This window comes from uncultured Phycicoccus sp., assembly GCF_947495705.1.
Taxonomy (GTDB): domain Bacteria; phylum Actinomycetota; class Actinomycetes; order Actinomycetales; family Dermatophilaceae; genus Phycicoccus.
The window spans coordinates 56,189-112,039 of sequence record NZ_CANLZR010000010.1 but is presented as its reverse complement, the minus strand read 5'-3'; the positions used below and the strand labels follow the sequence as shown (position 1 = coordinate 112,039).

The window sequence follows — 55,851 nt, the reverse complement described above, 5'->3', positions numbered from 1 at the left end:
ACGACGACCCGGGTCGGTGCCGGCCCGGGGTGGTGCCCGAGGGTGCGGAGGGAGTAGACCAGAGGGACGCAGACCGACCCGAGGAGGTGCACCATGGTCCACCCGCCCGACTCCGACCGTGAGCCCGTGCTGTCCGACGAGGACGTGGAGGCCATCGAGGACGAGCTCCTGTCCCGGCCGCAAGCCGACGAGGCCGATGTCGTGGAGCAGCACCTGGAGGTGCCCGTCGACGAGGAGGAGGACGAGCCGCGCGACCACCCGTCGTGAGCCGGCCCCGCGCCGGCGAGGGCGCCGACTCGCTGACCGTTACCGTTTCGTGACATAGTCGGGAGGATGCACTCCCCGACCCGGCGGCCCGCGCTGCCTGCGCTCACCGGCCTGCGGGCGGTGGCCGCGGCGTGGGTCGTGCTCTTCCACTACCGCGAGGAGATCCTCACCCTCGAGCCCGCCCTCGCGCCCCTCGACACCTTCATGCGCGGCGGGTACCTCGGGGTCGACCTCTTCTTCGCGCTCAGCGGCTTCATCCTCGCCTACACCTACGCCGACAAGATGAGCACCCTGCGCTGGCGCGACACCGTCGGCTTCGTCCGCAACCGGTTCGCGCGGGTGTGGCCGGTGCACGCCCTGACGCTGCATCTCGACCTCGTCATCGCGGCCCTCATCGGCACCCTCGGGGTCACCGCCGGTGGGCACCGCCGGACCGGCGAGGCGTACGTCGAGAACCTCGCGATGGTGCACTACTGGGTCAACGACCGGCCCAGCTTCAACTCCCCGGCCTGGTCGATCAGCGCCGAGTGGTTCGCCTACCTCGTCGCGCCCCTGCTGTTCGTGCTCGTCGTCCGGCTGCGACGCGCGAGCAGCGCCCTGCTGCTCGCCGGGCTCTCCTACGGCGTGATGCTCGGCATCTTCGCGACGATGGCCCTGCCCAACGGCAACCTCGAGAACATGTTCTGGGTCCGGATCATGGGGGAGTTCATCGGCGGGATGCTGCTCTGCCTCGCCTGGGTCCGCGGTGGGGCGCGGCTCGGCCGCTGGGCGTTCGTGCTGCCCGCCGCCCTCGCCGTCGTGGCCCTCGTGCCGGCGGCCGCCAGCGGCCGCTACTGGGTGGCCCCGGCGCTCGGCCTCGGCGTCGCCGCGCTCGCGGCCTCCTCCGGCCGGCTCGTGCGGGTGCTGTCCCGCCCCGGGCTGGTCGCCGCCGGCGAGGCGTCGTACGCGCTGTACATGGTGCACTGGCTCTTCGAGTGGCCGATGGAGCGGGCGACGGCCCTGGCCGCCGGCAACGCGTTGCTGTCCGCGGTCGTGCTGGCGGCCTTCGTCGGGGTGCTCGCGGCCGCGGCGTGGCTGGTCATGACGCGCGTCGAGCGCCCGGCCCGGCGCTGGCTCACCGCGCCCCGCACGCCCCGGCCGGTCGAGGCCGGCACCTCGGCGGCGTCGCCGGTCCCGGAGCGGACCCGGCTCGTCGTCGCCTCGCTGCGCTGAGCGCTCCAGCCGTCCAGGGCTAGCCGCCGGAGGGCTCCCGGATCTCCGCGCGGTCGACGTCGCCGTCGACGAGGTCCTCGGCGGCGCGGACCAGCAGCGGGTGCAGGTCGGTGTCGCCGCGCCGAACCCGCGCGAGCAGGTCGTGGCGCATCCGGGGGTCCCAGAACTTCCGGATGTGGGTCGCGACCTCCTCGGCGGCCTTCTCGGGCGGCAGCGCCTCGAAGTTGCGGACCAGGTCGTGGCCGAGCCGCACGACGGGGGCGACGTCGCCGCTCACTGCCGCCTCGCCAGCGCCCCCGCGGGCATCGCGTCCGAGCGGGCCTCCGGGGCCGCGCCGGCCTCGGCCCGGGTGGCCTCCGTCGCCACGGTCACCTGGACGGCCGTCACCTTGTACTCCGGGCAGTTCGTGGCCCAGTCCGAGTTCTCGGTCGTCACGACGTTCGCGCCCGTGACGGGGTGGTGGAACGTCGTGTAGACGACGCCGGCCGGCATCCGCTCCGAGAGCACCGCCGTGAGGCGGGTGGCGCCGACCCGGGACGACAGCTCGACGACGTCGCCGTCGCTGATGCCCCGCAGCTCGGCGTCCGAGGGGTGGATCTCGAGGACGTCCTCGGGGTGCCACGTCGAGTTGGGGGTCCGCCGGGTCTGCGCGCCGACGTTGTACTGCGAGAGGATCCGCCCGGTCGTCAGCACGAGCGGGAACCGGCGGTTCGCCCGCTCGGTCGTCGGCACGTACACCGTCGGGGTCAGCTGGCCCAGGCCGCGGACGAACGAGCCGACGTGCATGGTCGGCGTCCCGTGCGGGGCGGCGTCGGTGACCGGCCACTGCATCGAGCCCTCGGCGTCGAGCCGCGCGAACGAGACCCCAGCGAACGTCGGGGTGGTGGCCGCGATCTCGTCCATGATCTCGGCCGGCGAGCCGTACGACATCGGGTAGCCCATCGCCGTCGCGATCTCGCAGACGACCTGCCACTCGTCCTTGCCCACCCGCGACGGCATGACCGGCCGCACCCGGTTGAGCCGGCGCTCGGCGTTGGTGAACGTGCCGTCCTTCTCGAGGAAGGAGGCGCCGGGCAGGAAGACGTGGGCGAAGCGCGCGGTCTCGTTGAGGAACAGGTCCTGGACGACGACCAGCTTCATCGCCCGCAGTGCCGCCTCGACGTGCTGGGTGTTCGGGTCGGACTGCGCGATGTCCTCGCCCTGCACGTACAGCCCGAGGAAGGACCCGCCGATGGCCGAGTCGAACATGTTGGGGATGCGCAGCCCCGGCTCCGGCTGGATCGGCACGCCCCACAGCGACTCGTAGATCTCGCGCACCTCCGGCCGCGACACGTGCCGGTACCCCGGCAGCTCGTGCGGGAAGGAGCCCATGTCGCAGGAGCCCTGGACGTTGTTCTGGCCGCGCAGCGGGTTGACGCCGACGCCCTCGCGGCCGAGGTTGCCGGTGAGCATGGCCAGGTTCGCCATCCCCATGACCATCGTCGAGCCCTGGCTGTGCTCGGTGACCCCGAGCCCGTAGTAGATCGCCGAGTTCGGCCCCGCCGCGTACAGCCGCGCCGCGGCCCGCAGGTCCGCGGCCGGGATGCCGGTCTCGGCCTCGGTGGCCTCGGGGGAGTGCTCCGGCCGGGCGATGAACTCGAGGTAGCCGTCGGCCCCCTCGGTGCGCGAGGCGACGAACTCGGCGTCGTGCAGGCCCTCGGTGACGATGACGTGCGCCATCGCGTTGACGAACGCGACGTTGGTCCCCGGCCGCACCGGCAGGTGGAAGGCGGCCTCGACGTGCGGGCTGCGGACGAGGTCGATGCGGCGGGGGTCGGCCACGATGACCCGGGCACCGTCGCGCATCCGCCGCTTCATCCGGGACGCGAACACCGGGTGGGCGTCGGTGGGGTTGGCGCCGATGACGAGCATGACGTCGCACTCCTCGACCGACTTGAAGTCCTGGGTGCCCGCCGAGGTGCCGAACGCGTGGTTGAGCCCGTAGCCGGTGGGGGAGTGGCAGACCCGCGCGCAGGTGTCGATGTTGTTGTTGCCGAACGCCGCCCGCACCATCTTCTGGACGACGTAGACCTCCTCGTTGGTACACCGCGAGGACGAGATGCCGCCGATCGACCCGACGCCGTGCTCGTCCTGGATGGCCGTGAAGCCCGCGGCGACCCACGCGATCGCCTCCTCCCAGGAGACCACCCGCCACTCGTCGTCGATGGAGTCGCGCACCATCGGGTGCAGCTGGCGGTCCTGGTGGGCGGTGTACCCGTACGCGAAGCGGCCCTTGACGCACGAGTGGCCCTCGTTGGCGCCGCCGGCCTTCGACGGCGTCATGCGCACGACGCGCGTGTCGTCGCCCTCGCCCTGCACCTCGGCCTTGAACGAGCAGCCGACGCCGCAGTACGCACACGTCGTGTCGACCGACCGGGTCGGCATCCCGAGCTGGACGACCGACCGCTCGGTGAGGGCGTCGGTGGGGCAGGCCTGGACGCAGGCGCCGCAGGAGACGCACTCGGAGGACAGGAAGTCGGTGCCGCCGGGGGTGATGCGCGAGTCGAAGCCGCGGCCCTGGACGGTGAGCGCGAACGTGCCCTGGGTCTCGTCGCAGGCCCGCACGCAGCGCGAGCAGACGATGCAGGCCGCCGGGTCGTAGTCGAAGTACGGGTTGCTGTGGTCGGTGGTCTCGTGCAGGTGGTTCGCGCCGTCGAGCCCGTAGCGGACCTCGGCCACTCCGGTCTCCCGGGCCAGGCGCTGCATCTCGCAGTTGCCCCGGGCACAGCCGTCGCAGTCGGTGGGGTGGTCCGACAGGTACAGCTCCATGACGTTGCGGCGCAGGTCGCGCACCTGCTCGGTGCGGGTGCTCACGACCATGCCGTCGCTGCACGGGGTGGTGCACGAGGCCGGCGTGCCCTTGCCGCCCTCGACCTCGACGAGGCAGAGCCGGCACGACCCGAACGCCGCGAGCGAGTCGGTGGCGCACAGCTTCGGGATGCTGATGCCCGCCTCGGCGGCGGCGCGCATCACCGACGTGCCGGCGGGGACGGTGACCTCGCGGCCGTCGACCGTCACGGTGGCGGACTCGGTGGAGGCCACCCGCGGGGTGCCGTAGTCGATCTCCTCGACAGGGTGGGTCTCGTCGATGGTCGTCATGGCCGGGCTCCTCCGTCGGTGCTCGTGGCGCTGTCGTCGTGCTCCTCCACCCGGGAACCCCCCGCTGCACCCGAGAATGCTTCCGGGGTGGAGTGCGGGTTTCTCGGGTCACCCGAGAAAGCCGCGGGGGGTAGGAGCGGGGCGGAGGGGACGGGCGAGGGCACGCCGAAGTCCTCGGGCCAGTGCTCGAGGGCGCTGCGCACCGGCATCGGCGTCAGGCCCCCCATCGCGCACAGCGAGCCCTTGGCCATCGTCGCGCAGAGATCCTCGAGCAGGACGAGGTTGGACTCGCGCTGCGTCCCCGCCCGGATCCGGTCGATGACCTCGACCCCCCGGGTGGACCCGACCCGGCACGGGGTGCACTTGCCGCAGGACTCCTTGGCGCAGAACTCCATCGCGAAGCGGGCCATCGCGCCGGCGTCCATCGACTCGTCGAAGACGACGATGCCGCCGTGCCCCACCATGGCGCCCGCCTCGGCGAAGGCCTCGTAGTCCATCGGGAGGTCGAACCGCTCCGGCGGCAGGTACGCCCCGAGCGGGCCGCCGACCTGCACGGCCTTGACCGGCCGGCCGGACGCGGTGCCGCCGCCGAAGTCCTCGACGAGCTCGCGCAGGCTGATGCCGAAGTCGGCCTCGACGATGCCGCCGTGGGCCACGTTGCCGCCCAGCTGGAAGACCTGCGTGCCGCGGGACCTGCCGGTGCCGAGGGCGGCGTACGCGGCCCCGCCGTCGGCGAGGACCATCGGGGCGGCGGCCAGGGTGAGCACGTTGTTGACGACGGTGGGCTTGCCGAACAGGCCCCGGAGCGCGGGGATCGGCGGCTTGGCCCGCACCTCGCCGCGCTTGCCCTCGAGCGAGTCGAGCATCGAGGTCTCCTCGCCGCAGATGTACGCGCCGGCGCCGACCCGCACGTCGAGGTCGAAGCGGTGGCCGCTGCCGAGCACCGAGCCGCCGAGCAGGCCGTGTGCGTACGCGATGTCGATGGCGCGCCGTAGGGTGCGGATCGCATGCGGGTACTCGCTGCGGAGGTAGACGAAGCCCTCGGTGGCGCCGACGGCGACGGCCGCGATGGCCATCCCCTCGATGAGGGTGAACGGGTCGCCCTCGATGAGCATCCGGTCGGCGAAGGTGCCGGAGTCGCCCTCATCGGCGTTGCAGCAGACGAACTTCACGTCGGCCTGCGCCGTCCGGACCGTCTCCCACTTGATGCCGGCGGGGAAGCCCGCGCCGCCCCGGCCCCGCAGGCCGGAGTCGGTGACCTCCCGGACGACCTCCTCGGCGGTCAGGGTGAGGGCGCGCTCGAGCCCGGCCAGGCCGCCGTGGGCCCGGTACGCGGCGAGGTCGGTGGGCTCGATGACCCCCACCCGCGCGAACGACACCCGGTGCTGGCGCGCCAGCCACGGGTGCTCGTCGACGACGCCGAGGTCCTGCCCGGTGTCGTGCAGCTCGCCGGCGAGGAGGTCGCCGGCCTGCCCGGGCGTGACGGTGGCGAACCCGACGCGCCCGGCGCCGGTCTCGACCTCGACGAGGGGCTCGAGCCACAGCATCCCGCGCGAGCCGTTGCGCCGGACCGTGGCACCGGCCGCGGCGAGGGCGTCGGCCACGGCGTCGGCGCCCACCGACACGGCGGCGGCGTCGCACGGCACCCAGACGGTGGCGGTCACCGGTGCCACCCCTGGGTCAGCTCGTCGAGGCGGTCCGGGGTGAGGCGGGCGTGCAGGGCGCCGTCGAGGGTCCCGGCCGGCCCGAGGGCGCAGTTGCCGAGGCAGAACACCTCGCCGACCTCGACCTCCGTGGACCCGGCCCAGCGGTCGGCCGCGGCGGCGTAGGTGGCCTCGGCGCCGCGGGCCTGGCACGCCTCCGCGCGGCAGAGCGAGACGCGATGCGCAGCCGGGGGAGTGCGCCGGAAGTCGTGGTAGAAGCTGACGACCCCGAGGACGTCGGCGCGGCTGAGGTTGAGCACGTCGGCGAGCACCGGGATGTCGTCGTCGTGCACGTAGCCGTGGGTGGCGACCACCTCGTGGAGGATCGGCATGAGCGGCCCGCGGGCCCGAGCCAGCTGCTCGGCGATGGCGCGCACCGAGGCGGCACGCTCCGGGTCGGCCGGAGCGGGGGCCGGGGCTGGGCTGGGGCCTCGCTGGCGCACGTCGTCCACCTCTCTGTGGGTCTGCGACCGTCCTCCGAGCGTACGTCGGCTCGCGGCATCCGGGCAGGTGCTGCGGCAAGACGGCGACGCGAGCTCACGCCGGCGAACCTCGAGAGGAGGCGACACGCCGCCCGGCCCCGCAGTGCGTCGGCGTGTCACCTCACGTCGACCGAGGCGTGGCCCGATTAGGACGCCCGTACCCCCGCTGGTAATCTCGACTACTGCCGTCAGATCGGCCGCGGATCCAGAGAGCCCCGGTGAACCAGCCCGGGAGCGCCGCGCAGCAGAAACCAGGAACAGGAGTCGTCGCCCCATGCCACTGAGCACCGACGTCAAGAAGAAGATCATGACCGAGTACGGCACCAGCGAGGGTGACACCGGTTCCCCCGAGGTGCAGGTCGCGCTGCTCACCCAGCGCATCCTCGACCTCACCGAGCACAGCCGCGAGCACAAGCACGACCACCACTCCCGTCGTGGTCTGCTGCTCATGGTCGGCCGCCGTCGCCGGCTCCTCCGCTACCTGGAGAGCATCGACGTCGAGCGCTACCGCTCGCTGATCAAGCGCCTCGGTCTGCGTCGTTGAGACTTCCGAGCGGGCGGTCCCCACATCCGTGTGGGGACCGCCTTCTCGTATGAACGGGCCACGCCCGCTCTGAAGAACCCACAACTGAACATCGTCAGCACCCGGTGCCGCCACCCGCGGCGCCGTCTGAACGACACGCCCGCGCACAACGACGATGCGCGAGGTCGAAGAGATTCACGAGAAAAGGAGGCCCCATGGAGGGTCCCGAAATCACCGCAACCGAAGCCGTCATCGACAACGGCAGCTTCGGCACCCGCACCGTCCGGTTCGAGACCGGGCGTCTGGCCAAGCAGGCCGGAGGCGCTGTCAGCGCCTACCTGGACGAGGACACGCTGCTCCTGTCCACCACCACCGCCGGGAAGCACCCGCGCGAGGGCTTCGACTTCTTCCCCCTGACCGTCGACGTCGAGGAGCGGATGTACGCCGCGGGCAAGATCCCCGGCTCGTTCTTCCGCCGCGAGGGCCGCCCGTCCACGGACGCGATCCTCACCTGCCGTCTCATCGACCGCCCGCTGCGCCCGACCTTCAAGAAGGGTCTGCGCAACGAGGTCCAGGTCGTCATCACGGTGCTGTCGCTCAACCCCGACCACCAGTACGACGTCCTCGCGATCAACGCCGCGAGCGCCTCGACCCAGATCTCGGGCCTGCCGTTCTCCGGCCCGATCGGCGCGGTCCGCGTCAGCCTCATCGACGGCCAGTGGGTCGCCTTCCCGAACTTCTCCGACGTGGAGCGCTCGACGTTCGACATGGTCGTCGCCGGCCGTGTCGCCGGTGACGACGTCGCGATCATGATGGTCGAGGCGGAGTCCACCGAGTCGACGTGGAACCTCGTGAAGAACGAGGGCAAGACCGCGCCCACCGAGGAGGTCGTGGCCCAGGGCCTCGAGGCCTCCAAGGCGTTCATCAAGGTCCTGTGCGACGCGCAGGCCGAGCTCGCCGCCACGGCCGCCAAGCCGGTCGAGGAGTTCCCGACCTTCCTCGACTACGAGGACGACGCGTACGCCGCGGTCGAGTCCGCCACCTCCGCCGACCTGACCGCCGCGCTGCAGATCGCCGGCAAGCAGGAGCGCGAGGAGCGCATCGACGCGATCAAGGACTCGATGAAGGCCTCGCTCGCGGGCGCTTTCGAGGGTCGCGAGAAGGAGCTGTCGGCGGCCTACCGCGCCGTGCAGAAGAAGCTCATCCGCGAGCGCATCCTCAAGGACAAGGTCCGCATCGACGGGCGCGGCCTGGCCGACATCCGGGCGCTCTCGGCCGAGGTCGAGGTGCTCCCGCGCGTGCACGGCTCGGCGATCTTCGAGCGCGGCGAGACCCAGATCATGGGCGTCACGACGCTGAACATGCTCCGCATGGAGCAGCAGCTCGACACCCTGTCGCCGGTCACGCGCAAGCGGTACATGCACAACTACAACTTCCCGCCCTACTCCACCGGTGAGACCGGGCGGGTCGGGTCGCCGAAGCGCCGCGAGATCGGCCACGGGGCGCTCGCCGAGCGGGCCCTCATGCCGGTCCTGCCGACGCGCGAGGAGTTCCCCTACGCGATCCGTCAGGTGTCCGAGGCCCTCGGCTCCAACGGCTCGACGTCGATGGGCTCGGTCTGCGCGTCCACCCTGTCGATGCTCAACGCCGGGGTGCCGCTGCGCGCGCCGGTCGCCGGCATCGCGATGGGCCTGGTCTCGGCCGAGGTCGACGGGCAGACGCAGTACGCCGCGCTCACCGACATCCTCGGTGCCGAGGACGCCTTCGGCGACATGGACTTCAAGGTCGCCGGCACCCGGGAGTTCGTCACGGCCATCCAGCTCGACACCAAGCTCGACGGCATCCCCGCCGACGTGCTCGGCAGCGCGCTGACCCAGGCCCGTGACGCCCGGTTCCACATCCTCGACGTCATGAACGAGGCCATCGACGCCCCCGACGAGATGAGCCCCTACGCTCCTCGCGTCATCTCGGTGACGGTGCCGGTCGACAAGATCGGCGAGGTCATCGGGCCGAAGGGCAAGATGATCAACCAGATCCAGGACGACACCGGCGCCCAGATCTCGATCGAGGACGACGGCACGATCTACATCGGTGCGACCGACGGCCCCTCGGCCGAGGCCGCGCGGGCCGCGATCAACGCGATCGCTAACCCGCAGATGCCGGAGATCGGCGAGCGCTTCCTCGGGACCGTCGTGAAGACGACGACCTTCGGCGCGTTCATCTCCCTGCTCCCGGGCAAGGACGGCCTGCTGCACATCTCCGAGGTGCGCAAGCTCGTCGGTGGCAAGCGGATCGACGCCGTCGAGGACGTCCTCGCCGTGGGTCAGAAGATCCAGGTCGAGCTCAAGGAGATCGACCCGCGCGGCAAGCTCAGCCTCGCCGCGGTCCTCGCCGAGGGCCAGGGCGACTCCGACGACGCGCCGTCGGCTCCGGCCGAGGCGCCCGTCGTCGCCGATGTCGACGACGTCGACGACGAGGACACCGGCGACGAGGCCGCCGACTCCGGCGAGGAGCGGGGCGAGGACGGCGACCGGCCGCGTCGCACCCGTCGCCGTCGCGGTGGCCGTGGTCGTGGTGAGCGCTCCGACGAGGGCGCGTCCACCGACGCCTGATCGCAGGCCGACCGACCGGAGCCCCGGTGCACCCCAGGTGCGCCGGGGCTCCGTCGTGTCCGGCGGCCGTCCGGTGACGGTGGCCGCTTCGGGACAGGCTCGCCGCCGACCATGGGTTACCGTGAGGTAATCGCGGCCGGGGGGCCGAGTGGTCGATCAGGGGGGATGACATGGGGCTCAAGAGAACCCGCGGCACGTCGCACGGCGCGAAGGTCGCCACGACGGACCGCGACGTCGTCGAGGACGAGCGCGACGCTTGTTCGCGTCGCGGCGTCCCACCGGTCGATCCCGAGGCGCTCGGCGAGCCCGGCTGGCCCGAGCGCGGCCCGCGACCCGGTGGGGGAGCGGCCTGGGCGTGACGGCCGCACCGTCGGCATGCGAGAGGCCCGCGCCACCAGTGGTGGAGCGGGCCTCTCGCGGTGCGGGTGCGGCGTCGTCAGGCGGCGGTGCGGGGACGGAGCTGGTGCGGCGTGCGCCAGCGCATCTCCATCCGGGTCCGTCCGTCGGTGTCGACGACCGGCACCCAGCGCACGGCCAGGCCGTTGCGGGTCGTCGTGGTCGCGACCTTCTTCATGGGAGCCCCCTTCCGGCTCGTTCACCTGTTGTTCACCTTCAGGGTACCCCACAGGTGGACGGAAGATGAACGAAACGTAAACACCGGGGCGGTCGGGGCGGCCCGGGCACGCGCCCGGGCCGCACCCGGGGCTGGCTACAGTGGCCGCCATGAGTGTGACGACGGTGGCCGTCATCGGTGCTGCGGGCCGGATGGGGTCCACGGTGTGCGCGGCCGTGGAGGCAGCAGACGATCTGCGGCTCGTGGGGCGCTACGACGCCGGTGACGACCTCGGGGACCTCGGCGGCGCGGACGTCGTCGTCGAGTTCTCGGTCCCGGACGCCTCACCGGCCAATGTCGCCCACTGCGTCGAGCAGGGGGTCCACGTCGTCGTCGGCACCACCGGCTGGTCCGGCGAGCGGCTCGACACCCTCCGCGCCCAGCTCGCCGAGCAGCCGGACGTCGGGGTGCTCGTCGCGCCCAACTTCGCCGTCGGGGCCGTCCTCATGATGGAGTTCGCCCGCCGGGCCGCGCCCTTCTTCGAGTCCGTCGAGGTCGTCGAGCTGCACCACCCCGACAAGGTCGACGCGCCGTCGGGCACGGCAGCCCGCACCGCCGAGCTCATCGGCGCAGCCCGCGACGAGGCCGGCGCCGCTGCCGTCCCCGACGCAACGACCCACGACCCCGACGGCGCACGGGGAGCCCGCGTGCACGGCATCCCGGTGCACTCGGTGCGCCTCCGCGGCCTCGTGGCCCACCAGGAGGTCCTCCTCGGCGGTGCCGGCGAGACCCTCACCCTGCGGCACGACTCCTTCGACCGGGCCTCGTTCATGACCGGGGTGCTCGCGGCGGTCCGTCAGGTCTCCGGCCGCCCCGGGCTGACGGTCGGCCTCGAGCACTATCTCGGGCTCGGCGGGTGACGACCCTCGTCGGGCTGGACCTGGCCGGGCGCCGCGTCGTCGTCGTCGGGGCCGGACCGGTCGGGGTCCGCCGGGCGCGGCGCTTCGTCGAGGACGGCGCCCACGTCGTCCTCGTCGACCCGGAGCCGTCGGCCGAGGCGCGACGCGTGGCCTCACACGGTGATGTCTCGCTCCTCGCCCGGGCCGTCGAGGAGCCCGACCTCCACGGGGCCTGGCTCGTCGTGGCGGCCACGTCCGACGCCGGGCTCAACGCCCGGGTCGCCGCATGGTGCGAGGCCCACCGCACCTGGTGCGTCAACGCCTCCGAGGGCGCGTCGGGGTCGGCCCGGGTCGCGGCCTCCAGCACCCACGGCGACCTGCGCGTCGGCGTCGTCAACCAGGGCCCGCCCGACCCCCGCCGCGCCGCCGCGGTGCGCGACGCCGTCGGTCGGTACATCGAGTCCGGGCAGGTGGACCTGCGCCGGCACCGGGCGGGGGAGGGTCGGGTCGTCCTCGTCGGCAGCGGCCCGGGGGCGGCCGGGCTCGTCACGACGGCCGGTCGCGAGGCCCTGGCCACCGCCGACGTCGTCGTCACCGACCGGCTCGGCGCCACCTGGCTCCTCGAGCAGCTGCCCGAGGACGTCGAGGTGGTCGACGTCGGCAAGAGCCCGACGAACCACCCGGTGCCCCAGGAGGAGATCAACCGGATCCTCGTCGAGCACGCGGCGGCCGGCCGGACGGTCGTGCGGTTCAAGGGCGGGGACCCGTACGTCTTCGGGCGCGGGGGCGAGGAGGTCCACGCCTGCCGGGCAGCGGGCATCCCGGTCGAGGTGGTGCCCGGGATCACCTCGGCGTTCTCCGTGCCGGCCCTCGCGGGCATCCCGGTCACCCAGCGCGGCGTCGCGACCTCCGTGCTCGTGACGTCCGGGCACGCCGGTGCCGACCCGGCGACGACGGGCGCGCTCGCCGCCGGCGCCACCGTCGTGCTCCTCATGGCGGTGTCGTCGCTGCCGCAGATCTGCGCCGCGGCCCTCGCGGACGGCGTCGACCCCGACCTGCCGGTCGCGGCCATCGAGAAGGGCTCGACCGCACTCGAGCGGGTCACCCGGGCCACGGTGTCGACGGCGGCTGCGGTCATGGCCGACGCGGGGGTGCGCCCGCCGGCGATCGTGGTCCTGGGACGCGTCGCGGCGGAGGGGTTCCTCGACGACCCGGTGTGCCGGACCCCGGAGCGCGGTGGCGCCGGTGACCCCTGAGGCGCCCGCGCCGGTGCTCGTCGTGTGCGCGCACGGCACCCGCGACCCCCGCGGCCGCGAAACGGTGACAGAGCTCGTGCGGGCCGTGGCCGCGCGGCTCCCCGAGGTCGACGTCCGGGAGGCGTACGTCGACGTCCACGGCCCCGAGGTCGCCGACGTGGTCGCCGGGATCCCACCGGCAGGCGGCGGGGGCCCGGCCGGGGTCGTCGTGCCGCTGCTGCTCGCGGCGGGGTTCCACGTCCGGGTCGACCTGGCGGAGGCGGTGGCCGGGCGGCCGGACGTCGTCGTCACCGGCGCCCTGGGCCCGGACGACCGGCTCGTCGACGTCGTCCGCGACCGGCTCGCAGCGGCCGATGCACCGCGGGACGCGGCCGTGGTCCTCGCCCCGGCGGGGTCCAGTGACGAGCGCGCCCAGGCCGACTCCGCGGACGTGGCCCGACGGCTGGGTGAGCGGCTCGGGGTCCCGGTGCGCCTCGCCTACGCCGCAGGACCCCGTCCGCCCGTGGCGTGCGGGGTCACCGCGGCGCGGATCGAGGGCGCGCCGCGGGTCGTCGTGGCGTCCTACCTCCTGGCGCCCGGCTTCTTCCAGCGTCGGCTCGAGTCCTGCGGCGCGGAGGTCGTCACGGGGCCGCTGCTGCCCGACGACCGCGTCGTCGACGTCGTCCTCGACCGGTACCGCGCGGCGACGCGGACCTGACGGCTCGCTCAGGCCCAGCCGAGCGCGCGCAGGATCCCGGCGACCGCAGCCGCCGCGCCGACGACGACGAGGAAGTTCGCGCGCAGCACGAGCAGCACGACCGCCGCAGCCAGCGCGGCGGCCCTTGCGTCGAGCAGGAGCGCGCCGCCGTCCCCGACCACCGTCTGCACGGCCACCAGCGCCGCCAGCAGCGCCACCGGAAGAAGGGCGATGACGCGGGAGCGACGCTCACCCCGGACCCACCCGGCCGGGACGAGGTAGCCCGCCAGCTTGAGCCCGAAGGCGGCGGCGCAGGCGAGGAGCACGGTGGCCCAGGTCGTCACGGCAGCGGGTCCGCTCCGTGCGGCTCGGCGTCCGGCGACGGCGGGCGCTCGTGGCGCCCACCCCGGCGCAGGCCGACGGCGACGGCGGCCCCCGCCGCCAGGATGACCGGGACGCCGGCCGGGAGCGCGGGCGCCGCCACGAGGGCGACGAACGCGGCGAGCACCGCCGTCGCGACGGCGTCTCCGCTGCGCAGGCGCGGCCACAGCAGCGCGGCGAACGCGGCAGCGGCAGCGGCGTCGAGACCGTAGCTGCGCGGGTCGCCGATGGCGTTGCCGACGAGCGCCCCGACGAGGGTCATGAGGTTCCACCCGACGAACACCGCGACCCCGGTGACCCAGAACCCCAGCCGCTGGGCCGCCCGCTCGGGCTGGGCCACGCCGACGGCGGTCGACTCGTCGATGGTGAGGTGGGCGGCTGCGAGCCGGCGCAGGCCCGCCACGCCGAGGAAGCGGGAGGTCTGGAGGGCGTAGAGGCCGTTGCGCACCCCGAGCAGGGTGGACGCCGCCACCGCCGCCAGGCCGAACCCGCCGGCACCGAGGACCCCGACGACCGCGAACTGCGAGCCACCGCTGAAGAGCAGCAGCGACAGCGCCTGCGTCTGCAGCACGGTGAGCCCCGAGGCGACGGCGAGCGCGCCGAAGGAGATGCCGTACGCGCCGGTCGCGGCGCCGACGGAGAGCGCCTGCCGCATGACCTCGCGTCGCCGCGCCTCGGGGAGCGGCGTGTCGGCGACGGTCGTCATCCCTCGTCCGGGGCGATCCGAGCGACGAGTCGCACCTCGCGCATCGTCTCGCCCCGTGGCGAGACGACGCGGTCGCGGTAGGCGCCGTCGGGGCCGAACCCGGAGCCGGTGAGGAACGCCCGGGTGCCGTCGTCGTCGGCCGGCAGCCAGATGGTGACGGCGTCGGCACCGGCCTCGAGGAGCAGGTCGACGCTGGCGTTGACGAGCCGCGAGCCGTGGCCCTGGCGGCGGGCGTCGGGATGCACCGCGAGCAGGCTGACCTCGCCCCACGCCGGGTCGGCGTCGGGGTCCTGCGACGGCCCGGTGGCCGCCGCCCCGACGACCTGGTCCCCGGCGCAGGCGACGAGCAGCCGGTAGGCGCCCTCCGGGGGGTGGGTGAGGCTCTCGCGCCAGGCCCGGGCGAACGGCTCGGGGTCGAACGCCTCGAGCACGTCGTCGGGGAGCCGCCCGCTGTAGGCATCCCGGAAGACGACGGCCTGGACCATGCCGACGGCGGGGGCGTCGTTCGGGCGTGCCCGGCGGACGCTGGCGTCGGCGAGCGGCCCGGGGGAGTGCTCGTGGCCGTGCCCGTCGCCCGGGCCGTGCTCGTGCGGGTGCTCGCTCATCAGGCCCCCGTGAAGCGCGGCTCGCGGCGCTCGGCGAACGCGGCCCGTCCCTCGGCGAGGTCGTCGCTGGACCACGCCCGGGCGAACGCGGCCTCGTACCGGGACACCGACTCGTCGTCCGTGCGCTCCACCCCGAGGCCCTGCTTGGAGCCGGCCTGGGTGAGCGGGGCGAGGCCGGTGGCGCGGGCGGCGACACCCATCGCGGTGTCGAGGTCGCCACGCTCCTGGGCGAACCCGAGCCGCCACGCGTCGTCCGCGTCGAGGACCGCGGCGGTCAGGACCATGTGCCGGGCGGCACCCTCACCCCAGAACCGGGCGAGCCGGTCCAGGGTCCAGTGGTCGACCATGAGCCCGAGCTTCGCGACGGGGACCCCGAACCGGGCGGTGTCGGCGACCACCCGGACGTCGCACGCGAGGGCGAGCTGCATCCCCAGGCCCAGGCACGAGCCCTCGACGGCCGCGATGGTCGTGACCGGGATGCCGGCGAGGTGCTCGAGGACCTCGGCCAGGCGCTGGGTGAACGAGACGTCCTCGAGCTCGGTGAGGTCGGCCCCGGCGCAGAAGTGACCGTCGGCGCCGGTCAGCACGAGTGCCCGGGCGCCGGCGTCCACGGACTCCACGACCGCCGCGTGCAGCTCGTCGAGCGCGTCGAGGGTGAGCGCGTTGCGCCGTTCCGGCCGGTCGAGGGTCAGGACGGCGACGTGGTCGGCGAGGGAGGCGAGGACGGGCATCCCCCGACCCTACCGACCGGTCGCGCCCGCCATACTGGCCGGATGGCGTACGACCAGGTCCTGGCCGAGCGAATCCGCGGCGTCGTCCAGGGCGAGCGGGACCTCACCGAGCAGCGGATGTTCGGCGGCCTCGCCTTCCTCGTCCACGGCTCCATGGCCGTGGCCGCGAGCGGGGAGGGCGGCCTCATGCTCCGCTGCGACCCCGCCGAGACCGAGGCCCTGCTGGACCCGCCGCGGGTCAGACGCGTCGAGATGCGAGGTCGCGAGATGGACGGGTGGCTGCGCGTCAGCGACGAGGCCGTCGCCGCCGACGAGGACCTCCGCCGCTGGGTGACCGTGGGGCTGGAGTACGCCCGGTCCCTGCCGCCGACGTAGGCCGGTCGGGAGGCCGGCACGGGCGCGGCCGTCAGCGACGGTCGTAGGTGACCCAGGCGAAGCCGTCCCGCTGCTCGCGCGAGGTCTCGCTCCACGCCGCCGGGTCGATCGGCGGGAAGTGCACGTCGCCCTCCGGTTCCTGGTCCACCTCGGTGACGAGCAGCCGGTGCGCGTAGGGCATCGCCTCGGCGTAGACCTCGCCGCCGCCCACGACGAACACCTCGTCCGCGGGCCCGGCGAGCGAGAGGGCCTCGGCGAGCGAGTGGGCGGTCTCGACGGCCGCATGCGACCAGTCGGGGCGCCGGGTGATGACGATGCTGCGCCGCCCCGGGAGCACCCGCCCGATCGCGTCGAAGGTCTTGCGGCCCATGACCATCGGGTGGCCCATCGTCGTCCGCTTGAAGTAGGCGAAGTCCTCCGGCAGGTGCCAGGGCATCGCATTGCCCGAGCCGATGACGCCGTTGCGGCCGACGGCGGCGATGAGCGAGACCCTGGTCATACGGCGATCGGCGCCTTGATCGACGGGTGCGCCTCGTAGCCGACGAGCTCGAAGTCCTCGAGGTCGTAGGCGTCGATGGAGTCCCGGGGAGTGATGCGCATCGTGGGCAGGGGCAGCGGCTCGCGCGTCAGCTGGAGGGCGGCCTGCTCGAGATGGTTGGCGTACAGGTGCGCGTCGCCGAGGGTGTGCACGAAGTGCCCGGCCCGCAGCCCGGTGAGCTGGGCGACCATCATCGTCAGCAGGGCGTAGGACGCGATGTTGAAGGGGACACCGAGGAAGACGTCGGCACTGCGCTGGTACAGCTGGCAGTCGAGGTGGGCCGGGCCACCGTCGGCGGCGGGCCGGACGTAGAACTGGAACATCGTGTGGCAGGGCGGCAGCGCCATGTCGTCGACGTCGGCGACGTTCCACGCCGAGACGATGTGCCGGCGCGAGTCGGGGTTGGTGCGGATCGACTCGACGACCCTGGCGATCTGGTCGACCGTGCCCCCGTCGGGCGTCGGCCACGAGCGCCACTGGTGGCCGTACACCGGCCCGAGGTCGCCGTTCTCGTCGGCCCACTCGTCCCAGATCGAGATCCGCCGCTCCTGGAGCCACCGCACGTTGGTGTCACCGCGCAGGAACCACAGGAGCTCGCCGATGATGGAGCGCAGGTGCAGCTTCTTCGTCGTGAGCACCGGGAACCCGGCGCCGAGGTCGAAGCGCATCTGGTACCCGAAGACGCTGCGGGTGCCGGTGCCGGTGCGGTCGGACTTCTCGACGCCGGTGGTCATCACGTGGTCGAGGAGGTCGAGGTACTGGCGCACGCGGCGAGCCTACTCGGGACCGGGACCCGGCGGCAGGTGCCGACGCGCGGCGCCGACACCTGCCACCCGTGGGCTCGCGAGCAGCAGCGCTCAGCTCGCCGGACGGTCCAGGAACGCGGTGCGCAGGAGGGGCTGGTTGTTGACGAACCCGTAGCCGGCGCACCCCGAGCCGCTGCACGAGACGCGCGAGTCGACGCCGACGCGCATGTCGAGGTGGAGGTGCGGGTCGGTGCCCACCGCGTGGGCGGAGGTGCCGATGGTGCCGATCCGCTGGCCCTTGGTCACCGACTGGCCGGTGGTGACGACGGGCGCCGGGTTGTGGTGCATGTGGGCGAAGTACCACAGGCGACCGAAGGAGTCCTTGACGGTGACCGTGCTGCCGACCCCGCTGGAGCGGACGTTGACCGACTTCACCGTGCCGTTCACGGGGGACACGACGGCGCTGCCGGTCGCGACGAAGATGTCCGCGGCGTTGTAGTCGTGGTGGCAGTTGACCTTGCTGTCCCAGCACCACTTCGGTGACTGGTTCTTCACGTGCGCCTGGGTCACGTTGAGCGGGAACCGCAGCTCGGCGTCCCCGACGATCTGCGACGCGTTGTCGTTCTTGACGTTGGCGTTGAGGTCGACCTTCGCGCCGGCCGGGATCTTGTCGTACACGCCGCCGAAGTCGGTGTTGTAGAAGACGAAGACCGGACCACCGGTGCGGTTCCACACCGAGGCGGTGTTGTTCTTCACGCACTGCCCCTTGCCGCTGCCGGTGCTGACGAACTCGATGCACCCCGCGCCGGTGCCGTAGTCCCGCTGGGAGTTGACGAGGTCGACGAGGGACCCGGCGTTGCCGCTGTTGTAGTACAGGCAGAACTCGTTGGACTCGCACACACCGTTCTTGGCCGCCGCCGTCGCGGACGGTGCCGCGGCGACGAGTGCCGCCGCCAGGCCGATGGTGGCGAGCACCCCGGCCGCCATGCGTTTGATGATCATGATTCCCCCTCGGGTGATGCTGCTGGAAGACCGAAGGACGACGACCGCGCCGCGCTGCGTACAGCCCCCCGGCGTGCCTGCGTCCCCGCGGCCGACGGTGGGGAGGTCCCCCGCCGTGACCGGGACGCAGAGGCGTCCGGTGCCGAACGTAGACCCGCGCCCACGGGTCGGCAACCGGAGCGCTCGCCGGGCCGGGGAGGGGGCTGCGCCGGGGATCCCAGGCCACTCCCGCGCACGGGTGCGCACTACGCTGACGCCCATGACGACATCCCCCTTCGGCCGCGTCCTCACGGCGATGGTGACCCCCATGTCACCCAGAGGGGAGGTCGACGACGCGGGGGTCGACGCCCTCGTCGAGCACCTGCTGGCGACCGGGCACGACGGCCTCGTCGTCAACGGGACGACCGGCGAGTCCTCGACCCTCACCGACGACGAGAGCATCGCGGTCGTCTGTCGGGTCGCCGACCACGTCGCCGGCCGGGCGCGGGTCGTCGCCGGCTGCGGGTCCAACGACACGGCGCACGCGGTGCACATGGCCGGCCGGGCCGTCGAGGCCGGCGCCGACGCCCTCCTGCTGGTGTCCCCGTACTACAACAAGCCCACCCAGCCGGGCCTCGTCGCGCACTGCCGCGCGGTCGCGGACGCCACCGACCTGCCGGTGATGCTGTACGACATCCCCGGGCGCACCGGCATCCCGTTCGCGACCGAGACCCTGCTGGCCCTCGCCGAGCACCCGCGCATCCTGGCCGTCAAGGACGCCAAGGGCGACCTCGCCGCCTCCACGCGGGTCATGGCGGCCACCGACCTGCTGTGGTTCAGCGGCGAGGACGCCCTGACCCTGCCCCTGCTCGCCATCGGCGCGGTCGGCACGGTCTCGGTCGTCGGCCACGTCGCCGGGGCGCAGTACCGGGCGATGGTCGAGGCGGTGGACCGCGGCGACCTCCCGGAGGCGTTGCGCCTGCACCGGGGGCTCGTCCCCGTCGTCGACGCGATCATGAGCCCGTCGCAGGGCGCGATCATGGCCAAGGCCGCCCTCGTCGAGCTCGGCGTCATCGAGCACGCGACGGTCCGGCTGCCCCTGCTCGAATCCCCGCCCGAGCACCTCGAGGCGCTCCGGGCCGCGCTCGCCACCCTCCCGGCCCCGACGGACGCATGAGCCACCCGCACCCCGACCTCGACCTGCCAGCACCGCTCGTCCCGGGAGGCGTGCGGGTCACGCCGCTCGGCGGCCTCGGCGAGGTCGGCCGGAACATGACGGTCATCGAGCACGACGGCCAGCTGCTCGTCATCGACTGTGGTGTCCTCTTCCCCGACGACTACCACCCCGGCATCGACCTCATCCTCCCGGACTTCTCCTCCATCGCCGACCGGCTCGACCGCATCCAGGCGATCGTGCTCACCCACGGCCACGAGGACCACATCGGCGCCGTGCCCTACCTGCTGCGGCTGCGCCCGGACCTCCCCGTCGTCGGCTCCCAGCTGACCCTCGCGCTCCTGGAGGCCAAGCTCAAGGAGCACAGGATCACGCCCTACACCCTGGGCGTCGCGGAGGGCGGCCGCGAGCGGCTCGGCGTCTTCGACTGCGAGTTCATCGCCGTCAACCACTCGATCCCGGACGCGCTCGCCGTCTGTGTGCGGACCCCCGGCGGGACGCTGCTGCACACCGGCGACTTCAAGATGGACCAGCTCCCCCTCGACGGGCGGCTCACCGACCTGCGCGCCTTCGCGCGCCTGGGGGAGGAGGGCGTCGACCTCTTCCTCACCGACTCCACGAACGCCGAGGTGCCCGGCTTCACCACGCCCGAGCGCGAGATCGGCCCCGCCATCGACACCGTCTTCCGCCAGGCCGAGCGCCGGATCATCGTCGCGTGCTTCTCCTCGCACGTGCACCGGGTGCAGCAGGTCCTCGACGCCGCCGCCGCGTCCGGGCGGAAGGTGGCGATGATCGGCCGGTCCATGGTCCGCAACATGGGCATCGCCGCGGACCTCGGCTACCTCCACGTCCCCGACGGGGTTCTCGTCGACGTCAAGCAGCTGGGCGACCTGCCCGACGACCAGGTGGTCCTCGTGTGCACGGGATCCCAGGGCGAGCCGATGGCGGCGCTCTCCCGGATGGCGATGCGCGACCACCGCATCGAGGTCGGCACCGGCGACACGGTGCTGCTCGCCTCCTCGCTCATCCCCGGCAACGAGAACGCGGTCTACCGGGTCATCAACGGGCTCATGCGGCTCGGAGCGACCGTCGTCCACAAGGGCAACGCCAAGGTCCACGTGTCGGGCCACGCGAGCGCCGGCGAGCTCATCTACCTCTACAACATCGTCCAGCCGCGCAACGTCATGCCGGTGCATGGGGAGTGGCGTCATCTCGTCGCCAACGCCGACCTCGCGATGCGCACCGGAGTGGACCCCCGCGGCGTCGTCGTCGTCGAGGACGGGGTGGTCGTCGACCTCGTCCAGGGCCGGGTGTCGGTCGCCGGCTCGGTCGAGTGCGGGTACGTCTACGTCGACGGGTCGTCCGTCGGGGAGGCCGACGAGACCCTCCTGAAGGACCGACGGATCCTGCGCGACGAGGGCTTCATCTCGGTCGTCGTCGTCGTCGACACCTCCTCGGGCACGATCGTCGCCGGCCCCGAGATCACGGCGCGCGGCTTCGTCGAGGACGACGTCGTCTTCGACGAGATCCGCCCCCGGATCGAGCAGGCGCTCCTGGACGCGACCTCGCAGGGCATCACCGACTCCCACCAGCTCCAGCAGGTGGTGCGCCGCACCATCGGACCCTGGGTCGGGCGCAAGATCCGCCGCCGGCCGATGATCATCCCGACGGTCATCGAGGCCTGAGCCCTCGCGCCCCCCGCGGGCGAGATCCGGATTTCGCCGGAGCGCGAAAACTTCGTCGTCGCATCCGCCCCACGCGGTAACAACTGTCGCTTGCGTTAACAACCGCATCAGAAAATGCCCGAAATGACGCGGAAAGTTTCGGCGTTTCGCTGGCGCGGAAGGTAAAGCGTTCGTAAAGTAATAGTCAGTGAGTGGTCAAGACCGCAGGGGGTCGGGACCACGAACGGCACCGCCACTGACAACCACATCGGGCCCGCGTTCTCGCGATTCACCCGCCCCGTCCGGCCGGCACGCCCCACGCGTGCCGGATGGATGTGACGGGAGGGTCGGGCCCGTTCGGTCGTCACGGTAGCGGATCGGAGGCCTCGCCTTCGGCCAGTTGCGGTGGTCCGCTCGACGCCAGGGGTCGAGCGGACCACCGCACTGTCGTCTCCGGAGCTCCGTCCGCGCGCGGCGCGACGGGCTCACCCCCGCTCACCGATCCCGGCCCGACGTGCCGCGTGTGACACGTGTGTCCTGTGTGACTCTCGCGTACCCTGCGGCCATGGCGACTCGCACGACCTCGACGTCCCGTGCGCGCGGCGGATCGACCCGACCGTCGACGCGCAAGGGCACCCCGCGCTCGCGTAAGCCGTCGGGAGGCGCCCGATCGGGAGGGCTGCCCCTGCCGCTTCGAGCGGCGCAGAGCACGTGGATGGGCCTGGCCCACGCCACGGGTGCGGTGGCCCGCAAGGTCGGGGACACCGGGCGCGACCTCGAGCCGGAGCACCGCCGCGACGGCATCGGCTTCCTCCTCCTCGCGCTCGCCGTCGTCGTCGCGGCCCGCGAGTGGTGGGACATGCCCGGCGCCGTCGGCGTCGTCGTCCACGCCGTCGTCGCCGGCACCTTCGGCAAGGCCGGCTACGCCCTGCCGATCGTGCTCCTCCTCTTCGGGATCCGGGTGCTGCGGGCTCCCCAGGACGAGGCGGCCACCTCCCGGATGGCGGTGGGGACCACCGCCGTGGCCTTCGCGGCGTGTGGTCTCGTGCACGTCTCCGCCGGGATCCCGGTCCCGCCCGACGGGGCCGAGGGCATGCGCGCCGCCGGCGGCATCGTCGGCTTCCTCGCCTCCAGCCCGCTCGAGGCTGCGGTCTCGGTGTACGGCACCGTGCCGCTGCTGCTCCTCCTCGGCCTGTTCGGCATCCTCGTGCTCACCGCGACGCCGCTGCACCAGGTGCCGACGCGGGCCCGCGAGGTGCTGCACCGGCTCACCGGCGCCGAGGCCGACGAGCCCGCCCCGGCCCCCGAGAAGACCCCCCGTGGCCGCACCCGCGCCCGCGTGGCCGACCCCGACGACCCCCGGGTGGGCGACGAGGCCTTCGAGCAGGCCGCGGTCGTCGACCCGCGCACCGGTAAGCGGCTCCGGCCGGGCCAGAAGCGGCCCGCCGACGCCGACACTCCCGCCGCGGCACCGAGCGCTGTGGCCGCCCCGGCGCGTGCCGAGAAGGCTCCGCTCGAGGCGCCCCCCACCTCGCAGCTGCCCGCCCGGGTCGAGCAGCTCTCGCTGGCCGGCGACATCACCTACACCCTGCCCGACTCGGCCATCCTCGAGCCGGGCAGCCCGCACAAGACGCGCAGCGCGGCCAACGACAACGTCGTCGACGCCCTGACGACGGTGCTGGACCAGTTCGACATCGACGCCCAGGTCACCGGCTTCACCCGAGGCCCGACCGTGACGCGCTACGAGGTCGAGCTCGGGCCCGGCATCAAGGTCGAGCGGGTCACCGCGCTGAGCAAGAACATCGCGTACGCCGTCGCGAGCGCCGACGTGCGCATCCTCAGCCCGATCCCCGGCAAGTCGGCGATCGGCATCGAGATCCCGAACACCGACCGCGAGAAGGTCAGCCTCGGCGACGTCCTGCGCAGCCAGGTCGCCCGTGGCTCCGAGCACCCGATGGTCATGGGGGTCGGCAAGGACGTCGAGGGCGGCTACGTCATCGCCAACCTCGCGAAGATGCCGCACCTGCTCGTGGCAGGGGCGACCGGCGCCGGCAAGTCGAGCTTCGTCAACTCGATGATCACCTCGGTGCTCATGCGCTCGACGCCCGACGAGGTCCGCATGGTCCTCGTCGACCCCAAGCGGGTCGAGCTGACGGCGTACGAGGGGATCCCGCACCTCATCACCCCGATCATCACGAACCCGAAGAAGGCCGCCGAGGCACTCCAGTGGGTCGTGCGCGAGATGGACACCCGCTACGACGACCTCGCGCAGTTCGGGTACAAGCACATCGACGACTTCAACAAGGCGGTCAAGGCGGGCAAGGTCAAGCCGCTGCCCGGCTCGGAGCGCGTCATCACGCCCTACCCGTACCTCCTTGTCATCGTCGACGAGCTCGCCGACCTGATGATGGTCGCGCCCCGCGACGTCGAGGAGTCGATCGTCCGGATCACCCAGCTGGCGCGCGCGGCGGGCATCCACCTCGTCCTCGCCACCCAGCGCCCGTCCGTCGACGTCGTGACCGGCCTCATCAAGGCGAACGTGCCGTCGCGGATGGCCTTCGCCACGTCCTCGCTCGCCGACAGCCGGGTCGTCCTGGACCAGCCGGGCGCCGAGAAGCTCATCGGCCAGGGTGACGCGCTGTTCCTCCCGATGGGGGTGAACAAGCCGATGCGCGTCCAGGGGGCGTGGGTCACCGAGTCCGAGATCCAGGCGGTCGTGCGGCACGTCACCGACCAGCTGAAGCCCAGCTACCGCGAGGACGTCGTCCAGGCCCAGCCGAAGAAGCAGGTCGACGACGACATCGGCGACGACCTCGACATCCTGCTCCAGGCCACCGAGCTCGTCGTGACGACGCAGTTCGGCTCGACCTCGATGCTCCAGCGCAAGCTGCGGGTCGGCTTCGCCAAGGCCGGCCGGCTCATGGACCTGCTCGAGTCCCGCGGGGTCGTCGGCCCCTCCGAGGGGTCGAAGGCGCGCGACGTGCTCGTCAAGCCCGACGACCTGCCGACGACGCTCGCGCTCATGCGCGGCGAGGACGTGCCCGACGCCGACGAGCCGTTCGACGGGCAGCCGCTGGACGGGGACGCGCGCGCCGTGGCCGAGGCCGCGGAGGTCCTGCGCGACGACACCGCCGAGGTCCCGGTCGTGCCGTACGGCGGGGACGCCGTGGGAGCCGACCTCGACCGCTACCCGGTGGCCGTCGAGTACGGGGACGACGACGACGGGTCCGGCGAGGACGCCTGGCAGCTCACCGGCCGCTGACGTCCGAGGCCGCCGTGGCCGCCGGCGCGGGGCGGGTGCCCAGGTGCAGGTGGGCGCGGACCTCCTCGACGAACTCGAGGATCGCCGCCTCACCGGTGACCGGGCCGCCCGCGAGCAGCCCGTCGGTCCCCAGGAGGACCGCCGACGGCGCTCCGGGCGCGAGGCTCCGGCGGGCGACGCGGTGCGGGTCGAACCAGGCGTGCCCCGCGAGCTCGGGGTGCGCGGCGAGGACCGCGGGCGGACCGAGCAGGACGGCGTGCACCGCCACCGGTCCGAGGTCGGCGGCCCAGGCCGGGACCAGCGGGGCGATCCGCTGGCACGGCCCGCACCCGGGGCTGAGGAACACGAGCAGCCGCGCGGCGCGCTTGGCCTCCTCGCCGACGTGGACGAGCCGCCCGTCCTCGGTGAGCACCTGGGCGTCCGGGATGGACCGGCGCCGGTACTCCCCGTCGGCGTCGACTTCGGGCGGCGGCGGCGCGTCCCCGGGCGCCGGGCGCCAGGTGACGAGCACGGCGACCGCGACGACGAGTGCGGTGGCGGCGAGCCAGAGCCACATCCCGGGTCCTGCGACCGCGGCCGGGAGGAAGGCGGCACCCTGGAACGCGCCGACGACGGTGAGCACCGCCGCGAGGACGAGCAGCGCGGTGCGCGCGACGGTCACGCGGGTCACCCGGGCGTCCCCGAGCTCGCCGAAGCAGCCGCACTCGGCCGGTGCGGGGCCGCGCTCGGCCCGGACGACGAGCCCGAGGTAGGCGGCGAAGAGGAGGAGGACCGCCGACGCCACGACGAGGTGCGCCACCCCGGTGGCGACGAGGAGCCAGAGGCCGAGCGCGACCTCGAGCCACGGCAGGGCACGGCGGACGGCGACGGCGTCGAACGGCGCCGGCACCCGCAGCGACTCGACGGCGCGGTCGAGCGACTGCGGGTCCCGCAGCTTCGCGACCCCGCTGACGACGAGAACCGCGGCGCAGGTGAGGAGGGGCAGCAGCAGGGCGCTCGGCATTCCGGCATTCTCCATCAGCCCCGGCTACCGTGAGGCCATGTCGATGATGTGGGAGGACCTGCGCGAACCGGTCAGCACCTGGGGCCGCTGGAAGGCCACGCTGCGCAAGCAGCCGTCGGCGTTCCTGCTCATGGCGCAGGTGCTCGTCATCCTCCTGCTGCCGTTCCTGCAGGGCAGCGGGTACGGGCGGGCGATCATCTCGCTGCTCAGCCTCACCGCGGTCATCATCGCGATCTTCACCGTGCGCAGCACGCCGGCGCTCACCTGGCTGTCGATCACCCTCGCGCTGCCGGCGGCCGCGTTCGAGGTGTGGAGCCTCGTCGAGCCGAGCTCGACGATCCTCATCCTCGCGCACTGCGCGCTGGCCGTCTTCTACTTCTACACCGCCTACGGCCTCATCGCGTACATGTTCGAGGACTACTGGGTGACCAAGGACGAGCTCTTCGCCGTCGGCGCCGCCTTCACCGTGCTCGTCTTCGCCTTCGCCTACCTGTACCTCGCGATCCAGGAGGTCTGGCCGGCCTCGTTCACCTCGTTCGACGGCCCGGGGGAGCGGACGTTCCTCGAGCTCCTGTACTTCTCGGGCGCCAACCTCACGAGCGTCGGCCTCAGCGACGTCGGGCCGATCCGGCCGCAGGCCCGGGCGCTGGTCAGCGTCGAGCAGCTGGGCGGTGTGCTGTACGTCGCGATGGTCATCTCCCGGCTCGTCGCGCTCACCGTCATCCGCGCCCGCCAGTGACCCGGCCGGCTCAGGCCGGGACGCCGTCGAGGTCCTCGATGCGCGCCAGGCCCGGCCCGCGGGTGGCGGCGATCGCGGCCGCGCGGGCCTCGACCTCGCCGAGCAGGCGCAGCGCGTTCCCCGAGGTGAGGGCTCCCAGGTCGGCGTCGCTCCAGCCGCGGTCGGCCAGCGCCGCGAGCAGGCGGGGGTAGCCGGTGACGTCCTCGAGCCCGGCCGGCTGCACGTCGACCCCGTCGTAGTCGCCGCCGAGCCCGATGTGGGCGATGCCTGCGACCTCGCGCACGTGCTCGCAGTGCGCGACGACGTCGCCGATCGTCGCGACCGGCGCCGGGTGGGTGCGACGACGCTGTGCGGTGAACGCGGTGTAGGCGGAGAAGTCCGAGGACGAGATGCCCTCGAGGGCGGCGGCGTCGGAGGCCTCGAGGTCCCACTCGCGGACTGCGGGGGAGACGAACTTGGGCACGAACGTCACCATGCAGACCCCCCCGTTGTCGGGCAGGCGCTCGAGGACGTCGTCGGGCACGTTGCGGGGGTGGTCGCAGACGGCGCGGGCCGAGGAGTGCGAGAACACGACGGGCGCGGCGCTGGTGTCGAGCGCGTCGCGCATCGTGTCGGCGGAGACGTGGGAGAGGTCGACGAGCATCCCGAGCCGGTTCATCTCGCGGACCACCTCGTGCCCGAAGGCCGACAGCCCACCGAGGACCGGCTCGTCGGTGGCCGAGTCCGCCCAGGGGACGTTGTCGTTGTGGGTGAGCGTGAGGTAGCGGACCCCGAGCGCGAAGAGCATCCGGAGCGTGCCGAGCGAGGAGTCGATGCTGTGCCCGCCCTCGGCGCCCATGAGCGAGGCGATCCGCCCGGTGGCCAGGGCCCGCTCGACGTCGGCGCGGGACCTGGCCAGCGCCAGGGCGTCGGGGTAGCGGCGCACCATCTGGTGGACGGCGTCGATCTGCTCCAGCGTCGCACTGACCGCACGCTCGCCCTGGAGGTCGGCCGGGACGAACACCGACCAGAACTGGGCCCCCACCCCACCCTCGCGCAGCCGCGGCAGGTCGGTGTGCGTCGGCAGGCCGCCGGCGGCCAGGTCGAGCCGGTCCCAGTCGTACCCGGCGCGCTCGCGCGCCTCCCAGGGCAGGTCGTTGTGGCCGTCGAGCACGGGGTGCTGCTCGAGCACCCCGCGGATTCGTCCCCCGATGTCATCCCCGTGCATGGGCGCGACCCTACGGGGCCTGGCCGGGAGGCCGCCACCGCGCAACTAGAGTGGCCGCATGACGATCAGTGCGAGCCGTGGCAGCGTCGCACTGGTGACCCTCGGGTGCACCCGCAACGAGGTCGACTCCGAGGAGCTCGCAGGGCGCCTCGCGGCCGACGGGTGGGCCCTGGTCGACGACGCCGCCGACGCCGACGTGGCGCTCGTCAACACGTGCGGGTTCGTCGAGCAGGCCAAGAAGGACTCCATCGACACCCTGCTCGAGGCCGCCGACCTCAAGGAGACCGGCCGCACCCGGGCCGTCGTGGCCGTCGGCTGCCTCGCGGAGCGGTACGGGCAGACCCTGGCCGACGAGCTCCCCGACGCGGACGCCGTGCTGGGCTTCGACTCCTACGCCGACATGTCCTCGCACCTGCGCTCGATCCTCGACGGCGGTCGTCCCGCCTCGCACGTCCCCAGCGACCGGCGTCGCCTGCTGCCCCTCTCGCCGGTCGAGCGCCCCGACGCCTCCGGTGGGGTGGCCCTGCCGGGGCACGCCGCCGAGGTCGTGCGCAGCCGGCTCGGGAACGCCCCGTGGGCGCCGCTGAAGATCGCGAGCGGCTGCGACCGCCGATGCTCCTTCTGCGCCATCCCGATGTTCCGTGGCTCCTTCGTCTCCCGACGCCCCACCGACGTCCTGGCGGAGGCCCGCTGGCTCGCCGACCAGGGCGTGCGCGAGCTCTTCCTCGTCAGCGAGAACTCCACGTCGTACGGGAAGGACCTCGGCGACATCGGCCTCCTCGAGAAGCTGCTGCCCGAGCTCACCGGCATCGACGGTGTCGAGCGGGTCCGGGTGTCCTACCTCCAGCCCGCGGAGGTCCGCCCGGGCCTGCTCGAGGCGATGGCTGCCACCCCGGGGGTGTCGCCCTGGTACGACCTGTCCTTCCAGCACGCCTCCACCCCGCTGCTGCGGCGGATGCGCCGCTTCGGCGGCACCGAGGCCTTCCTCGGGCTGCTCGACGGCATCCGGTCGCGCCAGCCCCTGGCCGGGGCCCGCAGCAACGTCATCGTCGGCTTCCCCGGCGAGACCGAGGCCGACGTCGCCGAGCTCGAGCACTTCCTCACCGAGGCCCGCCTCGACGTCGTCGGCGTGTTCGGGTACTCCGACGAGGACGGCACCGAGGGCGAACGGCTCGACGGGCACCTACCCGACGAGGTCGTCGCACAGCGGGTCGAGCGGCTGACGGCGCTCGTCGAGGAGCTGACGGCCCAGCGCGCCCTCGACCGGGTCGGCGAGCACGTCACGGTCCTCGTCGAGGAGCACGACGAGGACGACCCCACCGTCGTCGTCGGTCGCGCCGACCACCAGGGGCCCGACGTCGACGGGGTCTGCCACGTCCGGATGGGCCACGGGACGGCGCTGCCCGAGCCCGGGTCCTTCGTCGACGGCGTCGTCGTGGATGCCGAGGGGGTCGACCTCCTCGTGGAGCCGCGATGAGCGAGCCCACACCCCGCCCGAAGCGCCCGGTCCGGCCCGGGCCGCTCGCCGAGGGCCGAGCCAGCGACCCGTACCGCGTCGGCATCGACCCGGCGAGCCCCGTCGTGCCCGAGACCGGCCCGAGCGCCTGGAACATCGCCAACTACCTCACCGTGCTGCGCCTGCTGCTCGTGCCGGTGTTCGGGTGGCTCCTGCTCCTCGACGGTGGCGCCGACCCGACCTTCCGCTGGGCGGCGTTCGCGGTGTTCGCCGTCGCGATGGTCACCGACCGGGTCGACGGCGACCTCGCCCGCAGCCGGGGCCTCGTGACGAACTTCGGCAAGGTCGCCGACCCGATCGCGGACAAGGCGCTCGTCACGATGGCGCTCATCGGGCTCTCCAGCATCGGCGAGGTGCCGTGGTGGGTCACCGCCGTCGTCCTCGTCCGGGAATGGGGGATCACCGCCGTCCGCTTCTGGGTGATCCGGCACGGGGTCATGGCCGCGGGGCGGGGCGGCAAGGTCAAGACGGCGCTCCAGACCTTCGGCATCGGCTTCTTCCTGTGGCCCCGCACGACCCTGCCCGTCCCGGAGCTGTGGGACGCGCTCGCCTGGGGGCTGCTCGGCGCGGCGGTCCTCGTCACCGTCGTCACCGGGATCGACTACCTGGTCCAGGCGGTCCGGCTGCGCCAGACGAGCGAGCGGACCCACCGCAAGCGGGCGGCCCGGGCGGCCCGCGCCGCCCGGCGGGCCGGCCGGTCGGCGCCGTGACCCCGGCCGACCTCGTCCGGGCGCTCACCGCGCGCGGGCTCACCGTGGCGACCGCCGAGTCCCTCACCGGTGGCCTCGTCTGCGCGACGCTCACCGAGGTCCCCGGGGCGTCCGCGGTCGTCCGGGGCGGGGTCGTGTCGTACGCCGCCGACGTCAAGGCCTCGGTGCTCGGGGTGGACCCGGCCCTGCTCGCCCGGGTCGGCGCGGTCGACGGTGACGTCGCCGCCGCGATGGCCGCGGGTGTCCGTGACCTCCTCGGCGCCGACCTCGGTGTCGCGACGACGGGGGTCGCCGGGCCGGACCCCGCGGACGGGCAGCCCGTCGGGACCGTCTACGTCGCCGTGGCCGGGCCGGCGGGAACACGGGTCGAGCGGAAGGCGTTCGAGGGGGACCGGGCCCAGATCCGCCGCGCCAGCGTCGAGTCGGCCCTACGCCTGCTCGCGGCCGACCTCCCGAACCTCCGCGACGCCGGCGACGAGGCGGGGTACCGTGGTGCCACGTCCACGACACCGAGGGCCCGAGAGGAGGCGCCGTGATCCTGCTTCGTCATGAGCTGGGCGAGGTGCTGCGTGAGGCCCGCCGTGCGCAGGGCCGCACCCTGCGCGACGTCGCCGGCTCCGCCGCGGTGTCGCTGGGCTACCTCAGTGAGATCGAGCGCGGCACCAAGGAGGCGTCCTCCGAGCTGCTCGCGTCCGTCTGCGACGGCCTCGGCCTCTCGCTCTCGGAGCTGCTCGGGCTCGTCCAGGACCGCGTCGAGCACGTCGAGACCCTGACGGCGCCCGTCACGCTGCCGGTCGGCGCGTCCGCCGACGCCGAGCACGTGTCCGCCTCGGCGGCCTGACCCCCACCCCTCCGCGGCGAGCCGGCCTACGGCATGCGCCTCCGGTAGGCGCCCCGGCTGCCGGGCGTGCTGCCCAGCGGGCGCTGCGGACGCCCGTCGTCGGTGGGCGCCAGACCGCCCTGGCAGGTGGGGCACGAGAAGATCGTGCGCTCACGCGGCGGGGCGCCGGCCATCGCCACCCGCACCGTGTCGCCGCAGCGGCGGCACGGCCGCCCGGACCGCGCGTGGACGTAGGCCTCCTCGCCGGCGCGCTGCACCCCCGTGCTCGCCTGCCAGCCGGTGCGCTCGGCCGCCGTCATGAGCCGGTGCAACCGGTCGAGCAGGCGGTCGAGGCGGTCGGGGTCGAGGGCGGCGGCCGGGGTCCAGGGGTGGAGGCGCTCCACGAACAGTCCCTCGCTGGCCCAGAACGTCCCCACGCCCGCCAGCACCCGCTGGTCGAGCAGTGCCTCGGCGGCCGTGCCGGGGTGGGCGAGCAGTGCGTCGCGAGCCCGGTCGGGGTCCCAGTCGGGGCCGAGGACGTCGGGGCCGAGGTGGCCGACGAGGTCGTGCTCGCGCGCCGTGGGCACGAGGTCGAGCATGCCGAGGCGCAGGCCGAGCGCCGACCAGGTGTCGGTGAGCACGGCCGCGCGCAGGTCCTGGCGGCGCAGCCCGCGCTCGGTGGCGGGCCCGGGGTGCTCGATGCGCCACTGGCCCTCCATCCGCAGGTGGGAGTGCAGCGTCGTGCCCGAGTCGAGCCGGTGCAGCAGGTGCTTGCCGCGGGCGAGCACCTCGGTGGTCGTCGAGCCCGCCAGGTCGACGTCGGGCACCGACGGCCAGCGCAGCTCGGCCCGCTCGACGACGCGACCGGCGAGCGCCCGGTGCAGCCGGTCGGCGGTGCGGTGGACGGTGTCACCTTCGGGCACGGGCACCTCCGCGGTGGCGGACGGCGGCGTGGCCCTCGTGGGTCTGGGCGGGCCGGGCGCCATCTGCTAGACACGGTGCTGTGGATGTCCCCCGAGTCGACGGGCAGCGGTCGCTGCGGCCGGTGGTGCTCGCGTGCCTCGGCGGCATCAGTGCGTTCCAGGTGTCACTGGCCGCCGGCGCCCCGTTCGGCGCCATCGCGTACAGCGGGGCCACCGCGGGCGTCCTCCCGCCGTCGCTGCGGGCGGCCTCGGCCGGGGCGGCCCTGGTGTGGGGGAGCGCAGCAGCCGCCGTGGCAGCCGGGCGGCCACGCTCGCCCCGCGCCCAGCGCGCCGTGTACCTGACGGTCGCCGGTGTCGCCGGGGTGGGGTCGCTGGTGAACCTCGCGTCGCCCAGCCTGCCCGAGCGGATGCTGTGGGTGCCCGTGACCGCGGTCCTCGCCGTGAGCGCGTGGCACGAGGCGCGGGCGCTGCGACCTCGGGGGGTCACCGCCTGAACCGCAGCCCGCGCGGAGTCAGGTGGAAGCCCGCGGCCTCGAGGGCGCCGACGACCGGGTGCTCGCTGCCGAGCAACTGGCCACCGTCGGCCTTCTCGACGGTGATGCGGCCGAGGTGGCCGCGGCGGACGGCATCGGCCAGGGCCGTGGCGGCCAGGGCGAGCCCGTCGGGGTCCTCGGTGTAGGTGAGCAGCGTCTTGCCGCCGCGCTCGACGTAGAGCACGAGCACCCCGTCGACGAGGACCACCACCGCCCCCGCCTTGCGGCCGGGCTGGTGCCGGCGCCGGGTGCCCTCGGCCCCCTCGGCGGCGGGGTCGACGGCACGCTCGGGCCAGGGCAGGGCGGCACCGTACGGGTTGGCCGGGTCGCTGGCCGCCACCACCGTGGCGGTCGGGGTCTCCCGCCGGTCACCGCCACTGCCCGCGCGCAGCCGGTCGACGGCACCGGACGTGCCGAACTGGGAGGCGCCGAGACCCTCGACGAAGTAGCCGCGGCGCACCCGCCCGCTCTCTTCGGCCTTCCCCAGGACGCGGTAGACCGCGGCGAAGCCACCGGGCACCTCCTCGGCGGCGACCGCACCCCGGGTGAGCACGCCGTACCGGTCCAGGAGCAGCTCGGCCGTGGCGAGGGCGCGCAGGGTGGGGTCGCCCTCGGCGGGCGGCAGGAGCGACCAGCGCCCGCTGACCCGCGCGGGACCGGACCGCGACGGCAGGGCGGGGCGGGACGGCGCCGAGCCGAGCGCGCCCAGCGGCCCCCGCCGGGTGCCGTAGCGGGTGCGGCGGGGCCCCGGCGCAGAGCGCTTGTGGGCGGTCCGGCCGCCGGCGAGGAGGGCCCGGACCGGAGCAAAGGTGTCGCCGGTGACCCGGCCCGACCACACGAGGTCCCACAGGGTCGCGGCCAGGGTCTCGTCGTCGGTGCTGCCGACCTGGTCCGACAGCGACCGGAAGAAGTGGGCGCCGCCCCCGGCGAGGGCGTCGAGCACCGCGACCCCCGACTCGGTGGGCACCCGCTCGGGGTCCGGGCCGCGCAGGGTGAGATGGGCGGAGTCGGCGACGTGCAGCGAGACCCAGCCGTCGTCGCCGGGCAGCGACCCGTGCCCGCACCACAGGACCTCCCCGGTGGCCATCAGCTCGTCGAGCATGGCGGGGGAGTAGTCGGCGACCCGGGCCGGCAGCACGAGCGTCTCGACGGCGCTCGCCGGCAGCAGCGCCCCGCTCAGCTGCTCGACGACCCGGACGACGCCGTCGCGGCCGCGGAGCCGCCCCCCGACGCCCTGCCACTCCTGGAGGAAACGCGCGAGCTCGACGGGCGTGACCGGCTCGACCTCGGCGCGCAGGGCCGCGAGCGAGCGGCGCCGCAGCATCCGCAGGACCTCGGCGTCGCAGTACTCGGTGGAGCCGCCGCCGGTGGGCAGCAGCTCGCCCTCGACGACGCGCCCCGACGCGGTGAGCCGGGCGAGGGTGGTGGTGGCGACCGCGACCCCCAGCCCGTAGGCCCGCGCCACCTCCCCGGCGTGGAAGGGCGCGTGGGTGCGGGCGTAGCGGGCGACGAGGTCGCCGAGCGGGTCGTCGACGGGCTCGAGGAAGGTCTGCGGCACCCCCGGCGGCAGCGAGGTCCCCAGCGCGTCGCGCAGCCTCGAGGCGTCCTCGATGGCGGCCCAGCGCTCCTCGCCGGCGACCCGCACCGGGATGACCTGACGCGCCGCGCCGAGGGTGGCCAGCCAGCCCTCGACGTCGGCACCGGTGACGCCCTCGCGGCAGCGCGCCAGCACCGCCTCGACCGTCAACGGGCCGAGGACCCGCAGCAGGTCGAGGACGTCGTCGGCGTCGCGGGCGGCGCGGTCGGGGGTGAGCCGCTGCAGCTCGGCCTCGGTGCGGGCGATCTGCTCGGCGTCCAGCAGGTCGCGCAGCGCGAGCCCCTCGGACCCGCCGAGCAGCTCGGCGAGCAGCGACGGGTCGAGGGCGAGCGCCGCGGCCCGCCGCTCGGCGAGCGGGGTGTCGCCCTCGTAGAGGAACTGTGCGACGTAACCGAAGAGCAGGGACTTGGCGAACGGCGACGGCGTGGTGGACTCGACGTCGACGACGGTGACCTTGCGGCCGGCGATGTCGCGCATGAGGTCGACGAGACCCGGCACGTCGAAGACGTCCTGGACGCACTCGCGGACGGCCTCGAGGACGATCGGGAAGGTCGGGAAGCGGCTGGCGACCTCGAGCAGCTGGGACGCCCGCTGCCGCTGCTGCCACAGCGGCTGGCGGCGGTTCGGCTGGCGGCGGGGGAGGAGCAGGGCCCGGGCGGCGCACTCGCGGAACCGGCTCGCGAAGAGCGCGGACCCGCCGATCTCGTCGGTGACGAGCGTGCGGATGTCGTCGGGGTCGAGCGTCACGAGGTCGAGCAGCTCGCGGCCCACGCCGCGCCGGTCGATGCCGTCGACGTCGTCCCACTCGAGGTCGGGCAGGCGCAGCACGATGCCGTCGTCGCCGTGCATCGCCTGGACGTCGACCCCGAAGCGGTCGCGCATCCGGGCGCTGACGGCCAGGGCCCACGGGGCGTGCACCTGGGCGCCGAACGGGGAGTGCACGGCGATGCGCCAGTCGCCGAGCTCGTCGCGGAAGCGCTCGACGACGATGGTGCGGTCGTCGGGGACATGGCCGGTGGCCTCGCGCTGCTCGCGCAGGTAGGTGAGGAGGTTGTCGGCGGCCCACTCGTCGAGCCCGGCGGCCATGACCCGCTCGCGGGCGGCGCCGGCGGGCAGCGCCTCGACCTCGCGGACGAACTCGCCGACGGCCCGACCCAGCTCGGCCGGGCGGCCCAGGGAGTCGCCCTTCCAGAACGGCAGCCGCCCGGGCAGGCCCGGTGCGGGGGTGACGAGCACCCGGTCGTGGGTGATGTCCTCGATCCGCCAGGTGCTCGTGCCGAGGGTGAACAGGTCGCCGACGCGGGACTCGTACACCATCTCCTCGTCGAGCTCGCCGACCCGGCGCCCGGGCCCCTCGCCGGTGGCGAGGAACACGGCGTACAGGCCGCGGTCGGGGATGGTGCCGCCCGAGGTGACCGCGAGCCGCTGGGCGCCCCGCCGCCCGGTGAGGGTGTCGGAGAGACGGTCCCAGGTGATGCGCGCCCGCAGCTCGGCGAAGTCCTCGCTGGGGTACTTGCCCGCGAGCATGTCGAGGACGGACTCGAGCACCGGGCGGGTCAGGGTGGCGTAGGGCGCGGACCGGCGGGCCAGGGCGAGGACGTCGTCGACGGTCCACTCGTCGAGCGCGCACATGGCGACCACCTGCTGGGCGAGGACGTCGAGCGGGGTGGTGGGGACGCGCAGGGCCTCGATGCGGCCGGCGAGCATCCGCTCGACGACGACGGCGGTCTGGACGAGGTCGCCGCGGAACTTGGGGAACAGGACCCCGCGCGAGACGGCCCCCACCTGGTGGCCCGCGCGCCCGACGCGCTGGAGCCCGGAGGCCACCGACGGCGGCGACTCGACCTGGACGACGAGGTCGACGGCCCCCATGTCGATGCCGAGCTCGAGGCTGCTGGTGGCGACGACCGCGGGCAGCCGGCCGGACTTCAGGTCCTCCTCGATGGTGGCCCGCTGCTCCTTGCTCACCGACCCGTGGTGGGCCCGGGCCAGCACGGGCGCGGCACCGGTGGACTGCCCGGACTGGGCCAGAACCTGGGCGGGGGTGGACTGCAGCACCGCGGGGCGGGCCGTGGCCCCGGCGGCCCCCACGGCCTCGGCGCCGTCAGCAACCTCGACCCGCTCCTCCCAGATCTCGTTGAGCCGGGTCGTCAGCCGTTCGGCGAGGCGGCGGCTGTTGGAGAAGACGAGCGTGGAGGTGTGGTCGGCGACGAGGTCGACGATGCGCTCCTCGACGTGCGGCCAGATGGACGCCCGCTGCTCGTGGCCGGAAGCGGCCCCGGCGAGGTCGCCGGTGGGCTGCCCGAGCTCGGCCATGTCGGGCACGGGCACGACGACCTTGAGGTCCCACTCCTTCGTCGAGGGCGGCTGGACGACCTCGACGGGGCGGCCGCCGGCGAGGTAGCGCGCGACCTCCTCGACGGGGCGCACGGTGGCCGACAGGCCGATCCGCTGCGCCGGGGCGTCGAGGAGCGCGTCGAGACGCTCGAGCGACAGGGCCAGGTGGGCGCCGCGCTTGGTGCCCGCGAGCGCGTGGACCTCGTCGAGGATGACCGTCTCGACCCCCGCGAGCGCCTCACGGGCGGCGGAGGTGAGGATGAGGAAGAGCGACTCGGGCGTCGTGATGAGCACGTCGGACGGGGCGCGGGCGAAGGCGCGGCGCTCGTCGGCCGGGGTGTCGCCGGAGCGCACCGAGACGGTGATGTCGGGCTCGGCGAGCCCCATCCGTGCCGCCGCGTGCCGGATGCCGACGAGCGGGCTGCGCAGGTTGCGCTCGACGTCGACGGCGAGGGCCTTCATCGGGCTGACGTACAGCACCCGGCAGCGTCTGAGGCGCTCGTCCGGGACCGGCTCGGCGGCCAGCCGGTCGAGGGCCCAGAGGAAGGCCGACAGGGTCTTGCCGGAGCCGGTGGGGGCCACGACGAGGGCGTGGTGGCCGCTGGAGACGGCCTCCCACGCGCCGGCCTGGGCGGTGGTGGGTGCGCTGAAGCTCCCCCGGAACCACGCGGCCGTGGCGGGGGAGAAGCGGTCGAGGACGTCGCCGTTCATGCTGGTCACACCCTCTCACCCGGGACCGACAGCCGGGCCGGTCCGATCGCGCCGACCCGCCCGGCGCTCCGGCTCGGGACCTCCGCCCCTGGTCACCGGAGGCCACGGCGTGTGTCATGGAGTGTGGGCGCCGGCGCGAGGCCGGGGCCGTGAGGAGGACCGTCGTGAACGAGCGGATGCTGGAGAAGGTCTCGACCGGGAGCGGCTTCATCGCCGCCCTCGACCAGAGCGGCGGCAGCACGCCGGGAGCGCTCCGGCGGTACGGGATCGACGAGACCGCCTACCCCGACGAGGCGACGATGTTCGACCTCGTCCACCGGATGCGCACGCGCATCATCACGAGCCGGGCCTTCGACGGCGACCGCATCCTCGCGGCCATCCTCTTCGAGCAGACGATGGACCGCGAGATCGACGGGACGGGGGCGGCCGAGTACCTGTGGAAGCACAAGGGCGTCGTGCCGTTCCTCAAGGTCGACAAGGGCCTCGAGGAGGAGTCCGAGGGCGTCAAGCTCATGCGGCCGATCCCGGACCTCGACGCCCTGCTCGACAGGGCCCGCACCCACGGTGTGTTCGGCACGAAGATGCGCTCGGTGGTCCGCAACGCCGACGCGTCCGGCATCGAGGCCGTGGTCGCCCAGCAGTTCGCCGTCGCGGGGACGATCCTCGCCGCCGGCCTCGTCCCCATCGTCGAGCCGGAGGTCGACATCCACAGCCCCACGAAGGCCGAGGCCGAGGAGATCCTCCAGGTCACGCTGCTGCGGCACCTCGACGGGCTCGACGAGGGCCGCTCCGTTCTCCTCAAGCTCACCCTGCCCGAGGTCGACGACGGGCACGCTGCGCTCCTCGCCCACCCGCGGGTGATGCGCGTCGCGGGTCTCTCCGGTGGCTACACGCGCACCGAGGCCGTCGACCGGCTCGCCCGCAACCACGGGGTCATCGCGAGCTTCTCGCGGGCCCTCACCGAGGGGCTGACCGCCCAGATGGACGACGCCGAGTTCGACGCCGCGCTCGATGAGTCGATCGGCCTCATCTACACCGCCTCGGTGACCTGAGGGCCGGCCCGCCGTGGGCGACGAGGAGGGTGGTGTGGACCATCGGGAGGCGGTCCTGGTCCCTCGGCGGGGCCGGAGCCGGCGGCGGCGGCTCGTCCGGCTCCTCGTCGCGACGGCCCTCGCGGTGGCGATCGTCCTCGGCGGGCTGCCGCTGGTCTCCGGAGCCACGTGGGCGGCGACCTGGTCGGTCCTGCGGGACGTCTCGGCACCGACCCTGCTCCTGCTGACCCTCGTCTGGCTCGCCGGGCTGTGGGTCCACACGGTGGCGCTCGTCGCGGCCATGCCAGGCCTCAGCCCGGGCCGCGCGCTGCACCTCAACCTCACGGGCAGCGCCGCCTCCAACGTGCTGCCACTCGGCGGAGCGGCCGGCACGGCCGTGAACTTCTGGTCGTGCCGCCGGTGGGGCTTCACCCCGGACGCGTTCATCCGCTGGGCCCTGGTCACCAACCTCTGGGACAACGCCCTCCGGCTGGTGCTCCCCGCGGTGGCGGTGGCCTGGCTCGCCGTCGTCGGGACGGCGCCCACGCCCGGCCTGCGCGGCCTCGCCGGCACGGGGCTGGTCCTCCTCGCCGCCTACCTCGCCCTCATCTGGGCCCTGCTCCACAGGTCGTGGGCCGACCGGGGCCTCGGCTGGGTCGTGGGCCGCCTGCTGCCCCGGACCGACGGAGCCACCGGCCGGCAGCCCCGGTGGGTCGGGGGTCTGCCCGAGCTGCGCCGGACCACCCTGCAGCTCGTGCGGCACAGCGCCCTGCGCGTCGCCGGCGGCAAGGCGGCGTACGCGGTCGCCCAGGCCTGGCTGCTCTGGCTGTGTCTCGGCGCCGTGGGGGTCAGCGCCCCGGTCGTGGTCGTCGTCGCCGCCTTCGCCGTCGAGCGGCTCGCCTCCCTCGCGGTGCTCACCCCGGGAGGGTCGGGCCTCGCCGAGGTCGGCGCCGTGGGGGTGCTCGTCGCCTTCGGGCTGCCGGGCGCGGCCGCCGTGGCCGCGGTGCTGCTCTACCGGACCTTCATCTTCCTGCTCGAGATCCCGGTCGGCTTCCTCCTTCTCGCCGGGTCCGCCCTCGTCGCCCCCCGACCCGCCGTGGCATCCGGCTGACGCTCACCGGGTGGACCCGGACCCGCCGACCTGGGGCTCACGGAGCCTGCCGCTCCGCGCGACGGCCGGGTCGGTGCACGAGGACAGGTCGAAGCAGCAGGGGCGTCGCTTGCCGTCGTCCAGCTTCGAGATGCTCACCTCGACGCGTCGCTGCCGGGTGTCGGGGTTCGCGGTGGCCCGGACCCAGCGCACCCACTCCCACCGCGCCATCGGGGTGATGTCGGCCCACAGGTCGCGGATGCTCGCCGGGGCGGCGTCGAGGGCGGCGCGCAGGTCGTCGGGCACCTCGGGCTCCGGCCACTCGGTCGTGACCGTCAGGGTCACCTCGGCGGTGTCGCCCGGCTCGAGCCCGGCGGCCCGCTGGAGCGCCTCGCCGACGCGGACCCAGTGACCGCGGAGCCCGTCGGGCTCCACGACCGTCTCGAACGGGTGGCCCTGGAGGGTCGCGTGCACGGCAACCTGCCCCCGCGACGGCAGCCGCCGGCTCGCTTCCGCGGGCAGCCGCACGAGGCAGGTGTCGTCGATGGCGGCCAGCACGGCCTCGAAGCGCACCGGCGCAGGCCCCGCAGCACGGGTGTCGGTGGACATGGGGCTCGACCTCCTACACCTTCGGCTGCTGCTGGGTGATGCAGTGGATGCCGCCACCGCGGTCGAAGAGCGGCCGGGCGTCGACCGGGACGACGCGCCGCTGCGGGTAGGCCCGGGACAGGAGGGACAGCGACTCGCGGTCCTGCGGGTCCTCGAAGGAGCAGGCGACGACCCCGCCGTTGCACACGTAGTGGTTGATGTACGACCAGTCGACCCACCCCTCCTCGTCCTCCAGCGTCCGCGGCGCCGGGACGCGCACGACCTCCAGCGGCTGGCCGCCGGCCCCGGTGACGGACGACAGGAGGCCCTCGAGCTCGCGGGACACCTCGTGGTCGGGGTGTGCCGGGTCGGCCTGCCAGTGCAGCAGGACCAGGCCGGGGTCGGCGAAGGTCGCGACGATGTCGACGTGCCCACGCGTCCCGAACTCGTCGTAGTCGCGGGTGAGCCCGCGAGGGAGCCAGATGCACGTCGTGGCCCCGATGGTGCGGGCCAGCTCGGCCTCGACGTCGGCGCGGCTGCGCCCGGGGTTGCGGCCCGGGTCCAGCTGGACCGTCTCGGTGAGCAGGACGGTGCCGCGGCCGTCGACGTGGATCCCGCCGCCCTCGTTGACGAGGTCGGAGCCGATGCGCTCGACGCCCTGGTGGTCAGCGACGAAGGCCCCGATCCGGGCGTCGTGCTCCCACACCGCCCAGTCCTGGCCGCCCCAGCCGTTGAAGACCCAGTCCACCGCCGCGATCCCGCCCTGCCCGTCGACGACGAACGTGGGCCCGATGTCGCGCATCCACGCGTCGTCCAGCGGGGCCTCGACGACGTCCAGGCCGTACGCCGGCACGCCTCCGCGGCCGAGCCAGTCGCGGGCGACGGCGACGTCCGCCGGGTCGGCGACGACGGTGACGGGCTCGAACCCGGCGACCGCCCGCGCGACGGCCGACCAGGTGCGGTGGGCGTCGTCGGCGTCCTCCGGGGTGTCGCCCAGCGCGTAGCCGGCTGTCGGCCAGGCCATCCACGTCTGTTCGTGCCGGGCCCACTCGGCCGGCATCCGCCATGTCCCCCCGGTGGCCACGGCTACACCGTCCGCCGGTGCTCGGGGCGGATCGGAGCCGCCAGCGCCGCGTACGCGTCCGGTCGCCGGGTGGCGAGGAACGGGAAGAGCCCGAGCCAGTCCGCGCGCTGGGCGAGGTCGAGGTCGGCGACGAGGACGGCTGCCTCGTCGCGCGGCGCCCGCACCAGGACCCGGCCGTACGGGTCCGCGATGAACGACGACCCGTAGAACGTGATGAGGCCCTCGGTGCCGTACCGGTTCGGGACGACGACGAAGAGGCCGCTGGCGATGGCGTGCCCGACGATGGTGTGCTCCCACAGCGGCCGGGTGTCGAAGTCGGGGTGGTCGGGCTCGGAGCCGATCGCGGTGGGGTAGGCCAGCACCTGGGCGCCGCCGATGCTGTAGGCCCGGGCGACCTCGGGGAACCACTCGTCCCAGCACGTCGGCAGCCCGACCCGCACCGGGGGGTCGGTCAGCTCGTACACGGGGAACGCCTCGTCGGCCGGGCCCGGGCGGAAGTACCGGTCCTCGTAGTACCCGGCGGTGACCGGGATGTGGGTCTTGCGGGTGCGGCCCACCAGCGTGCCGTCGGGAGCGACGAGCACCGCGGTGTTGTAGCCCAACCCGTCGTCGGCGCCGCCGGGGCCGGCCGACCGCTCGTAGAGGCTCGCGTGCACGTACGCGCCCGTGGTGGCGGCGGCCTCGCGCGCGAACCGGACCGTCGGCCCGTCCTCGAGCGACTCCGCGCTCGCGTCGGCGCGGCCGTCGGGGAGGGTGTCGGCGGGGTAGCGCGACAGGGTGAGCTCGGGGAGGAACACGAGGCGCGCCCCGGCGCCCGCGGCGGTGGCGACCCCGTCGAGCAGCGTGGAGCGCAGCCGGTCGGCGTCCTCGTCCCAGGCGTGCTGGACCAGGCCCACCCGGACCGGGGCGGCAGCGGGCTCGTGGACGCGGGCGGGTGACCCGGGGACCCCGTCGGCGGTGATGAGGCGCATGGCGGTCAGTATGCCGTCCGCCCAGGTCGCGGGGTCGGGAAGCCGTCTAGGATCCCTCCAATGCGGCATTCCAAGTTGTGGGAGCTCCTGGGCGACGAGTTCGGCGACACCTACGCCACCTCGCTCGCCCGCTCCCACGTGCTGACCCGCCTCGGCGACCGCACCGCCGTGCAGGCTCTCGACGAGGGCGTGACGCCGCGCGAGGTGTGGCGGGCGATCTGCGAGGACCTCGACGTCCCCGAGGAGCGCCGACTCGGGGTCGACCGCCGCCCCAGGAACCCCTAGGCCCGGCGGCATGGTCTAGCGTCGCTCCTCGTGACCGACGAGGTACTGCTCCGGGCACGGGGGCTGACCAAGACCTTCGGCGACTTCATCGCCGTCGACGGCATCGACGTCGAGGTGCGCCGGGGTGAGGCCTTCGGCTTCCTCGGCCCGAACGGGGCGGGCAAGAGCTCGACGATGCGGATGGTCGGCTGCGTCTCGCCGGTCAGCGGGGGCGAGCTGAGCATCCTCGGCCTCGACCCCGCCACCGACGGGCCCGCGATCCGCGCCCGGCTCGGGGTCTGCCCGCAGCAGGACATGCTCGACGAGGACCTGTCGGTCGAGGAGAACCTCTGGGTCTACGGCCGCTTCTTCGGGCTGTCCCGCCGCGAGGTGCGGGCGCGCGCCGACGAGCTGCTCGAGTTCGCCCAGCTCACCGAGCGGCGCCGCGACCGCGTCGAGCCGCTCTCGGGCGGCATGAAGCGCCGGCTCACCATCGCCCGGGCGCTCATCAACAACCCGGAGGTCCTGCTCCTCGACGAGCCGACCACCGGCCTGGACCCGCAGGCCCGGCACGTGCTGTGGGACCGGCTCTACCGGCTCAAGCGCCAGGGCGTCACCCTCATCATCACGACGCACTACATGGACGAGGCCGAGCAGCTGTGCGACCGGCTCGTCGTCATGGACCACGGCCGGATCGTCGCCGAGGGCAGCCCCCGCGAGCTCATCGACGCCTACTCGACCCGCGAGGTCGTCGAGCTGCGCTTCGAGGTCGACGACCGGGACCACCCGGTCGACGCCGTCCGGTCCGTCGCCGACCGCGTCGAGCAGCTGCCCGACCGGTTGCTCGTCTACACCGCGGACGGCGACGAGACCCTCGCGCGGCTGCACGAGAGCGGCGTGCGCCCGCTGTCGGCCCTCGTGCGCCGGTCGACGCTGGAGGACGTCTTCCTCCACCTCACCGGCCGCAGCCTCATCGACTGATGGGCGCCGCTCCCGGCGTCACCGTGCCGGCCGCCGACCGGGCCACCGGGCGCCTGCTCGCGGGCCCCCGACCCCCGATGGCGCGCGGCGAGCGGGTCCTGGCGGCGATGGAGCACCACCTGCGCGTCTACCGCCGCACGTGGCGGGGCTCGATCATCAGCCGCTTCCTCTCCCCGCTGTTCTTCCTCGCGGCGATGGGCCTCGGGCTCGGGTCCCTCGTCGACTCCAGCGCCGGCGGGGTCGGCGGGCAGCCCTACCTGCAGTTCGTCGTGCCCGGCATCGTCGCCTACCAGGCGGCCCTGCTCGGCTTCGGCGACGCCACGTACCCCGTCCTCGGCTACATCAAGTGGAACCGGATGTACTCCGCCACCCTGTCGACCCCGCTCGGGGTCACCGAGGTCCTGCTCGGGCACCTCACCGTCCTCGGGGCCAACCTCGTCGTCGCGACCACGATCTTCCTCGCGATCGCCGCGGTCTTCGGTTCCTTCGCGTCCTGGTGGGTGCTCCTCGCCGTCCCGGTCGGGCTGCTCACCGGCCTCGCCTTCGCCGTGCCGACGTTCGCGATCAGCGCGTCGATCCGGACCGACAACGTCTTCGGCATCCTCTACCGCTTCGTCCTCACCCCGGTCCTGCTGTTCTCGGGCACGTTCTTCCCGCTCGAGCAGCTGCCCCTGTGGATCCGGCCCCTCGCCTGGGTGACGCCGCTGTGGCACGGCGTGGTGCTCACCCGGCACGCAGCGGTGGGGCAGTGGCCGGGCTGGATGGGCCTGGTCCACCTCGGCGTGCTCGTCGCCGTCATCGCGCTCGGCTGGGTCCTGGCACACCGCGCCTTCACCCGCAGGCTGCTGTCATGACGGCCGCGGGCACCGGCACGCCCCTCCGTCGCGGGCTCCTCCTGCCGTTCCCCGCCGGGGCCGGCCGGGCGCGCTTCGTCGTCGCCCGCAACGCCACGGCGTTCCGTCGGGCCTGGGTGCTGCTGCTCAGCGGCTTCGTCGAGCCGGTCTTCTATCTCTTCTCGCTCGGGGTCGGGCTGGGGGCGCTCGTCGGCCGGGTCACCACCGACGGCGGCTCGGTCGTCTCGTACGCCGCCTTCGTCGCGCCGGCCCTCCTGGCCGCGTCCGCGATGAACGGCGCGATCTTCGACGCCACCTTCAACGTGTTCTTCAAGCTCCGCTACCAGCACCTGTACGACGCCATGCTCGCGACGCCCATCGGGCCGCGCGACATCGCCGTCGGCGAGATCACCTGGTCGCTGCTGCGCGGCGGCCTGTACTCGGCGATGTTCCTCGTCGTCGCGCTCCTCGCGGGGCTCGTCGAGTCGTGGTGGGCGCTGCTGGCCGTCCCGGCCGCGGTGCTCGTGGGGCTCGCGTTCGGTGCGGTCGGGATGTTCACGACGACGTTCATGCGCTCGTGGCAGGACTTCGACTACGTCACCCTCGCGATCCAGCCGATGTTCCTCTTCTCGGCCACCTTCTTCCCGCTCTCGACCTACCCCGACGCGCTCCAGTGGCTGGTCCGCGCCACGCCGCTCTACCACGGGGTCGCGCTCGAACGCGGCCTCATGCTCGGCGAGGTGGGGTGGGGCCTGCTCTGGCACGTGGCGTACCTGGCGGGCCTCGGCGCCATCGGGGTCCTCGGGGCCTCGCGACGCATCGCCCGCCTCCTGCTGACCTGAGCCCCGGCCGGTGGCCCGACCGGGCCATCGACGGCGCGGCGGCCGGCGAGAACACTGGCGCCCATGACCATCGCGTCCCCGATCCTGCGGGCGCTGGGGGACACCTCGCTCCCGGGTCTCGTCACCGATGGCGGGCTCGAGACCGACCTCGTCTTCCACCACGGCGCCGACCTGCCCGAGTTCGCCGCGTTCCCCCTGGTGGAGGAGCACCGCGGGCGGGAGCTCCTGACGACCTACTACGACGGGTACGTCCGGGTCGCGAGGGCGGCCGGCGCCGGCCTCATGCTCGAGACCCCCACCTGGCGGGCCAACCCGGACTGGTCGGCCCGGCTCGGCTACGACCTCGACGCGACCCGGCGGGTCAACGCGGACGCGGTCGGCATGCTCCGCGACCTGCGGCACCGCTACGCCGACGACGTGCCGACCGTCTTCGTCTCCGGCATGGTCGGCCCGCGCGAGGACGGCTACGTCGCGCCCACGGATCCGGACCCCGAGGAGGCCCGGGACTACCACGCCACGCAGATCCGGGCTCTGGCCGACGCGGGCGCCGACGTCGTGACCGCGCTGACCCTGACGACCGCGGCCGAGGCGACCGGCGTCGTGCTCGCCGCGCGGGAGGCGGGCGTCCCGGTGGCGGTCTCGTTCACCGTCGAGACCGACGGGCGGCTCCCCGACGGCACGAGCCTGGCCGGCGCCGTCGCAGACGTCGACGCCGCCGCCCCGCCGGACTACTACCTCGTCAACTGCGCCCACCCGACCCACGTCATCCGGGGTCTCGACGGGGGGCCGTGGTCGCACCGCATCCGGGGGACCCGGGTCAACGCCTCGACGATGAGCCACGCCGAGCTCGAGGCCGCCGAGGTCCTCGACGAGGGCGACCCCGCCCGGCTCGCGACCGAGCAGGCGCTCCTCAGCCAGCGGCTCCCGGAGCTGCGGATCGTCGGCGGCTGCTGCGGCACCGACGTCCGGCACGTCGCGGCGATGTGGGGGGTGAGCAGCCCTCCCTCGTGACGGCCTCGGAGGGGGCCGTCACGAGGTCACGGCTCGTCGCCGCCGCCCGGTCGGGCGCGGAACGCGGCCACCGCGGTCGGGAGGGTCGGGAAGACCATCGCGCGCCCCACCCGGTCGAGGACCCCGCTCGCGGCCAGCTCGTGCAGCAGGTCCTGCTTGACCCGGGCGAGGCCGAGCACGATGCCGCGGGCCTCGAGGTCGGCGCGCAGCCGGTCGAGGGCCTCCATGCTCGTGAGGTCGACCTCGACGTTGGCCTCGGCGTTGACGACGAACCACTCGACGGGGCTCGGCGCCTCGTCGACCGCGAGCATGGCGCGGTGCCGGAAGTCCTCGGCGTTGGCGAAGAAGAGGGGGGAGTCGTAGCGGAACACGACGAGTCCGGGCACCTGCTGGGCCCCGGGGTAGTCGTCGACGTCGTGCATCCCCGCGAGCCCCGGGACGAACCCGAGGGTCGCGTCGTGGGGGCGGGCGACCCGGCGCAGCAGGTCCCCGAGCGAGAGGGCGACGGCCACGAGGATGCCGTCGAGCACCCCGAGGACGAAGACCCCGAGCGTCGTCGCGACGAGGAGCACGAGCTCGCTGCGCCGGTAGCGGGCGACAGCCCGGATGCCGACGACGTCGATGAGGCGGCTCGCCGCGAAGACGACGAGCGCGCCGAGGGCGGCCTTGGGGAAGGCGGCGATGACCGGGGCCAGCGCGAGCACGGCGACGGCGACGGTGGCGAGGGTGGCGAGGGAGTGCAGCTGGGTCCGGGCGCCGGCGGCGGCCCCGATGGCGGTCCGGCTGCCGCTGCTGCTGCTGGGGAAGCCGCTGAGGAGGCCACCGAGGAGGTTGGCGCCGCCGAGGGCGAGGAACTCCTGGTTGGTGTCGATCCGCTCGTGCCGGCGGGCCGCGAAGGCTCGCGCCGTGAGCACGTTGTCGGAGTAGGCGACGACGGCGATGCCGAGGGCCGGCCCGAGCATCGGCACGATCTCGCGCAGGTCGAGCCGGGGGAGGGTGAGGTCGGGGACGACGGCCGGCAACGGGCCCACCGTCACGATGCCGAGGTCGGTGAGCCGGAGGGCGGCGACGAGGCCGGCACCGGCGAGGACGGCGACCAGGGGGCCCGGCACCCGCGGGGCGACCCGGGCCAGCCCGAAGAGCAGGACGAGCAGGCCGGCGGTCAGCGCCACGGTGGGCCAGTGGGCCTCGTCGGCGCTGCGCACGGCGCTCCACACCTGGGCCGGGAGGGAGTCGCCGTCGACGGGGATCCCGGTGAGGGCGTCGATCTGGCTCACGACCATGAGCACCGCCACCCCGGCCATGTACCCGATGAGGACCGGGCGCGAGAGGAGGTCGGCGAGGAAGCCCAGGCCGACGAGCCAGCCGACGAGGCACAGGACGCCGCAGACGACGGCGAGGGCCGCTGCGAACGCCGCCCGGTCGGAGGCGGCGGACACCCCGATCGCCGCGAGGGCCGTGGCCGTCATGAGCGCCGTCGTCGACTCCGGCCCCACGGAGAGCTGCCGGGAGGTACCGAGCACGGCGTAGGCGAGGGTCGGCCCGACGATGGCGACGAGCCCCGCCGCCGGGGGGAGCCCCGCGATCTGGGCGTAGGCCATGACCTGGGGGACGAGGTAGGCGGCCACCGTGACCCCGGCGATGAGGTCACCCCGCAGCCAGCTGCGCCGGTAGTGGCGCAGGACCACCAGACCGGGCAGCAAGGTGGCGAGCGTCACCGGGCCCCGCTTCGAGAGCGGACGATGCCGCCCCGGTGTCGTGGTCACCGTCGGATTCGACCACACCCGTCGGCGTGTCGTCACGGCTTCCCGGATCTCGAACACGTGTTCGTCTACGCTCGTCCACAGGTGGTGGCTCCGGCGGCATCCGTCCACAGGCTCCACGGCGGCCCGGGACGGCTGTCGGTGCCTCCACCTAGCGTCTGACCAGACCTCGCGACAGGACCGACTGCGGGGGTGGTCGCCGGTGGACGCGACCGATGACACGACGAAGGAACAGGTGTGACATGGCTGGATCCAATGGTGCGCGCGGTGCTGTCCTGACCCCGCCCGCGGTCAACACGAAGAACGGTGGCGGCGGCGAGCGCGACAAGGCCATCGCCTCCGTCATGGCCCAGATCGAGAAGCAGCACGGCAAGGGTGCCGTGATGCGCCTCGGCGACGACGTCCGCCCGCCCATCGCCGTCATCCCCACCGGGTCGATCGCGCTCGACGTCGCGCTCGGCATCGGCGGCCTGCCCCGCGGCCGCGTCGTCGAGATCTACGGCCCGGAGTCCTCGGGTAAGACCACCGTCGCGCTCCACGCCGTCGCCAACGCACAGCGGGCCGGGGGCATCGCGGCGTTCATCGACGCCGAGCACGCCCTCGACCCCGAGTACGCCAAGAAGCTCGGTGTCGACACCGACGCGCTCCTGGTGTCCCAGCCCGACACCGGCGAGCAGGCGCTCGAGATCGCCGACATGCTCATCCGGTCCGGGGCCCTCGACATCATCGTCATCGACTCCGTCGCGGCGCTCGTGCCGCGGGCCGAGATCGAGGGCGAGATGGGCGACAGCCACGTCGGCCTCCAGGCCCGGCTCATGTCGCAGGCGTTGCGCAAGATCACCGGTGCCCTCAACACCACCGGCACGACGGCGATCTTCATCAACCAGCTCCGCGAGAAGATCGGGGTCATGTTCGGCTCGCCCGAGACGACCACCGGTGGCAAGGCGCTGAAGTTCTACGCCTCGGTCCGCCTCGACGTCCGCCGGATCGAGACGCTCAAGGACGGCACCGACCCGGTCGGCAACCGCACCCGCTGCAAGGTCGTCAAGAACAAGGTCTCCCCGCCGTTCAAGCAGGCCGAGTTCGACATCCTCTACGGGCAGGGCATCTCCCGCGAGGGTGGCCTCATCGACATGGGCGTCGACCACGGCTTCGTCCGCAAGGCCGGTGCCTGGTACACGATGGACGGCGACCAGCTCGGGCAGGGCAAGGAGAACGCGCGGCAGTTCCTCAAGGACAACCCCGAGCTCTCCGACGAGCTCGAGAAGAAGATCAAGGAGAAGCTCGGCATCGGGGTGCCGCGGCCCGAGGAGTCGGCGACCGCCGACGTCCCGGTCGACTTCTGACCCGGCGCCGATGGCGTTCAGTGACGGCACGGCTCCGCCGCCCGAGTGGGCGGCGGGGCCGGCCGTCCCGCCGGACCCCGACGCCGACCCGCGCTCCCGGGGTGCCGAGCCCGACCCGCACGACTGGGCCCGCCAGATCGTGCTCCGGCAGCTGACGGCCGCGCCCCGCAGCCGGTCCCAGCTCGAGCAGGCGCTCCGCCGCAAGAACTGCCCCGACGACGTCGCCGCGGACGTCCTGGACCGGATGGAGGAGGTCGGGCTCGTCGACGACGAGGCCTATGCCGGGATGCTCGTGCGGTCCCAGCAGTCCGGGCGCGGGCTGGCCCGGCGGGCGCTGCGCCAGGAGCTGCGCAGGAAGGGCGTCGACGACGACACCGCGGACGCGGCGCTGGCCGAGGTCGACCCGCACGCCGAGGAGGACCGCGCCCGCGAGCTCGTCGCCAAGAAGATGCGCTCCATGCACGGCCTCGAGCCGCACGTGCAGACCCGGCGGCTCGCCGGCCTGCTCGCGCGCAAGGGCTACGACGCCGAGGTGGCGATGCGGGTCGTGCGCGAGGCCGTCCGGGAGGCGCCCGAGCACCTCCGCGACTGACCCGCTCGCGGTGTCACAAGGAGTGCAGTGGGCGCCGGCCCGGCGGCAGCGAGTCGCTCGGCACGATCTCCTTGCCGTAGGGCACGAGCGAGATCGGCAGCATCTTGAGGTTCGCGATGGCCAGCGGGATCCCGATGATCGTCACGGCCTGCGCGGCCGCCGTCGTGAGGTGCCCGAGGGCCAGCCACCACCCCGCCAGCACGATCCAGACGACGTTGAGCACCGCGGACCCGGCGCCGGCCCCCGGCTTCTCGACGACGGCCCGGCCGAAGGGCCACAGCGCGTAGCTGGCCATCCGGAACGACGCGACCCCGAGGGGGATGGTGACGATGAGGATGCAGAACAGCACTCCGGCCAGGGCGTAGCCCAGGGCGAGCCACAGCCCGCCGAAGACGAACCAGATGATGTTGAGCAGCGTGCGCATCGAACCTCCGCGATCTCGGTACGCCTCAGCCTGTCACGGCCTCTGTCGCAGCCGGATCGGGGGTTCCCCTGAAACACGCCCGAGATCGGGCGGTGATGACACGGTCATCCTTTCGACATAGGTTCTTCAGGGTGAGCGAGCCGACGAGCACCGACGGTCAGGGCAGCCTGTTCGAGGGGTACCGGCTCGGCGTCGCCTGGGACGAGATGCTGGGCGCACCGGGTGAGCCGCGGACCCCGTACAAGCCGGTGTTCCACACCCTGCGCTCGATGACGGGGACGACGCTCAAGGAACGCGCCGACATCCTGGCCCGGTCCTACCTCGACCAGGGCGTGACCTTCGACTACGCGGGGGAGGAGCGCCCGTTCCCGCTCGACGCCGTCCCCCGGGTCATCTCGGCCCACGAGTGGCAGGTCATCGAGTCGGGGGTCGCCCAGCGGGTGACCGCCCTCGAGGCGTTCCTCGACGACATCTACTCGCGGGAGGGGGAGATCCCGCGGGCGGTCCACGAGGGCATCGTGCCGTGGCGCCTCATCGCCAGCTCCAACCACTACCACCGCGCGGTCATGGGGATCCGCCCGCCGAACGGGGTGCGGGTCCACGTCGCCGGTGTCGACCTGGTCCGCGACGAGCAGGGCACCTTCCGCGTCCTCGAGGACAACGTGCGCGTCCCGTCCGGGGTCAGCTACGTCATCGCCAACCGGCGGGCCATGGCCAACGTCTTCCCCGAGGCGTTCGCGACGATGCGGATCCGCCCGGTCAACGACTACCCGCGGATGCTCCTGGCGGCGCTGCGGGCCGCCGCCCCCGACGGCGCGAGCGACCCGACCGTCGTCGTCCTCACCCCCGGGGTCTTCAACTCGGCGTACTTCGAGCACGCCCTCCTCGCCCGGATGATGGGCGTCGAGCTCGTCGAGGGCCGCGACCTCGTGTGCGTCGGCGGCCAGGTGCGGATGCGCACGACCACCGGTGACCGGCCCGTCGACGTCATCTACCGCCGGGTCGACGACGAGTTCATCGACCCGGTGCACTTCCGCGGCGACTCGGTGCTCGGCATCGCCGGGCTGACCTCCGCCATGCGGGCGGGCCGGGTCTCGGTCGCGAACGCCATCGGCAACGGGGTGGCCGACGACAAGCTCATCTACAGCTACCTCCCCGAGCTCATCCGGTTCTACCTCGACGAGGACCCGATCCTCCCCAACGTCGACACCTACCGCTGCGCCGACGGCGGCGAGGCCCTGCAGCACGTGCTCGACCACCTCGACGAGATGGTCGTCAAGCCGGTCGACGGCTCCGGCGGCAAGGGCCTCGTCGTCGGGCCCCGCGCCGACGGCCCCACCCTCGACCGGCTCCGCCGCACCCTCGAGGACGACCCGCGCGGCTGGATCGCCCAGCCGGTCGTCCAGCTCTCGACCGTCCCGACCTTCATCGACGGCGCCCTCGCGCCACGGCACGTCGACCTGCGCCCGTTCGCGGTCAACAACGGCGAGCAGGTGCGGGTGCTCCCCGGCGGTCTCACCAGGGTCGCGCTGCCCGAGGGGGAGCTCGTCGTCAACTCCAGCCAGGGCGGCGGGTCCAAGGACACCTGGGTGCTCTCGGACCGGCGAGCCAGCGTGCCGGCCACCGCGAGCTCCTCGGACAACCGGGAGGTGGTCGTCATGACGGCCCCCACCGCGTCCCTGGAGGACAGCATGCGGGCCCAGCAGCAGCAACAGCAGCAGGACCGGGAGCGGGCCGCGGCGGGTGAGCCGACGTGCTGAGCCGGATCGCCGAGTCCCTGTTCTGGATCGGCCGCTACACCGAGCGCGCCGACGGCACCGCCCGCATCGTCGACGTGCTGCGCCTGCAGCTGCTCGAGGACCCCGCCGCCGACGAGGCCGCCATCTCGCACACGGTGCTGTCGGTGATCATGGGCCTGCCCGGGCGGCCCGACACCTCGTTCGACGACGTCGGCGCCTCCCTCGTCTTCGACCGGTCCAACGCGAGCTCCATCACGGGGGCGTGGTTCGCCGCCCGCGAGAACGCCCGCCGGGCCCGCGAGACCCTCTCGACCGAGCTGTGGGAGGGGATCAACACGACGTGGCACCGGTGGAACGGCTTCGGGCGGGGGGTCGTCACCGACCGGCACCTGTCCTGGGTCCGGGAACGGGCGGCCCTCGTCTCGGGCATCGCGGACTCCACGATGTCGCACGACGAGGCGTGGGACTTCCTCGTCCTCGGCCGCAGCATCGAGCGGGCCGACATGACCGCCCGGCTCGTCGCCACCGGCGGCCTCCCCGGCGGCGGAGCACCCTGGTCGGTCGTGCTGTCCAGCTGTGGTGCTCAGCAGGCGTTCATGCGCAGCCAGCGCGGCCTGCTCACCGACGACCGGGCCGCCGCCTTCCTCGTCCTCGACCGGGAGTTCCCCCGGTCGGTGTTCTTCTCGCTCACCGAGGCCGAGAACCGCCTCGTGGCGCTGGCCCCGCCACAGGACGAGGGCATCGGCATCGCCGACGAGGCCCGGCGCCAGCTCGGCCGCATCCGGACCTCCCTGGAGTACCGCAACCCCGCCGACGTCATCGCCGACCTCCCCGCCCAGATGCGGCGGGTGCAGGTGGCGGTCGACTCCGCCTCCACCGCCATCGCCGGCCGCTACTTCCAGTCGGGGCCGCTGACGACCTGGACCAAGGACGGGATCTGACGTGCGCCGCTACCGCATCGTCCACACGACGACCCTCGCCTACGACGGCCCGATCCGGGCCGCCCACAACGAGCTGCGGATGACCCCCCTCAACGAGCCGGGGCAGACGACGCTCGAGAACCGCATCCGGATCCGGCCCATGACGTGGAGCCACGTGTACCGCGACCACTGGGGGACCCACGTCATGGCGATGGAGAGCCTCGCGGAGCACCAGCGGCTCGACATCGAGGCGATCTCCACCGTCGAACGCGTCGAGACCGACGAGCCCGAGCCGACCTGCGACTGGGCGGCCGTGCACGACCCCGCGGTCCAGGACCGGCTGTACGAATGGCTCATGCTCTCGCCGCGCACCCGACCGGGCGAGGAGGTCCGCGAGCTCGTCGAGGCGGTGCGCGGGGAGCCGTCGCCGCGCCAGGCGGCCGACGCGGTCTGCCGGCGGGTGCGGGAGGCGATGGAGTACAAGCCCGGGTCCACCGGGGTGCACAGCCGCGGTGAGGAGGCCTGGCGGGAACGGGCCGGGGTCTGCCAGGACTTCGCCCACATCACGATCGGCGCCCTGCGCGCGCTCGGGATCCCGGCGCGGTACGTCTCGGGCTACCTCGTGCCGCGGCGGGACCTCGAGGTCGGCGAGACCGCCACCGGCGAGAGCCACGCGTGGGTCGAGTTCTGGGACGACGCGTGGGTCCCGGCCGACCCGACCAACGGCACCGGCGTCGGCGTCGACCACGTCGTCGTCGCCCGTGGGCGCGACTACGACGACGTGCCGCCGTTCAAGGGCATCTACTCCGGCCGGGCGACCGCGGCTCTCGACGTCGTCGTCGCCATCACCCGCCTCGCCTGAGGCCCAGCGAGCAGGAGACGACGTGACGGATGCAGAGGAGACGACGTGACGGATGCAGTGGTGGCGCAGGGGCTGACGAAGTACTACGGCTCCGGCGACCGGGCGGTGCGCGCTCTCGACGGCCTCGACCTGCGGGTCGAGGAGGGGACCGTCGTGGGCCTGCTCGGCCCGAACGGCGCCGGGAAGACGACGACGATCAAGGTGCTCACCACCCTGCTCGTCCCGGACGCGGGCTCCGCCCACGTGCTCGGCCAGGACGTGCTCGCCCACCCGGCCGCCGTGCGGCGCACCATCGGCGTCAGCGGCCAGTACGCGGCGGTCGACGAGTACCTCACCGGTTTCGAGAACCTCGACATGGTCGGGCGGCTGTACCACCTGGGGGCGCGAGCCGCGCGGGAGCGGGCCCGCGAGCTGCTGGAGCAGTTCGACCTGGCCGACGCGGCGGACCGCCAGGTCAAGGGCTACTCCGGCGGCATGCGCCGCCGCCTCGACCTCGCCGGTGCGCTCGTGGCCCGCCCGCCCGTCCTCTTCCTCGACGAGCCGACGACCGGCCTGGACCCGCGGTCCCGCCTCGGTATGTGGGGCGTCATCACCGACCTCGTGCGGGGCGGCACGACGCTGCTCCTCACGACCCAGTACCTCGAGGAGGCGGACCAGCTCGCCGACCGGATCGCCGTCATCGACCACGGCAAGGTGATCGCGGAGGGCACCGCCGACGACCTCAAGGACCGGCTGGGGGGTGAGCGCGTCGAGGTGGTCGTCACCCACGACGACGATCTCGGCCGGGCCCGCGAGGTCCTCTCCGGTGTCGGGGTGGGCGAGGCGGTCGTCGACGCCCGCAGCCGGCGGCTGACGGTGCCGGTCACCGGTGGGGCGGGGGTCCTCGTCGAGGTCGTCCGCAGGCTCGACGACGCCGCCATCGCGGTCTCCGACCTCGCGCTGCGCCGGCCGACCCTCGACGACGTGTTCCTCACCCTCACCGGGCACGCCCCGGCGGAGGACGACGAGGCCGACGCGGACGCCCACGACCCCGCCACCAGCAGGACGGAGGCCCGATGAGCACGTTCACGCGCGCCGCCAGTGACGCCGCCACGGTCACCCGCCGCAACCTCATCAAGATCCGGCGGGTCCCCGACCTGCTCGTCTTCACGACCCTGCAGCCGATCATGTTCGTCCTGCTCTTCGCCTACGTCTTCGGCGGGGCGATCGGCACCCAGGGCACCGGCGTCGACTACAAGGAGTTCCTCATCGCGGGGATCTTCGCCCAGACGGTGGTCTTCGGCAGCACCTTCACCGGCTACAGCATCGCCGAGGACCTCCAGAAGGGGTTCATCGACCGGTTCCGCACGCTGCCGATGTCGCCGTCGGCCATGCTCTTCGGCCGCACCCTCTCGGACGTCTTCAACAACGTCATCAGTCTCGTCGTCATGGGCCTGAGCGGGCTCGTCGTCGGCTGGCGCATCCGCGGCTCGGCCCTGGACGCGCTGGGCGGCGCCCTGGTGCTCCTCGTGTTCGCCTACGCCATCTCGTGGGTCATGGCGCTCGTCGGGCTCCTCGTGCGCACGCCGGAGGTCGTCAACAACGCCAGCTTCATCGTCATCTTCCCGATGACCTTCATCGCCAACACGTTCGTCAACCCCGAGACCCTGCCCGGGCCGCTGCGCACCTTCGCGTACTGGAACCCGGTCTCCAGCGTCACCCAGGCGGCCCGCGAGCTCTTCGGCAACACCAACCCGGACTTCCCGCCGCCGGACGTGTGGTCGCTGCAGCACCCGGTGCTGTACTCCCTCATCTGGTCGGCGCTCGTCCTCGCCGTCTTCGTCCCGCTCGCGGTCCGGCAGTACCAGCGCACGACCTCGCGCTGAGCGGCCGTACCCTGGTCGGGCCATGACTGTGACGAAGACCTACGACGTGCGCACCCACGGGTGCCAGATGAACGTGCACGACTCCGAGCGGCTCGCGGGCCTCCTCGAGACCGCCGGGTACGTCGACCTCGCGGGGGTCCCCGCCGAGGAGCGCCCCGAGGTCGCCGACGTCGTCGTCTTCAACACCTGCGCGGTCCGCGAGAACGCCGACAACAAGCTGTACGGCAACCTCGGCCAGCTCCGCCCGGCGAAGCAGCGCAACCCCGACCTCCAGATCGCCGTCGGCGGGTGCATGGCCCAGAAGGACCGCGAGACGATCGTCGCGCGCGCTCCGTGGGTCGACGTCGTGTTCGGCACCCACAACATCGGCAGCCTCCCGGCGCTGCTCGACCGGGCCCGGCACAACAAGCGGGCCGAGGTCGAGATCCTCGAGTCCTTGGAGACCTTCCCGTCGACGCTGCCGACCCGCCGCGACTCCGCGTTCGCCGGGTGGGTGTCGATCTCGGTGGGCTGCAACAACACGTGCACGTTCTGCATCGTTCCGAGCCTGCGGGGCAAGGAGCAGGACCGGCGCCCCGGCGACGTGCTCGCCGAGATCGAGGCCCTCGTCGCGCAGGGTGTCGTCGAGGTGACGCTGCTCGGGCAGAACGTCAACACCTACGGGGTCGAGTTCGGCGACCGGCTGGCCTTCGGCAAGCTGCTGCGCGCCTGTGGCGGCATCGACGGCCTCGAGCGGGTCCGCTTCACGAGCCCGCACCCCGCCGCGTTCACGGACGACGTCATCGCCGCGATGGCCGAGACGCCCAACGTCATGCCGAGCCTGCACATGCCGCTGCAGTCGGGGTCCGACCGGGTCCTCAAGGCGATGCGGCGCAGCTACCGGAGCGAGAGGTTCCTCGGGATCATCGACCGCGTCCGCGCCGCGATGCCGGACGCCGCCATCACCACCGACATCATCGTCGGCTTCCCCGGGGAGACCGAGGAGGACTTCGCGCAGACCCTGCGCGTCGTCGAGGCGTCCCGCTTCTCGAGCGCCTTCACGTTCCAGTACTCGATCCGGCCCGG

At 73.7% G+C, this 55,851-nt stretch carries 54 protein-coding genes (1 of these 54 running past the window's edge); 33 read left to right on the top strand and 21 right to left on the bottom strand.

Annotation, left to right across the window (positions count from 1 at the left end; all coding sequences use genetic code 11):
* The first annotated feature begins 93 nt into the window (after positions 1–93).
* Together Q0963_RS13940 and Q0963_RS13935 are read left to right on the top strand one after the other, a co-directional pair.
* Positions 94–267, top strand: coding sequence for a hypothetical protein (locus Q0963_RS13940; RefSeq protein WP_299447071.1), 174 nt, complete (start codon positions 94–96; stop codon positions 265–267).
* Between the two features lie 66 nt (positions 268–333).
* Positions 334–1,479, top strand: a complete 1,146-nt coding sequence (locus tag Q0963_RS13935; protein WP_299447068.1) for an acyltransferase — start codon at positions 334–336, stop codon at positions 1,477–1,479.
* 19 nt (positions 1,480–1,498) lie between these two features.
* Here Q0963_RS13935 and Q0963_RS13930 read toward each other — a convergent pair whose 3' ends face one another.
* The 4 genes from Q0963_RS13930 to Q0963_RS13915 are packed head-to-tail and all read right to left on the bottom strand — an operon-like array spanning position 1,499 to position 6,763.
* Entirely contained in the window at positions 1,499–1,756 is a 258-nt protein-coding gene (locus tag Q0963_RS13930) for a formate dehydrogenase subunit delta (protein WP_299447065.1), read from the bottom strand.
* Positions 1,753–4,617: a formate dehydrogenase subunit alpha gene (gene fdhF / locus Q0963_RS13925; RefSeq protein WP_299447062.1), complete on the bottom strand. Its 2,865-nt coding sequence runs from the start codon at positions 4,615–4,617 to the stop codon at positions 1,753–1,755. The genes Q0963_RS13930 and fdhF overlap by 4 nt, the downstream gene beginning before the upstream one ends.
* Complete coding sequence (locus Q0963_RS13920; RefSeq protein ID WP_299447059.1) at positions 4,614–6,281, bottom strand: NADH-ubiquinone oxidoreductase-F iron-sulfur binding region domain-containing protein; 1,668 nt, start codon at positions 6,279–6,281, stop codon at positions 4,614–4,616. The genes fdhF and Q0963_RS13920 overlap by 4 nt, the downstream gene beginning before the upstream one ends.
* Positions 6,278–6,763, bottom strand: a complete 486-nt coding sequence (locus Q0963_RS13915) for an NAD(P)H-dependent oxidoreductase subunit E (RefSeq protein WP_299447056.1) — start codon at positions 6,761–6,763, stop codon at positions 6,278–6,280. Before Q0963_RS13915 ends, Q0963_RS13920 begins: the two co-directional genes overlap by 4 nt.
* Positions 6,764–7,076: 313 nt before the next feature.
* On the opposite strand from Q0963_RS13915, the gene rpsO reads away from it, so the two are divergent.
* From rpsO to Q0963_RS13900, 3 genes are all read left to right on the top strand, one after another.
* Positions 7,077–7,346, top strand: a complete 270-nt coding sequence (gene rpsO / locus Q0963_RS13910) for a 30S ribosomal protein S15 (RefSeq protein WP_299447053.1) — start codon at positions 7,077–7,079, stop codon at positions 7,344–7,346.
* Between the two features lie 194 nt (positions 7,347–7,540).
* On the top strand, positions 7,541–9,937 hold the full coding sequence (locus tag Q0963_RS13905; RefSeq protein WP_299447050.1) for a polyribonucleotide nucleotidyltransferase: 2,397 nt from the start codon (positions 7,541–7,543) through the stop codon (positions 9,935–9,937).
* Positions 9,938–10,107: 170 nt separating this feature from the next.
* The gene (locus Q0963_RS13900) at positions 10,108–10,296 is read left to right on the top strand and encodes a hypothetical protein (RefSeq protein WP_299447047.1); all 189 of its coding nucleotides are present in this window, start codon (positions 10,108–10,110) and stop codon (positions 10,294–10,296) included.
* A 77-nt stretch (positions 10,297–10,373) separates the two neighbouring features.
* On the opposite strand, the gene Q0963_RS13895 is transcribed toward Q0963_RS13900, so the two are convergent.
* On the bottom strand, positions 10,374–10,511 hold the full coding sequence (locus Q0963_RS13895; RefSeq protein ID WP_299447044.1) for a hypothetical protein: 138 nt from the start codon (positions 10,509–10,511) through the stop codon (positions 10,374–10,376).
* A 149-nt stretch (positions 10,512–10,660) separates the two neighbouring features.
* On the opposite strand from Q0963_RS13895, the gene dapB reads away from it, so the two are divergent.
* The 3 genes from dapB to Q0963_RS13880 are packed head-to-tail and all read left to right on the top strand — an operon-like array spanning position 10,661 to position 13,342.
* Positions 10,661–11,410 carry a 4-hydroxy-tetrahydrodipicolinate reductase gene (dapB, locus tag Q0963_RS13890; RefSeq protein ID WP_299447041.1) on the top strand — a complete coding sequence of 250 codons (750 nt, stop codon included), beginning with the start codon at positions 10,661–10,663 and terminating at the stop codon, positions 11,408–11,410.
* Positions 11,407–12,645, top strand: coding sequence for a uroporphyrinogen-III C-methyltransferase (cobA, locus tag Q0963_RS13885; protein WP_299447038.1), 1,239 nt, complete (start codon positions 11,407–11,409; stop codon positions 12,643–12,645). Before dapB ends, cobA begins: the two co-directional genes overlap by 4 nt.
* Complete coding sequence (locus tag Q0963_RS13880) at positions 12,635–13,342, top strand: sirohydrochlorin chelatase (RefSeq protein ID WP_299447035.1); 708 nt, start codon at positions 12,635–12,637, stop codon at positions 13,340–13,342. Before cobA ends, Q0963_RS13880 begins: the two co-directional genes overlap by 11 nt.
* Before the next feature lie 8 nt (positions 13,343–13,350).
* Here Q0963_RS13880 and Q0963_RS13875 read toward each other — a convergent pair whose 3' ends face one another.
* From Q0963_RS13875 to Q0963_RS13860, 4 genes are read right to left on the bottom strand one after another with little or no spacing between them, the layout of a single operon-like run.
* The gene (locus tag Q0963_RS13875; RefSeq protein ID WP_299447032.1) at positions 13,351–13,665 is read right to left on the bottom strand and encodes an AzlD domain-containing protein; all 315 of its coding nucleotides are present in this window, start codon (positions 13,663–13,665) and stop codon (positions 13,351–13,353) included.
* Entirely contained in the window at positions 13,662–14,408 is a 747-nt protein-coding gene (locus Q0963_RS13870; RefSeq protein ID WP_299447029.1) for an AzlC family ABC transporter permease, read from the bottom strand. Before Q0963_RS13870 ends, Q0963_RS13875 begins: the two co-directional genes overlap by 4 nt.
* Positions 14,405–15,013: a GNAT family N-acetyltransferase gene (locus tag Q0963_RS13865; protein ID WP_299447026.1), complete on the bottom strand. Its 609-nt coding sequence runs from the start codon at positions 15,011–15,013 to the stop codon at positions 14,405–14,407. Before Q0963_RS13865 ends, Q0963_RS13870 begins: the two co-directional genes overlap by 4 nt.
* Positions 15,013–15,744: an enoyl-CoA hydratase-related protein gene (locus Q0963_RS13860; RefSeq protein WP_299447023.1), complete on the bottom strand. Its 732-nt coding sequence runs from the start codon at positions 15,742–15,744 to the stop codon at positions 15,013–15,015. The genes Q0963_RS13865 and Q0963_RS13860 overlap by 1 nt, the downstream gene beginning before the upstream one ends.
* 42 nt (positions 15,745–15,786) lie before the next feature.
* Between Q0963_RS13860 and Q0963_RS13855 the strand changes: the two genes are divergently transcribed.
* Positions 15,787–16,119, top strand: coding sequence for a TfoX/Sxy family protein (locus Q0963_RS13855; RefSeq protein ID WP_299447018.1), 333 nt, complete (start codon positions 15,787–15,789; stop codon positions 16,117–16,119).
* A gap of 31 nt (positions 16,120–16,150) precedes the next feature.
* On the opposite strand, the gene Q0963_RS13850 is transcribed toward Q0963_RS13855, so the two are convergent.
* The 3 genes from Q0963_RS13850 to Q0963_RS13840 form a co-directional block, all read right to left on the bottom strand.
* Positions 16,151–16,618, bottom strand: coding sequence for a dihydrofolate reductase (locus Q0963_RS13850; RefSeq protein ID WP_299447015.1), 468 nt, complete (start codon positions 16,616–16,618; stop codon positions 16,151–16,153).
* Positions 16,615–17,424, bottom strand: coding sequence for a thymidylate synthase (locus Q0963_RS13845; protein ID WP_299447012.1), 810 nt, complete (start codon positions 17,422–17,424; stop codon positions 16,615–16,617). Before Q0963_RS13845 ends, Q0963_RS13850 begins: the two co-directional genes overlap by 4 nt.
* A 90-nt stretch (positions 17,425–17,514) precedes the next feature.
* Entirely contained in the window at positions 17,515–18,405 is an 891-nt protein-coding gene (locus Q0963_RS13840; RefSeq protein WP_299447009.1) for a peptidoglycan DD-metalloendopeptidase family protein, read from the bottom strand.
* A gap of 259 nt (positions 18,406–18,664) precedes the next feature.
* Between Q0963_RS13840 and dapA the strand changes: the two genes are divergently transcribed.
* The 3 genes from dapA to Q0963_RS13825 all read left to right on the top strand — a co-directional run bounded on the left by dapA (position 18,665) and on the right by Q0963_RS13825 (position 24,484).
* Positions 18,665–19,561 carry a 4-hydroxy-tetrahydrodipicolinate synthase gene (dapA, locus tag Q0963_RS13835; protein WP_299447007.1) on the top strand — a complete coding sequence of 299 codons (897 nt, stop codon included), beginning with the start codon at positions 18,665–18,667 and terminating at the stop codon, positions 19,559–19,561.
* Positions 19,558–21,243 (top strand): ribonuclease J, encoded by a 1,686-nt coding sequence (locus tag Q0963_RS13830; RefSeq protein WP_299447004.1) that lies wholly within the window; start codon positions 19,558–19,560, stop codon positions 21,241–21,243. Before dapA ends, Q0963_RS13830 begins: the two co-directional genes overlap by 4 nt.
* A gap of 694 nt (positions 21,244–21,937) precedes the next feature.
* Positions 21,938–24,484: a DNA translocase FtsK gene (locus tag Q0963_RS13825; RefSeq protein WP_299447001.1), complete on the top strand. Its 2,547-nt coding sequence runs from the start codon at positions 21,938–21,940 to the stop codon at positions 24,482–24,484.
* Here the strand turns inward: Q0963_RS13825 and Q0963_RS13820 are convergent.
* Positions 24,471–25,487 (bottom strand): MauE/DoxX family redox-associated membrane protein, encoded by a 1,017-nt coding sequence (locus Q0963_RS13820; protein ID WP_299446998.1) that lies wholly within the window; start codon positions 25,485–25,487, stop codon positions 24,471–24,473. The genes Q0963_RS13825 and Q0963_RS13820 overlap by 14 nt on opposite strands.
* A 37-nt stretch (positions 25,488–25,524) precedes the next feature.
* Between Q0963_RS13820 and Q0963_RS13815 the strand changes: the two genes are divergently transcribed.
* Complete coding sequence (locus Q0963_RS13815; RefSeq protein WP_299446995.1) at positions 25,525–26,226, top strand: ion channel; 702 nt, start codon at positions 25,525–25,527, stop codon at positions 26,224–26,226.
* A 10-nt stretch (positions 26,227–26,236) separates the two neighbouring features.
* Here Q0963_RS13815 and Q0963_RS13810 read toward each other — a convergent pair whose 3' ends face one another.
* Positions 26,237–27,433 carry a dipeptidase gene (locus tag Q0963_RS13810; protein WP_299446992.1) on the bottom strand — a complete coding sequence of 399 codons (1,197 nt, stop codon included), beginning with the start codon at positions 27,431–27,433 and terminating at the stop codon, positions 26,237–26,239.
* 58 nt (positions 27,434–27,491) lie between these two features.
* Between Q0963_RS13810 and rimO the strand changes: the two genes are divergently transcribed.
* Genes rimO through Q0963_RS13790 form a run of 4 tightly spaced genes read left to right on the top strand, consistent with a single transcriptional unit; the run spans position 27,492 to position 30,500 of the window.
* Positions 27,492–28,910 (top strand): 30S ribosomal protein S12 methylthiotransferase RimO, encoded by a 1,419-nt coding sequence (gene rimO, locus Q0963_RS13805; RefSeq protein WP_299446989.1) that lies wholly within the window; start codon positions 27,492–27,494, stop codon positions 28,908–28,910.
* Positions 28,907–29,659 (top strand): CDP-diacylglycerol--glycerol-3-phosphate 3-phosphatidyltransferase, encoded by a 753-nt coding sequence (gene pgsA, locus Q0963_RS13800; protein ID WP_299446986.1) that lies wholly within the window; start codon positions 28,907–28,909, stop codon positions 29,657–29,659. The genes rimO and pgsA overlap by 4 nt, the downstream gene beginning before the upstream one ends.
* The gene (locus Q0963_RS13795) at positions 29,656–30,195 is read left to right on the top strand and encodes a CinA family protein (protein WP_299446983.1); all 540 of its coding nucleotides are present in this window, start codon (positions 29,656–29,658) and stop codon (positions 30,193–30,195) included. Before pgsA ends, Q0963_RS13795 begins: the two co-directional genes overlap by 4 nt.
* Positions 30,192–30,500 carry a helix-turn-helix domain-containing protein gene (locus tag Q0963_RS13790; RefSeq protein ID WP_299446980.1) on the top strand — a complete coding sequence of 103 codons (309 nt, stop codon included), beginning with the start codon at positions 30,192–30,194 and terminating at the stop codon, positions 30,498–30,500. Before Q0963_RS13795 ends, Q0963_RS13790 begins: the two co-directional genes overlap by 4 nt.
* A gap of 26 nt (positions 30,501–30,526) precedes the next feature.
* On the opposite strand, the gene Q0963_RS13785 is transcribed toward Q0963_RS13790, so the two are convergent.
* On the bottom strand, positions 30,527–31,402 hold the full coding sequence (locus Q0963_RS13785; RefSeq protein WP_299446977.1) for a DNA-formamidopyrimidine glycosylase family protein: 876 nt from the start codon (positions 31,400–31,402) through the stop codon (positions 30,527–30,529).
* A gap of 80 nt (positions 31,403–31,482) precedes the next feature.
* Between Q0963_RS13785 and Q0963_RS13780 the strand changes: the two genes are divergently transcribed.
* Complete coding sequence (locus tag Q0963_RS13780) at positions 31,483–31,896, top strand: hypothetical protein (protein ID WP_299446974.1); 414 nt, start codon at positions 31,483–31,485, stop codon at positions 31,894–31,896.
* On the opposite strand, the gene Q0963_RS13775 is transcribed toward Q0963_RS13780, so the two are convergent.
* Entirely contained in the window at positions 31,886–36,580 is a 4,695-nt protein-coding gene (locus tag Q0963_RS13775; RefSeq protein ID WP_299446971.1) for an ATP-dependent helicase, read from the bottom strand. The two genes, Q0963_RS13780 and Q0963_RS13775, sit on opposite strands and share 11 nt — an antisense overlap.
* 176 nt (positions 36,581–36,756) lie before the next feature.
* Between Q0963_RS13775 and Q0963_RS13770 the strand changes: the two genes are divergently transcribed.
* Complete coding sequence (locus Q0963_RS13770; protein ID WP_367180069.1) at positions 36,757–37,632, top strand: fructose bisphosphate aldolase; 876 nt, start codon at positions 36,757–36,759, stop codon at positions 37,630–37,632.
* Between the two features lie 34 nt (positions 37,633–37,666).
* Positions 37,667–38,722 carry a lysylphosphatidylglycerol synthase domain-containing protein gene (locus Q0963_RS13765; protein WP_299446965.1) on the top strand — a complete coding sequence of 352 codons (1,056 nt, stop codon included), beginning with the start codon at positions 37,667–37,669 and terminating at the stop codon, positions 38,720–38,722.
* Positions 38,723–38,725: 3 nt separating this feature from the next.
* On the opposite strand, the gene Q0963_RS13760 is transcribed toward Q0963_RS13765, so the two are convergent.
* Genes Q0963_RS13760 through Q0963_RS13750 form a run of 3 tightly spaced genes read right to left on the bottom strand, consistent with a single transcriptional unit; the run spans position 38,726 to position 41,344 of the window.
* Positions 38,726–39,310, bottom strand: a complete 585-nt coding sequence (locus Q0963_RS13760; RefSeq protein WP_299446962.1) for a YdeI/OmpD-associated family protein — start codon at positions 39,308–39,310, stop codon at positions 38,726–38,728.
* Between the two features lie 13 nt (positions 39,311–39,323).
* A complete protein-coding gene (locus tag Q0963_RS13755; protein WP_299447196.1) occupies positions 39,324–40,349 on the bottom strand; it encodes an agmatine/peptidylarginine deiminase in 1,026 nt (341 codons plus the stop codon).
* Positions 40,350–40,375: 26 nt separating this feature from the next.
* Positions 40,376–41,344 carry a nitrilase-related carbon-nitrogen hydrolase gene (locus Q0963_RS13750; RefSeq protein WP_299446959.1) on the bottom strand — a complete coding sequence of 323 codons (969 nt, stop codon included), beginning with the start codon at positions 41,342–41,344 and terminating at the stop codon, positions 40,376–40,378.
* Positions 41,345–41,404: 60 nt separating this feature from the next.
* On the opposite strand from Q0963_RS13750, the gene Q0963_RS13745 reads away from it, so the two are divergent.
* The 5 genes from Q0963_RS13745 to Q0963_RS13725 all read left to right on the top strand — a co-directional run bounded on the left by Q0963_RS13745 (position 41,405) and on the right by Q0963_RS13725 (position 45,275).
* Positions 41,405–41,629: a DUF3046 domain-containing protein gene (locus tag Q0963_RS13745; RefSeq protein WP_299446956.1), complete on the top strand. Its 225-nt coding sequence runs from the start codon at positions 41,405–41,407 to the stop codon at positions 41,627–41,629.
* Positions 41,630–41,659: 30 nt separating this feature from the next.
* Positions 41,660–42,589: an ABC transporter ATP-binding protein gene (locus Q0963_RS13740; RefSeq protein ID WP_299446954.1), complete on the top strand. Its 930-nt coding sequence runs from the start codon at positions 41,660–41,662 to the stop codon at positions 42,587–42,589.
* Entirely contained in the window at positions 42,589–43,443 is an 855-nt protein-coding gene (locus Q0963_RS13735) for an ABC transporter permease (RefSeq protein WP_299446951.1), read from the top strand. Before Q0963_RS13740 ends, Q0963_RS13735 begins: the two co-directional genes overlap by 1 nt.
* Positions 43,440–44,264 carry an ABC transporter permease gene (locus tag Q0963_RS13730; protein WP_299446948.1) on the top strand — a complete coding sequence of 275 codons (825 nt, stop codon included), beginning with the start codon at positions 43,440–43,442 and terminating at the stop codon, positions 44,262–44,264. The genes Q0963_RS13735 and Q0963_RS13730 overlap by 4 nt, the downstream gene beginning before the upstream one ends.
* 63 nt (positions 44,265–44,327) lie before the next feature.
* Positions 44,328–45,275: a homocysteine S-methyltransferase family protein gene (locus Q0963_RS13725; RefSeq protein WP_299446945.1), complete on the top strand. Its 948-nt coding sequence runs from the start codon at positions 44,328–44,330 to the stop codon at positions 45,273–45,275.
* A gap of 26 nt (positions 45,276–45,301) precedes the next feature.
* On the opposite strand, the gene Q0963_RS13720 is transcribed toward Q0963_RS13725, so the two are convergent.
* The gene (locus tag Q0963_RS13720; protein WP_299446942.1) at positions 45,302–47,041 is read right to left on the bottom strand and encodes a SulP family inorganic anion transporter; all 1,740 of its coding nucleotides are present in this window, start codon (positions 47,039–47,041) and stop codon (positions 45,302–45,304) included.
* A 239-nt stretch (positions 47,042–47,280) separates the two neighbouring features.
* Here Q0963_RS13720 and recA point away from each other — a divergent pair, with 239 nt between their 5' ends.
* Positions 47,281–48,384, top strand: coding sequence for a recombinase RecA (gene recA / locus Q0963_RS13715; protein ID WP_299446939.1), 1,104 nt, complete (start codon positions 47,281–47,283; stop codon positions 48,382–48,384).
* A gap of 10 nt (positions 48,385–48,394) precedes the next feature.
* Complete coding sequence (locus Q0963_RS13710) at positions 48,395–48,976, top strand: regulatory protein RecX (RefSeq protein WP_299446936.1); 582 nt, start codon at positions 48,395–48,397, stop codon at positions 48,974–48,976.
* 13 nt (positions 48,977–48,989) lie between these two features.
* Here the strand turns inward: Q0963_RS13710 and Q0963_RS13705 are convergent, their stop codons facing one another.
* On the bottom strand, positions 48,990–49,400 hold the full coding sequence (locus Q0963_RS13705) for a YccF domain-containing protein (protein WP_299446933.1): 411 nt from the start codon (positions 49,398–49,400) through the stop codon (positions 48,990–48,992).
* 206 nt (positions 49,401–49,606) lie between these two features.
* Between Q0963_RS13705 and Q0963_RS13700 the strand changes: the two genes are divergently transcribed.
* The 6 genes in view from Q0963_RS13700 to miaB are tightly spaced (at most 45 nt apart) and all read left to right on the top strand, a layout consistent with a single transcriptional unit that may run on beyond the window.
* The gene (locus Q0963_RS13700; protein ID WP_299447193.1) at positions 49,607–51,160 is read left to right on the top strand and encodes a circularly permuted type 2 ATP-grasp protein; all 1,554 of its coding nucleotides are present in this window, start codon (positions 49,607–49,609) and stop codon (positions 51,158–51,160) included.
* The gene (locus tag Q0963_RS13695; protein ID WP_299446930.1) at positions 51,154–52,080 is read left to right on the top strand and encodes an alpha-E domain-containing protein; all 927 of its coding nucleotides are present in this window, start codon (positions 51,154–51,156) and stop codon (positions 52,078–52,080) included. Before Q0963_RS13700 ends, Q0963_RS13695 begins: the two co-directional genes overlap by 7 nt.
* A 1-nt stretch (position 52,081) precedes the next feature.
* On the top strand, positions 52,082–52,921 hold the full coding sequence (locus Q0963_RS13690; RefSeq protein ID WP_299446927.1) for a transglutaminase family protein: 840 nt from the start codon (positions 52,082–52,084) through the stop codon (positions 52,919–52,921).
* A gap of 45 nt (positions 52,922–52,966) precedes the next feature.
* Complete coding sequence (locus Q0963_RS13685; protein WP_299446924.1) at positions 52,967–53,980, top strand: ATP-binding cassette domain-containing protein; 1,014 nt, start codon at positions 52,967–52,969, stop codon at positions 53,978–53,980.
* Positions 53,977–54,786: an ABC transporter permease gene (locus Q0963_RS13680; RefSeq protein ID WP_299446921.1), complete on the top strand. Its 810-nt coding sequence runs from the start codon at positions 53,977–53,979 to the stop codon at positions 54,784–54,786. Before Q0963_RS13685 ends, Q0963_RS13680 begins: the two co-directional genes overlap by 4 nt.
* Before the next feature lie 22 nt (positions 54,787–54,808).
* Positions 54,809–55,851, top strand: partial view of a tRNA (N6-isopentenyl adenosine(37)-C2)-methylthiotransferase MiaB gene (gene miaB / locus Q0963_RS13675; protein WP_299446917.1) — the 5' portion only. The gene runs 475 nt beyond the window's last position; only the first 1,043 of its 1,518 coding nucleotides appear in the window; it begins with the start codon at positions 54,809–54,811; its stop codon lies beyond the right edge, outside the window.

Coding starts and splice junctions, on each gene's coding strand:
- Q0963_RS13935 (WP_299447068.1), top strand. CDS start 334: ATGCACTCCCCGACCCGGCGGCCCGCGCTGCCTGCGCTCACCGGCCTG.
- dapA (WP_299447007.1), top strand. CDS start 18,665: ATGACGACATCCCCCTTCGGCCGCGTCCTCACGGCGATGGTGACCCCC.
- Q0963_RS13815 (WP_299446995.1), top strand. CDS start 25,525: ATGTCGATGATGTGGGAGGACCTGCGCGAACCGGTCAGCACCTGGGGC.
- Q0963_RS13810 (WP_299446992.1), bottom strand. CDS start 27,433: ATGCACGGGGATGACATCGGGGGACGAATCCGCGGGGTGCTCGAGCAG.
- Q0963_RS13710 (WP_299446936.1), top strand. CDS start 48,395: ATGGCGTTCAGTGACGGCACGGCTCCGCCGCCCGAGTGGGCGGCGGGG.
- rimO (WP_299446989.1), top strand. CDS start 27,492: ATGACGATCAGTGCGAGCCGTGGCAGCGTCGCACTGGTGACCCTCGGG.
- fdhF (WP_299447062.1), bottom strand. CDS start 4,617: ATGACGACCATCGACGAGACCCACCCTGTCGAGGAGATCGACTACGGC.
- Q0963_RS13770 (WP_367180069.1), top strand. CDS start 36,757: ATGCTGGAGAAGGTCTCGACCGGGAGCGGCTTCATCGCCGCCCTCGAC.
- Q0963_RS13725 (WP_299446945.1), top strand. CDS start 44,328: ATGACCATCGCGTCCCCGATCCTGCGGGCGCTGGGGGACACCTCGCTC.
- Q0963_RS13895 (WP_299447044.1), bottom strand. CDS start 10,511: ATGAAGAAGGTCGCGACCACGACGACCCGCAACGGCCTGGCCGTGCGC.
- Q0963_RS13760 (WP_299446962.1), bottom strand. CDS start 39,310: ATGTCCACCGACACCCGTGCTGCGGGGCCTGCGCCGGTGCGCTTCGAG.
- Q0963_RS13830 (WP_299447004.1), top strand. CDS start 19,558: ATGAGCCACCCGCACCCCGACCTCGACCTGCCAGCACCGCTCGTCCCG.
- Q0963_RS13755 (WP_299447196.1), bottom strand. CDS start 40,349: ATGCCGGCCGAGTGGGCCCGGCACGAACAGACGTGGATGGCCTGGCCG.
- Q0963_RS13680 (WP_299446921.1), top strand. CDS start 53,977: ATGAGCACGTTCACGCGCGCCGCCAGTGACGCCGCCACGGTCACCCGC.
- Q0963_RS13775 (WP_299446971.1), bottom strand. CDS start 36,580: ATGAACGGCGACGTCCTCGACCGCTTCTCCCCCGCCACGGCCGCGTGG.
- Q0963_RS13730 (WP_299446948.1), top strand. CDS start 43,440: ATGACGGCCGCGGGCACCGGCACGCCCCTCCGTCGCGGGCTCCTCCTG.
- Q0963_RS13850 (WP_299447015.1), bottom strand. CDS start 16,618: ATGACCAGGGTCTCGCTCATCGCCGCCGTCGGCCGCAACGGCGTCATC.
- Q0963_RS13840 (WP_299447009.1), bottom strand. CDS start 18,405: ATGATCATCAAACGCATGGCGGCCGGGGTGCTCGCCACCATCGGCCTG.
- Q0963_RS13735 (WP_299446951.1), top strand. CDS start 42,589: ATGGGCGCCGCTCCCGGCGTCACCGTGCCGGCCGCCGACCGGGCCACC.
- Q0963_RS13865 (WP_299447026.1), bottom strand. CDS start 15,013: ATGAGCGAGCACCCGCACGAGCACGGCCCGGGCGACGGGCACGGCCAC.
- pgsA (WP_299446986.1), top strand. CDS start 28,907: ATGAGCGAGCCCACACCCCGCCCGAAGCGCCCGGTCCGGCCCGGGCCG.
- recA (WP_299446939.1), top strand. CDS start 47,281: ATGGCTGGATCCAATGGTGCGCGCGGTGCTGTCCTGACCCCGCCCGCG.
- Q0963_RS13745 (WP_299446956.1), top strand. CDS start 41,405: ATGCGGCATTCCAAGTTGTGGGAGCTCCTGGGCGACGAGTTCGGCGAC.
- Q0963_RS13855 (WP_299447018.1), top strand. CDS start 15,787: ATGGCGTACGACCAGGTCCTGGCCGAGCGAATCCGCGGCGTCGTCCAG.
- Q0963_RS13820 (WP_299446998.1), bottom strand. CDS start 25,487: ATGCCGAGCGCCCTGCTGCTGCCCCTCCTCACCTGCGCCGCGGTTCTC.
- Q0963_RS13870 (WP_299447029.1), bottom strand. CDS start 14,408: ATGACGACCGTCGCCGACACGCCGCTCCCCGAGGCGCGGCGACGCGAG.
- Q0963_RS13940 (WP_299447071.1), top strand. CDS start 94: ATGGTCCACCCGCCCGACTCCGACCGTGAGCCCGTGCTGTCCGACGAG.
- Q0963_RS13825 (WP_299447001.1), top strand. CDS start 21,938: ATGGGCCTGGCCCACGCCACGGGTGCGGTGGCCCGCAAGGTCGGGGAC.
- Q0963_RS13905 (WP_299447050.1), top strand. CDS start 7,541: ATGGAGGGTCCCGAAATCACCGCAACCGAAGCCGTCATCGACAACGGC.
- Q0963_RS13860 (WP_299447023.1), bottom strand. CDS start 15,744: ATGCCCGTCCTCGCCTCCCTCGCCGACCACGTCGCCGTCCTGACCCTC.
- Q0963_RS13700 (WP_299447193.1), top strand. CDS start 49,607: ATGCTGGGCGCACCGGGTGAGCCGCGGACCCCGTACAAGCCGGTGTTC.
- rpsO (WP_299447053.1), top strand. CDS start 7,077: ATGCCACTGAGCACCGACGTCAAGAAGAAGATCATGACCGAGTACGGC.
- dapB (WP_299447041.1), top strand. CDS start 10,661: ATGAGTGTGACGACGGTGGCCGTCATCGGTGCTGCGGGCCGGATGGGG.
- Q0963_RS13900 (WP_299447047.1), top strand. CDS start 10,108: ATGGGGCTCAAGAGAACCCGCGGCACGTCGCACGGCGCGAAGGTCGCC.
- Q0963_RS13705 (WP_299446933.1), bottom strand. CDS start 49,400: ATGCGCACGCTGCTCAACATCATCTGGTTCGTCTTCGGCGGGCTGTGG.
- Q0963_RS13750 (WP_299446959.1), bottom strand. CDS start 41,344: ATGCGCCTCATCACCGCCGACGGGGTCCCCGGGTCACCCGCCCGCGTC.